A 56578-nucleotide genomic window follows, 5' to 3' on the forward strand; every position below is an offset into this window, starting at 1 on the left:
CATATGCAATTCCCGGACGGCAGTAAGGCGGCGGGAGAAATGGACAAAACTTTCCTGCTGCTGGGACAGGGGAAATGGCTGGGAATCCCGATTTCCGTCATCCTGCTTCTGATTTTCGTCGTGCTGGTCCACTTTTTCCTCACCCGGACCAAATACGGCCGCCAGATTTATGTAACGGGGGGCAACGAGGAAGCGGCGCGTCTGTCCGGGATCAAAGTCAAAAAAGTGCGGACCCTGGCGTATGTCGCATCCGGTGTATTCGCCGCGATCGGGGGGATTCTGTTCGCTTCCCGGGTAGGTTCAGGGCAGATCGATGCCGGAGCTCCGCTGCTGATGGAGGCCGTAGCGGCGGTTTTTGTCGGTTTTTCGGTTCTCGGGGCAGGGAAACCGAATATCATCGGCACCTTTGTGGGTTCCGTACTGATCGGGGTGCTCGTGAACGGGTTAACGATGATGAATGTCCAGTATTTTGCGCATGACATCGTCAAAGGGGCTGTTCTGGTACTCGCGCTGTCCGTAACTTTCTATGTCCTGAACCGGTCCAAAACTTAAAAAACTTGAAAATATCTTTTGACTGTATTACTATAAGTTTGTTCCGCAGGCCCTAAACCTCGTCAAAACCCGATTTTTTCGGGAAATTCCAAGGTTTATGCGCGGTTCCACGTATATTCTACGGCAAAACGGAAACACAGAATATCAGAATGGTCTATTAAATTTGGTAGGGAGGTGAACCCTGATGAACAAATCCGACTTGATCTCTCAAGTGGCGGAAAGTGCAGAATTGTCCAAGAAAGACGCGACCAAAGCGGTCGACGCGGTTTTTGACGCAATCTCTGAGGCTCTGCAAAACGGAGACAAAGTACAATTGGTAGGTTTCGGAAACTTTGAAGTGCGCGAGCGTTCCGCACGTAAAGGCCGCAACCCGCAAACCGGAGAAGAAATCGAAATCCCTGCGAGCAAAATTCCAGCATTCAAACCAGGCAAAGCGCTCAAAGACGGAATTAAATAAAGATTTCTACATATTTTCCGTGTTGAAAGAGTCCGTGGGCATTTTGTTCACGGCCTTTTCTTTTAACATCAACAGTGTGCTAATATTTGTCGGGGAGGAATGCCGTTCATGAATCAGGAGCAACAGTCCAAATCCGGCGGAGCCGAACAGGGGACGGGCAGCGGCGATTATTTCGTCGTCAAGGCCAAGGAACAAGGGGTAACGGTCATCGGCTTGACCCGTGGCAAGGATACCCGGTTTCACCATACGGAAAAGCTGGATAAGGGCGAGGTGCTGATCGCCCAGTTCACCGACCATACTTCGGCCGTCAAGGTCAGGGGCAAAGCGGTCGTTTATACGAAGCACGGGATCATCGACACGGACGAATGAAAATCAATTTGCAGGCATAGCCTGCTTTTTTCTTTTGTAGAATGGGATATGAACCTTTAAGGATGTCCGGGAGATCCGGTGAAAATCGAAGGGGGATTCCCGTGAAGTCGAATTGGATGATGCGAGCCCTGCTGCTGACCTGCGGCGTGGCCGTCGCTTTGGCTCTGATGACGAGAGAAGGAGGCCCCTTGTACGAACAGGGGCGGCTTGTCGCCGAGGTTTTCTCGGAGACCGGCAAGCCCGTCGAATTGACCGACGACAATCTGGTCGACAGCTTGTCTTCCCTTGAACTGAATGTCCCGATTGCGAAGGTGGATTTGAACGGCGGGATTCTCTCGGTCGATCTCAAGGTGAAGGATGAGCGGCTGACTAAAGGTGAATTGTATGCCGGAATGGCGGAGCTGATTTCATTTGCGTTTGCTCGGACGCCCAACATCGACCAACTGCTGCTTCGCCTCATCGCGGAGGACCGGTGGCTCGGAAGCCGGTATTTGCTGGTGGCCGCGGATGTACGCCGCGGGGAATGGCCGGCCGACGCGCCTGAGCGGCTTCGCAAGACCGGAGACGGAGAAATCCCGGCGGATTTGAAGCGGTGGTTCCGTCTGACGGAGACGGCGTTGTGGAGGGACAAAATCCATTAAGCCCCTCCGTGCGCTCCCAAATAACATATGCTATAATAGACAAGATTGTGACATCTTTGTTTCCAGAGTGTAAACGAAGATGTCAGTATTAGCGGCTCGGAGGCAGAGGATGAGACCTGATCGCATAACAGAACTGGCCCAAAAGTATGTCGAATACGACATGATTACGACCCACACGGAGCTACCGGTTTTCCCGGTTACCCGTGTTCGTTTGCTTTATACGTTTTTAAAGGATTCGGCCCGTCTGCCGGAACGCTCGGGGGAAACCTGCGCGCTTGCGGCTTTCCTCGTTCAGTTGGGGCTCGATACGCATGACATGATCGATGTCGGGGATTTCCGGATGGAAGAAAAGGAAATGCGTTCGCGGCAATTGAAGGTGCTGGCCGGTGATTACTTCAGCAGCGTTTTTTATCAGCAGTTGGCGCAGGAGGGGCTGATCGGCATGATCTCCGCTTTGAGCGCGGCGATCTGCGAAGTCAACCGGATCAAAGTCCGGCTTTATATGGGACTTAGGAATATGCGGATTTCCGCGGAGGAGTACATAAAACAGCGCGTTCGGGTGAAAAGCGAGTTATTCCATGCGTTTACCGATCAATTGGACAAGTCGGCGCAGAACATTTGGTCGCTGCTGTTAACCGAATTAAGCCGTTGCGAAGTGGCGCTGGACGAACTGAGTCTCGGTCCGGAAGCTCCGGAGGAACGGAAGGGTTACGCTTATTTGCGGATCTGGGAGACCGGCACCTCGGAAGACAAAGCGAAGCTCGCTCAAAACGCGCTGGAGGCGGGAGAGTGGCACCGGCTGCTTCGGAAATACCGGATTGACAAGCAATTGATCGCCATGCTGCACCAATCTTTGGAGAACGTAAAAAATCTGGTCCCCGAGTGCGGGGGAGAACAAACCCGCACCGAGATCGGCGCGATCCTGGAGCCGATGGTCGCCGTACTGGCGTCCCGGTCTCCCGCAATTCAGGAAGGGTAAGGTGAAGGGCTTAAATGAATAATCCGTCCTCCAAACCGAAGGAAGAGTTCGTACATTCCGTGTTTCAAAGCGTGGCACCGAAGTACGATCTTATGAACGATATTATCAGCTTTGGCCGCCATAGGGCCTGGCGGAAATTCACGATGAACAAGATGAATATGGCGCCGGGGGATACGGCGATCGACTTGTGCTGCGGCACTTGCGATTGGACGATCAGCATGGCGGAGGCGAGCGGGGGCCCGATTACGGGCCTGGATTTCAGCGAAAATATGCTGAAGATCGGCCGCCGCAAAGTCGAGGAGCGCGGGCTGGACCGCTCGATTCGGCTCGTCCAGGGCAACGCGATGGACCTCCCGTTCGAAGACGACACCTTCCATTTTGCCACGATCGGGTTCGGCCTTCGCAATGTACCCGATCCGCGCCAAGTGCTTGCCGAAATGACCAGAGTGGTCAAGCCCGGCGGCAAAGTGGTCTGCCTGGAGCTGTCGAAACCGACCTGGCAGCCGTTTAAAGGGCTGTATTATTTCTATTTCAGATATCTGATGCCGATGCTAGGCAAGCTGATCGCCAAGCGGTACTCGCAATACAAGTGGCTTCCGGAATCGCTGATACAGTTCCCGGGCCGCAAAGAGCTTGCGGGAATTTATACGGAAGTCGGGCTGTCCAACGTCGAAGTGTATCCTTTTTTCGGCGGTATTGCCGCACTGCATATCGGGACGAAGGAGAAGCAAGATGTTTAGGAAAATTGGAATATTTCTACAGATGATTAAGTTTGAACACACGGTATTTGCACTTCCTTTTGCCTTCATGGGGGCTCTGCTCGGCTCCGTGGCGATTCACCAACACCTTCCGTCATGGGCCGAAATCGGTTGGGTGCTGCTGGCGATGTTCGGAGCGCGCAGCGCGGCGATGGGGCTCAACCGGCTGATCGACCGCGTCAGCGACGCCAAAAACCCGCGTACCGCCAACCGGGCGATCCCGGCCGGCCTGCTGAAGATCGGCGAGGTCGTCGTCTTTATTATTTGTTCTTTCGCCTTGCTGTTCTGGGCGGCCGCGGAATTGAACCCGCTGGCGATGAAGCTGCTGCCGATCGCCGTGTTCATGCTTGTGTTTTATTCTTACACCAAACGTTTCACCTGGCTGTGTCACGTGGTACTCGGTATTACGATCGCCTTGGCTCCGCTGGGCGGATGGGTGGCCGTGGCCGGGAAGGTCGACGCTGCGGCTCTGGTCTTTTACGTAACGATTATTTTTTGGATTGCCGGCTTCGATATTATTTATTCTTGTCAGGATGTGGAGTTTGACACCAAAGAAGGGCTCCATTCGATTCCCGTCCGATTCGGGGTCGCGAAATCCCTGAAAATCGCGCAAGCCTTCCATATCGTCACGGCGATCGGATTTATCGCGCTGCTGCTGATGAGCGATTTGGGCTGGTGGTATATCGCGGGCATGATTATCGCATATCTGATCCTTTTCTATGAGCATCATATCGTTTCTCCCGGCGATTTAAGCCGGCTGCAAACGGCATTTTTCACCATGAACGGGGTATTGAGCATCGTTGTCTTTTCCTTCACCCTGATCGATTTGGTGGTGCGCCATTCCTGATGCATGAGAACGCGAAGAAGAACAGGGGACTCGTTGTAGGAATTACCGGGGCCAGCGGCTCCGCTTATGGCGTCAAGCTGGTGCAAACGCTGCTGGATCTCGGTTTCACCGTTCATCTCGTTATTTCAAATGCGGGCTGGCGGGTGTTGAAGGAGGAGCTGGGTTGGGAAACGACGGATCGCGAAGCCGCATTGCGCAAGCATTTGCGCGAGACCGCCGGCAACTGGGTGTACCATCCAATCGCGGATATCGGCGCCTCGATCGCCAGCGGTTCTTTTTTGGCGATGGGAATGATCATTATGCCTTGCTCCATGGGGACGCTCTCCTCGATCGCGAACGGTGCGTCGGACAATCTGATGACCCGGGCGGCCGATGTCATGATGAAGGAAGGGCGCCCGCTGGTGCTGGTTCCCCGCGAAACTCCGCTTCACGCGATCCATCTCGAAAACATGTTGAAGCTGGCCAGGCTCGGCGTACGCTTGATTCCGGCGATGCCCGCTTTTTATTTTGGCCCCAAAACCATTGACGATCTGGTCGCTTTCCTGGTGGGCAAAGTACTGGACAATTTGAACATCGAACATGCGCTATTTAAAAGATGGGGGGATCACGATGAACAACCGGGAGAATGACGACATCCTCATCGGAAAAATCAAATATACGAATGTATGGCCCGTTTTTCATCATTTTGACGCGAAAGGCCTGTCGCGACCCGTCACGATGGTGACGGACGTGCCTTCGGCGCTGAACCGCCGGATGCTGGGCGGCTCGCTTGACCTGTCGCCCGTTTCGTCGTTTGCCTTCGGTTACGGGGCGGAGAATTTGGTGCTTCTGCCCGAGCTATCCGTAAGCTCGGACGGTCCGGTAAACTCGATTCTGCTGTTTTCCCGGAAACCTCCGGAAGAAATTCGCAACGGGGTCATCGCGCTTACGAATACTTCGGCGACCTCGATCAATTTGTTGAAAATCATTATGGAGAAGGCCTATGAAGGCAAGCCGACCTATTGGGAAAGCGAGCCCGTGCTGGATCAGATGATGGAACGCAGCGACGCCGCGCTGCTGATCGGCGACCACGCCATCCAGGCTTCCTGGCGGGATCACGGTTATATCGTTACGGATTTGGGGGAAGTCTGGAAGCAATGGACCGGTTACGGCATGACGTTCGCGGTTTGGGCCGTGCAGCGGACGTTTGCGGATTCCCATCCCGATTTTTTGTCCGAAGTCCTGGGCGCCTTCGCGGCGAGCAAACGTCAAAGCCTGGGGAATTTGACGCCGCTGGTGGACAAAGCCATCGATGAGATCGGAGGCACGAGGGAGTATTGGGAACATTATTTCCGGAACTTGTGTTATGATTTTAGTGAACAGCGGCAGAAGGGACTGGCCTTATACTTTACGTACGCCCACGAAATGGGGCTTCTGCCGAAGGAAGTACGGATGGATATTTGGAGTGAGAATAAGCTGACACGGGTGAAAGAATGAAATTAATGGATATTTTCGGCGCGCTGAAAAGGGATATGGATTTTATTGAGCGGCAGCTGTACCGGAGCATCGAAGGCGATGAGGAGCTGCTGAGCGAAACGTCTCTGCACCTGCTGAAGGCGGGAGGTAAACGGCTGCGCCCGGTTTTCGTTCTGCTCGGCGGGAAATTCGGGACCTACGATTTGGAGAAGCTGCAGCATGTGGCGGTACCCCTGGAGTTGATTCACTCGGCGACGCTCGTCCATGACGATGTCATCGACGATGCCGGAACCCGAAGAGGGAAGCCTACGGTAAAGGCCAAATGGGACAATAAAATCGCGATGTATACCGGCGATTTCCTCTATGCGAAAGCGTTGACGCTGGCCACCCGGCTCCCGATTCCGGAGCTGCACCGCATTCTGGCCAAAGCGATGGTGCAGATGTCGATCGGGGAAATGGAGCAGATCCGCGATTTTTTCAACACGGAGCAGTCGGTCCGGCAATATCTGCTGCGCATTCGCCGCAAGACGGCGCTGTTGATCGCGATCAGCTGTCAGCTCGGCGCTTTGGCCTCGGAAGCTTCGTCCCGAATTCATACCCAGCTCTATCGGTACGGGTACAATGTCGGGATGGCCTTTCAAATCCGGGACGATCTGCTGGATTTGTGCGGTACGGAGAAAAGCTTGGGCAAACCGCCGGGCAGCGACATGCGGCAAGGGAACATCACTTTGCCGGTCATTTATGCGCTGCAGGACCCGGAGATCCGCGAGCCGCTTCTGGCGGAACTCGAAGTGATCCGGTCGAACGGAATGGAGGCGGATGCCGGCCGGGCGATCGGGATGATCCTGTCGAGTCCGGGCATCCGTCGGGCGGAAGAACTGGCGGACCGGTTTATCGGAAAAGCTCTCGACGCCTTGGAAGGGCTTCCGGAAAGCAAATCCAAAACCCATCTCAAAGAGATAGCTCTCTTTGTAAATAAACGCTCCTATTGAGAAACAAGCTTACCAGCACCCCGTTTTTTTGGTAGAATGGTAATAAACTCACCTGTTGAGCCAGATTTTTCATGGATTACCAAGTTGTCGATATCGGGAGGAGAAGCATGGAACGTACTTTTTTGATGGTTAAGCCGGACGGCGTTCAGAGAGGATTGATCGGGCGCATTATCAGCCGTTTTGAGGACAAAGGCTTTAAGCTGGTTGCCGGAAAGTTTGTTCAGGTTACCCCGGAGCAAGCGAAACGGCATTATGCGGAGCATGAAGGAAAGCCATTCTTTGACAGTCTTGTGAGCTTCATCACCTCCGGGCCGGTGTTTGCCATGGTCTGGGAAGGGGATGACATCGTGGCGTTATCCCGAGCGGTCATCGGGAAGACCAAAGTCACGGAGGCGGCGCCAGGCACGATTCGCGGAGACTTTGCGGCCCATACCCCTTACAATTTGATTCACGGTTCGGACGGCCCCGAAAGCGCGGAGCGGGAGATCGCGAACTTCTTTGAGCCTCACGAAATCGTAGCCTATTCGAAGACGATTACGCCATGGATTTAATCTCGGCAAAAACGCCCATGGGCCAAGAGGAATCGGGCGTTCCGGATCCCGATTACACCGCGTTCATCCTTCATATCAAGAAAAGTACGGGGATCGACCTGGCCCAATATAAAGAAGCGCAGATGAAGCGCCGCTTGACGACCCTCCGCAACAAGAACGGATTTTCATCCTTCGATGCTTTTTATCATGCCATGATGGCAAACAAAACGCTATTCTACGAATTTCTCGACAAGATGACGATTAATGTCTCCGAATTCTGGCGCAATCCGAATCGTTGGGAAGTGTTAAGGGATGTCGTCCTTCCCGGACTTACCGCCGGCAAATCCAAGCTTCGCGTTTGGAGCGCGGCTTGTTCCACCGGTGAGGAGCCGTATACACTCTCCATGATCTTGGCGGATCAAGGGCTGTTGACGAGTACATACTTGCTGGCGAGCGATATCGATGAGGGTGCGCTGGCCAAGGCTGCGGAAGGTCTGTATCTGGAGCGGTCGCTCAAGGACGTTCCGCCGGAGGTGGCGAAACGTTACTTTACTCCCGAAGGGGCCATGTACCGTTTTGACCCCAAACTCAAAAAAGCGGTTACCTTCAAGAAGCAGAATCTGCTGCTCGATCCGTTCGAGGATAATTTCGATTTGATCGTTTGCCGCAACGTCATGATTTATTTTACCGAGGAAGCGAAGCACGGGCTTTATCATAAATTCGCCCAAGCGCTGCGTCCGGGCGGTATTCTGTTCGTCGGCAGCACGGAACAGATCTTTTCTCCGTCCCAGTACGGGTTGGAATCGGCGGAAACGTTTTTTTACAGAAAAAAGGCGTGAAATTCGGTATAAACCTTCGGCACTTTCCCCATAATGACTGACAACAGGGTTTAGGGAGGTCGCTGAATGGATAAAAGAAAGGTCATCGACGCCTATCGCCGAGGCTTCCTTACACCGCAGGAATGCGCCCAGGTTCTTGGCGTGGAGAAGGGCCAGTTGATGCGTCTGCTGGAGCAGCCCGGGGGCACCGGAACGGAGAAACGGCATTTGGATAACCAGCCGGCCTCGGGAAACTAATAGCGCGGAAATAAACCGATCCACAACCCACATCGAAGTTTAAATCAAACGTGCGTTTTTTCGCGTTCAGCGGAGGGGCGCGCGTTTTTTTCATGAAGGGGGCTGTGCCCCGATTAAATGAAAAACGGGAGCAAAAATAATCCGGTAATGAAGCGAAGTGGTACACGTTGCCGGAAAAAGCGTCGGCGTGGAAAAAAGCCCGGAAAGAATCCAAATTGTCTATAAGTCGACGTATTGGCGGGCATTCCGTTCATATGACCGATCATTTCGTTTGAAGGAATTGCAAGAGTAATGTACTCCTGGTCAACATGTGCAATAAACCCATCGTGAGACTGGCCGTCAGAAGTGGTTATACCAACATATTTATTCATACAGCTCATTGCGACTTGTTGATAATTGGTGTCCATGGATAACGATAACCTCCTAAAATATATTCGACAATAGTCTATGGACTACAACCTACTTTGATCGCGGCATCTGCCTATAGGTCAAAAAATTTCATAGCGTTGACGGGGGGATGATCCATGCGTTTGGGGGGACAATTAAAAATCCAGAAAAAATACGGACGTGACAAGACATTAGTACTAATATTATAATGAGCAAAGAAATCATCGGATTTTAGCTCTTTACAGTTTAACAGTTTAAAGGGGGAACGCATCATGACACTACGTTACTTGACTGCCGGGGAAACGCACGGTCCCCAGCTTACGGCGATTATTGAAGGTTTGCCCAGCAATTTGAAGCTGGATTTCGAGAAGCTTAATTTTGAACTGGCCCGCCGCCAGAAGGGATACGGACGAGGGCGTCGGATGCAAATCGAGAAGGACACGGCGCAAATTGTCGGCGGCGTACGTCACGGAAATACGACCGGCGCGCCGGTGGCGCTGGTTGTCGCCAACAATGACTGGACGCATTGGCGGAACATTATGAATATCGAGCCCATCGAAGGAACGGATGAGGAGAAGCGCCGGGTTCACCGGCCGCGCCCGGGTCATGCGGATCTGAACGGCGGATTGAAATATAACCTCAAAGATTTACGCAACGTGCTGGAACGCTCCAGCGCTCGGGAAACGGCGATTCGCGTCGCCGTCGGTGCGGTGGCGAAGCAGCTTCTGGAGAAATTCGGCATCCGTATCGCCGGTCAGGTGATCCGGATCGGGGAAATCGAAGCGCCGCCGCACCATCTGTCCCTGGAAGAGATGGCCCGCCTTACGGAAGAGTCCTCCGTCCGGGTGGTCGATCCGGAAACGGAGAAGAAGATGGAGGCCTACATCGACAAAATCAAGGAAGAAGGCGACTCCATCGGCGGCATCGTGGAATGCATCGTCGAAGGCGTGCCGGTGGGATTGGGCAGCCATGTGCAGTACGACCGCAAGCTGGACGGCAGAATCGCCCAAGCGGTTATGTCGATCAATGCTTTTAAAGGCGTTGAGATCGGAATCGGTTTTGAAGCCGGGAAATTACCGGGATCCAAAGTCCATGACGAGATCCTGTACAGCGAGGAGCGCGGCTATTACCGGGCGACGAATCGCCTGGGAGGCTTTGAAGGCGGTATGACCAACGGCATGCCGATCGTGGTTCGCGGCGTCATGAAACCGATCCCGACCTTGTACAAGCCGCTCCAAAGCGTGGATATCGATACGAAAGAACCTTTCACGGCCCAGGTGGAACGTTCCGACGCCTGCGCGGTTCCGGCGGCGAGCGTCGTTCTGGAGCATGTGGTGGCTTGGGAAGTGGCCAAGGCGTTCCTGGAGAAATTCGGCGGCGATTCCATTGAGGAAATCAAACGCAATGTGCAGAGCTACAAGGCTCAGTTGGAGAGCTACTGATGCGTACGCTACAAGTGGATTTGGGGGACCGGTCCTATCCGATATATATCGGCAGCGGCCTGCTAAACGAAGCGGGCCTGATCTTCGCCAAGCATCAATTGAGCAAGAAAAGCCCGGTCCTGATCGTTACGGACGACCATGTAGCCCCGCTTTATTTGAAGCGGGTGGAAGAGAACCTGCAAGCCGAAGGTTACCGGACCGTCAGCAAAGTCGTTAAGGCCGGAGAGAAGGCAAAATCCCTGGACGTATTCCATGATGTGATGACGGCCGCCATCGAAGGCGGCCTGGACCGGCGCTCCGCCGTTGTCGCGCTAGGTGGCGGCGTGGTCGGCGATCTGGCGGGATTCGTGGCCGCGACTTATATGCGCGGCGTGCCGTTCGTCCAGATGCCGACGACCATTTTGGCGCACGACAGCAGCGTGGGCGGCAAGGTGGCGATCAACCATCCGCTCGCGAAGAACATGATCGGCGCCTTTCACCAGCCGGAACTCGTCCTGTACGACGTCGATACCCTTCGGACGCTGCCCGAACGTGAAATCCGGGCGGGGCTGTCCGAGATGGTCAAGCACGGTCTGATCTGGGACGCCGAGTTCGCGGCATGGTGCGGGGAGAATACCGACCGACTGCTCGCGCTCGATCCCGAGACATTGAGCTACGGTCTCACGATGGGCTGCTCGATCAAGGCGCAAGTCGTGTCCCAGGACGAGCGGGAGCTGGGATTGCGGGCGATTTTGAATTTGGGTCATACGATCGGTCACGCACTGGAAGCGATCGGCGGGTATGGCGAATTTTTGCACGGGGAAGCGATCTCCATAGGAATGGCGGCTTCGGCGCTGATCGCCGTCAACCGCGGCGCCGACCGGGCGTTATACGCGGAGACTGTCCGATTGCTTGGCGGCTTCGGGCTGCCGACGGTCATGCCGGAGCATCTGGATGAAGAACGCATCATCGGCGCGATGATGCATGACAAGAAGTTCAAGGAGCAGCAGCTCGTTTTTGTGCTTCCGGTTGCGATCGGCCAAGTGGAAATCGTATCGGATGTGAAGGTGGAGGAGGTCCGCCGGGTCATTCGGGAATTAAAAAAGGAGGGGCCTCATGTATAACCGTGGAATTCGCGGAGCCACAACGGTAAACCGCAACGAAGAGAAAGAGATTCTGGATGCGACGGCCGAACTTCTTCAGGAAGTCGTTCGACGGAACGAAATCGTACCGGAGGATATTTGCAGCGTTTGGATCACCGTCACGCCCGATCTGGACGCCACTTTTCCGGCTAAAGCCATCCGGGCTTTAAACGGCTGGGATATGGTGCCCTTGATGTGTTCGACGGAAATTCCGGTGAAGGGCGGGCTGCCGAAATGCATCCGCCTGCTCCTGCATGTAAACACGACCAAAGGGCAGCGGGAAATGAAGCACATTTACATGAACGAGGCGCAAAGCTTGCGCCCCGATCTGAGCGGATCGGAGTCCTAAGACGGGCTTTCGCGAAATAGAAGTTGCAAGACGGACGTTGTTGCGTTATATTATTTTTAAGATTTTCACGAAAGCGTCGTGAAGAGAAGAGATCATCCTTTCGGATGAAGAGAAGAGCAGTTTGAGACGAAGATTGCAATATGTTTAGAGTTGAGTAGAGCTGAGCTGAGATGAGCAGAGACGAGTTGAGTTTGGAGCGAGGAATTGCTTCGATGTGATCAGATTATGATGGCGATAGGGATAAGGCGCTCGTAAACACCACGAAAGTCCACAGCGGACCGGGGTTGCGTTCGGTTTATTTCGCATGAGCCAGTCGTGTGCCTGAATCATGGGAGCATCCATAATTCCGTTCCTACAACTTTACTGCATGGAAGCAAACCTCTACTTAAGTAGAGGTTTTTTTGTTTTTTCAATATATGTTTTTTCATTTTAAAGCCGAAAAGGAAGGGTGCTATTATGACGACTCCCCACGTTGAACAGGTCATCGCCATGGCCAAGGACTACAATTTGATTCCGATCGTTCGGACGCTGCTTGCCGATTTGGAGACACCGATCCGGATATTCCGGCGGTTCGCCCGGCGCGATCGGGCATTTTTACTTGAAAGCGTGGAGGGCGGCATTCAATGGGCCCGCTATTCCTTTATCGGAACCGATCCTTTTCTGATGATCACGGCCAAAAAAGGCGAGATGGTGATGGAGCGGCAAGGAGAAAAACAGATCTTCGCTTCCCGGAGGCCCGTGGATGAGCTGAAGGCGGTGCTCCGCGGTTACCGCAGCCCCAAGCTCCCGGAGATGCCGCCCTTTACCGGGGGGGGCGATCGGATTTTTCGGTTATGACCTTTTGCAGTACTATGAAAAGCTTCCGGCCCATCGGGTGGATGATCTCGGGATGCAGGATATGCAGTTTATGTTTTGCGACCAGGTCATCGTCTTCGACCACGTCAAGCAGCGGATCATGCTGGTGGCCAATGTGCATATCCGTGAAGGTGACCGGGACGAGGATATCCGCAAGGCGTACGAGGCGGCGGAAAAGAAGCTGGACGAAGCGGCGGATCTCCTGCAGCAGGAAGGTCCCGGAGAAAACTTCAACCGCACCCCCATTCCAGGGAACGTGGATCTCGGCGATGTGCGCTCCAACCTGACGAAGGAGCAATTTTTGGCCAACGTGGAGAAGGGGAAAGAGTATATCCGAGCGGGCGACATTTTTCAGGTGGTGCTGTCCCAGCGCTTTCACATCGAAACCGAGGTGGACCCGCTTCATGTGTACCGCGTGCTGCGCACGTTGAATCCTTCGCCGTATATGTATTACCTCAAAATGGACGATGAAATCATCGTAGGTACCTCGCCGGAAGCTTTGGTCAAGGTGGAGGGCGATCGGGTGGAGACGAGGCCGATCGCCGGCACCCGGCCGCGAGGCGCGACGGGCGAGGAGGATGACGCTCTGGAAGCGGAGCTGCTGCAAGATGAGAAAGAGCGGGCGGAGCATTTGATGCTGGTGGATTTGGGCCGCAATGATCTAGGACGCGTTTCGGAATTCGGTACGGTCAAATGCGATTCGTACATGGAAATTGAACGGTACTCCCATGTCATGCATATGGTCTCCAAGGTTTCCGGCAAGCTTGCGGAGGACAAAGATTTCTTCGACGCCTTTCTGTCCTGTCTGCCGGCGGGGACTGTATCCGGTGCGCCCAAACTGCGGGCGATGGAGATCATCGCCGAGCTGGAGAATGAAGCGCGGGGAACTTATGCCGGAGCCATCGGGTATCTGGGCTTTTCCGGGAACATGGACTCCTGCATTACGATTCGGACGATAGTGTTTAAGCAAGGAAAAGCCTACGTTCAGGCGGGCGGGGGCATCGTATGGGATTCCGTACCGGAAAACGAATACCAGGAATCGGTAAACAAGGCCAAGGCGCTGCTGACGGCGATCCGCACGGCGGAGCAGATGTTTCCGTCGCCGGCACGGAACGACGGCGTGATTAACCAGGATTATCTTTACGAATACACCCCGCGGGGATAAGGAGGAAACAATCATGAACGGAATGATGGACGGGACGCGGAGCGGACAGGAAGCGCTGCAGTACGGGATCGGCCGTCTCATTGAAGGCCGGAATCTGGAGCGTACGGAAGCCCGCGGCATTATGGAGGCGATCATGAACGGCGAATCGACGCCCGCCCAGATCGGAGGATTGTTGACCGCTCTCCGGATCAAAGGGGAGACGGTCGAGGAGATCACCGGTTTTGCGGAAGCGATGAGAAGCCATGCGAGCCGTCTGCAAACGGAAAGCCGCCAACTGCTGGACACGTGCGGTACAGGCGGATCGGGGATTCATAAATTCAACATCTCCACGACCTCGGCGATCGTGGCGGCTTCGGTCTCCGTGCGGGTCGCCAAGCACGGCAACCGTTCGGCTTCGGGGCGTGCGGGCAGCGCGGACGTGCTGGAGTCGCTGGGGGTAAACATTCATTTGAACGCCGAACAGGCCAAGCGGTGCCTGGATGAAATCGGAATCTGCTTCCTGTTCGCGCAGGTTTACCATCCGTCGATGCGCCATGCGGCCGCGCCGCGCAAAGAACTCGGGGTGAGAACCGTCTTCAATATGCTGGGGCCGCTGACGAATCCGGCCGGGGCGGACCGCCAGGTGCTCGGCATCTATGATGCGGGCAAAACCGAGACGATCGCCAAGGTGCTTAACGAATTGGGCTCCAAGCGGGCGTTGGTCGTGACAAGCCGCGAAGGTTTGGATGAGATCAGCATTTCATCGCCGACCAAGGTGTCCGAACTCAAAAACGGCGTGATTACGACCTATGAATTGCGGCCCGAGGATCTGGGCTTAAGAACTTATCCGTTGAACGAAATGATCGGCGGCGATCCGGCGACGAACGCTGAGATTATCCGCCGCGTGCTGGAAGGTGAGAAAGGGGCCTACCGCGACGTCGTACTGGCAAACGCCGGGGCATGTATTTACGTTTCGGGCCTGGCGGACAGTATGGCCGAAGGCGTAAAAATTGCGGCGGAGTCGATTGATTCCGGACGGGCGATGACGAAGTTGGAGCAATTAATTCAGACGACGGGAGAATTGAGCTATGTATCTTGATCGCATTGTAGAGACGAAAAGAAAAGAGGTCGAACGCTTGGCGGCAAGCTTGTCACGGTCCGCGGCGGAGCGGGACATTGCGGCCCTGCCGCCGACCCGGGGCTTTCATGACGCCTTGACGCGGCGGCGGAAGCGGGAGATCGGGCTGATCGCCGAGGTGAAGAAAGCCTCGCCGTCCAAAGGGCTGATCCGTCCGGATTTTCACCCGGTCAGCCTGGCCGAAGCTTACGTCAGCGCCGGGGCCGACTGCATTTCGGTGCTGACGGACGAAACGTATTTTCAGGGAAGCGCCGCCTATTTGTCCGCCATTCGCGAAGCGGTTGACGTACCGCTGCTCCGCAAGGACTTCATTATCGACGACCGCCAGGTTTATGAAGCGCGGTTAATGGGCGCGGACGCTGTACTGCTGATCGCCGCCATTCTGACGGATGATCAGCTCGCCAGTTATTCCGTCTTGGCGAAGGACCTTGGGCTCGATGTCCTGCTGGAGGTCCATGATCAAGCGGAGTTGGAACGAGCCCTGGAATTCGGGTCCACCACCCTGATCGGGGTAAATAACCGGAACCTGCGGACCTTCGAAACTTCATTGGAGACCACGGCTTCTCTATCGGAACGCGTACCCGCCAACATTACGCTGATCAGCGAAAGCGGAATTCGAACCCGGGAGGATATCGCTTATTTGTCGGGAGCCGGGGCACGCGGCGTACTGATCGGTGAAACTTTTATGCGGCGGGAACGAGTGGACGAAGCGGTGTTCGAATTGTTGGGCCCGCTTGGCGGGACCTTGTCGGGTTCGCCCCGCACCGAAGGGAGCGGGATCTGAAATGGGACACACGGCCGTAAAAATTTGTGGACTTCAAAGCGTTGAAGTGCTAAAATCTATGATAAACTTGCCGGTGGATTTCATCGGCTACGTATTTGCGGAGAGCCGCAGAAAGATCAGTCCGGCCAAGGCCGCCGAGTTGACCGCTGCGCTGAACAGCCTCGGGAACGGCAAGGTTCCGGAGACCGTCGGCGTATTTGTCAATCCGACGTTGGAGGAGCTTGAAGAAGTATTGTCCGAAGCCCGTTTGGATGTGGTTCAGCTGCATGGAACGGAAGCTCCGGAGTTTTGCGGGGAGGTCAAACGGCGTTTTGGCGTAAAGGTGTTCAAAGCGTTTTCCGTCAAACCGGACGGGATTCTGCACGGAGGACTTTCTTTGGAAGCCTATGAGGGCGTTATCGACGGAATTTTACTGGATACTTACGACCCCCGTTATGGGGGCGGTTCGGGGACGGCTTTCGCTTGGGAGTATGCCGCCTATTACCGGGATTGGGCGAGAGAACGCGGGATCTTGTTCCTGGCGGCCGGAGGTTTGCACCCGGAGAATGTCCGGGACGCTATTGCGGCAATGGAGCCCGACGGCGTTGACGTCTCCAGCGGGGTAGAAAGCGAAGGCGTCAAAGACCCCGCGAAAATCGCGGCATTTGTGGAAAGGGTGAAGGGGAGCATGACGCAAGAGAATAAGCAGGTACCGGATGAGCATGGCCGCTTCGGTCCTTTCGGCGGCCGTTATGTGCCGGAAACGCTGATGAACGCCTTGATCGAACTCGAGGAATCCTACCGCAAATTTCAGGACGATCCTGAATTTCGGGAGGAGATCGCCTATTTGCTTAAACAATATTCCGGCAGAGAAACGCCGCTGTATTACGCGGAGCGGCTGTCCGAGCATTTGGGCGGAGCCAAGATTTACCTGAAGCGCGAGGATCTGAACCATACGGGGGCGCACAAAATCAACAATGCGATCGGGCAGGGGATTTTGGCCAAACGCATGGGCAAGCGAAAAGTGATCGCCGAAACAGGTGCCGGTCAGCACGGGGTGGCGACAGCCACGGTAGCCGCGCTGCTTGGCCTCGAGTGCAAGGTGTTTATGGGCGAGGAGGATACGAAGCGTCAGCAGCTGAACGTATTCCGGATGAAGCTGCTCGGCGCCGAGGTCGTTCCGGTTCTTTCCGGTACGCGGACGCTGAAGGACGCTTGCAATGAGGCGCTCCGGTATTGGGTTAGCCATGTTCAGGATACATTTTATATTCTCGGCTCCGCGACGGGACCTCATCCTTACCCGATGATGGTCCGCAATTTCCAGCGGATCATCGGCGATGAAACACGCCGGCAAATCCTCGAGACGGAAGGGCGGCTGCCCGATATGCTGATCGCCGCCGTCGGCGGCGGCAGCAACGCGATCGGGATGTTCTATCCTTTCGTGGGAGATGAAAGCGTGAAGCTTGTCGGTGTGGAAGCGGCGGGCAGAGGCGTTGACACGGAGTTCCACGCGGCCACGATGACCAAGGGCACGAAGGGCGTATTCCAGGGAAGCATGAGCTATTTGCTGCAGGACGCCTTCGGTCAGGTTCTGCCCGCGCATTCCATTTCGGCAGGGTTAGACTATCCGGGGATCGGGCCGGAGCATTCGTATCTCAAGGATATCGAGCGTGCGCAATATTATCCGATTACCGACAGGGAAGCGCTCGACGCGCTGCAGCTCTTAAGCCGGCTGGAGGGGATCATTCCCGCCTTGGAATCCGCGCATGCGGTGGCGCAGGCGGTTAAACTGGCGCCGGGCATGAGCCGGGACGAGATCGTCGTCATCTGCCTCTCCGGCCGCGGAGACAAGGATGTCGAGTCGATCATGGCGTACACGGAAGGAGGGGCCGAGCTATGAGCGGCGCTACAACGGTCAATCTGATGGATAAGACATTCGCCGACCTAAAGGCCGCCGGGAAAACCGCGCTTATCCCGTTTATAACGGTGGGCGATCCCGATCCCGACACCACGGTCGATATTATCGTTGAACTGGAGCGGGCGGGGGCCGATATATTGGAGCTCGGCGTTCCGTATTCCGATCCGCTGGCCGACGGCCCCGTGATCCAGCGGGCTTCGGAGCGGGCGCTGGTCCGCCGGATTACGGTGGAAACCTGCATCGACACGGCGCGCAAAGCCAGGGAGCGCGGCGTAAAGATGCCGTTCGTCCTTTTCACGTATTACAATCCGGTGCTTCAGACAGGTTTGGAGCGGTTCTTCCCGCTGCTGCAGGAAGCCGGAATCAGCGGCGTTATTATTCCCGATCTTCCTTATGAGGAGGCCGAAGAGGCCTTGAAGCTGGCCGACGCGGCCGGCGTTCAGCTTGTCCCGCTGGTCGCTCCGACATCGGAAAGCCGGATCGCGAAGATTTTGTCCCGGGCCAGAGGTTTTATTTACTGTGTATCCTCGCTCGGCGTTACCGGAGAGCGGAGCACTTTTCACCGGCAGGTGGACGAATTTATCGCTTCGGTCAAAGCGCAGACCGATTTACCGGTCGCCGTCGGCTTCGGGATCTCCAATCGCGAACAGGTGCTTCGCTTCTCGGAACTCTGCGATGGGGTCGTCGTCGGAAGCGCCATCGTCCGCAAGATCGAAGAGAGCTTGCCTCTTTTGAAGAATGAGGCCACCCGAGAACAGGGCTTGTTGCAAATCCGCGACTTTGTGGCACAATTAAACATAAAAGACTAGCGAAATGGGTGCTGTACCCGATTTTGCCTGAGAGAGGAAGGTATTACATGCAGCCAAAACCGAACATCGTGGACTTACCGGTGTACCAGCCGGGCAAACCGATTGAAGAAGTAAAGCGTGAGCTGGGTTTGACGGAAGTGATCAAGCTCGCATCGAACGAGAATCCCTTCGGCTGCTCGCCGCGCGTCCGCCAGGCGATCGAAGCGGAGCTGTTCCAAATCAGCCTTTACCCGGACGGCAGCGCCGCCGAATTGAGAGAGGCTTTGGCGGCTTATCACGGAGTGGACCGGGATCAGTTGATCTTCGGATGCGGGTCCGATGAAATTATCGCGCTGATTACCCGCGCTTTTATCGTGCGGGGCGATGAGACCGTCATGGCGGATCAGACGTTTTCGGTGTACAAGACGAACGCCGATATCGAAGGAGCGGTCAGCATCGAAGTGCCGTTGAAGGATGGCGCTCACGATCTGGAAGGCATGTTGGATAAAATCGGCGATAAGACGAAAATTGTCTGGGTCTGCAATCCGAACAATCCGACGGGAACGATTGTTTCCAATGACGCTTTAATCTCCTTCCTGGACCGGGTTCCGGGACATGTGCTGGTTGTTCTGGATGAAGCTTATGCCGAATATGTCACCGATCCTTCGTATACGAATGGAGTTAAGCTGCTGCCGAAATATCCGAACCTGATCGTGCTCCGGACCTTCTCCAAAATTTACGGGTTGGCCTCGCTGCGGATAGGCTACGGAATCGGGCAGCCGAACGTAGTTAAGTTGATTAATCAGGTTCGCGAACCGTTTAATACGTCCCGGATCGGTCAGGCGGCCGCGCTGGCTTCCCTGGGCGACGACAGCTTTGTCGCCGAATGCCGGAGCAGAAACAGCGAAGGGATTCAATACCTCACCGGGCAATTTGAACGGCTGAATTTGTCCCATTTTCCGGCACACGGCAATTTCATCATGGTGGATGTCAAAATGCCGGCGACGGAGATGTTCCAATCGCTGCTGAAGCTGGGCATTATCGTTCGCGCCGGGTTCGGGAAATATCCGGAGCATATTCGGGTTACGGTGGGATCCTCCGAACAGAACGCCAAATTTATCGCAGCTTTGGAGCGAGTTCTCTCCGCGCAGAAGGCCGGAGTCTAGCGCTTGCCGACTATAAAATCAGAAATCGAGTGAATGCATATGACGATGAAAGTTGCTATCTTCGGCGTTGGCTTAATCGGCGGATCGCTGGGGCTTTGCCTTAAAGGCAAGCCCGGCATCACCGTCGTCGGACACAGCCATCGCCCCGGTTCCCTAAACCGGATGATCGAACGCGGGGTCGTGGATGCCGCTACCCTTTCCATGGAGGAAGCGGCCGCCGACGCCGATTTTATATTTTTATGCGTCCCGGTCGGAAATTTGGAAGAATATCTGGAGAAGCTGTACGCTCTGCCTTTAAAGCCGGGCTGCATCATCACGGATGTCGGCAGTACGAAGGCTTCCGTCATGGAGCGCGCACGGAGCTTGTCCGCTTCGGGCGTATATTTTATCGGCGGACATCCTATGGCGGGATCGGAGCGCTCCGGGGTGGATGCGGCGTCGACTTTGCTGTTCGAAAACGCCTATTACGTCCTGACGCCGTCTCCCGACGTTCCGGAAGAGGCCTACTTGCGGCTGGAACGGTTACTTGCCCATACCCGGGCGCAAATCGTACGCGTCGACGCGGTCATGCACGACCGGATCGTCGGGGCGATTAGCCATCTTCCCCACATTATCGCTGTGGCGCTGGTGAACCAGGTGTGCGATTATAACGCCGATAACGGGCTGTACCGGACGCTGGCCGCCGGGGGATTCCGCGATATTACGCGCATCGCTTCGAGCGATCCCCTGATCTGGAGGGATATTCTCCTCAGCAACCAAGAGGTGCTGCTATCGCTGCTACGGGATTGGAACGAGGAAATCGCCGGCTTTATCCGGCTGCTTGAAGCGCAGGACGGGGACGGGATCAAGCAAGCTTTTGAAAAAGCCAACCAGTTCCGCGGTGAATTGCCGGAACGGCGCAAGGGGGCGATTACATCTTTGTTTGATTTGCACATCGACGTTCCCGATCATCCTGGAATCATCGGACAGATCGCCACCCAGCTCGGCGTCAATCAAATCAATTTGAGCAATATGCAAATTATCGAAAGCCGGGAGGATGTGCCGGGCGTGCTGCGGCTGTCGTTCCGTCAAGAAGCGGAGATGGAACGGGCCAAAGACCATTTGCTTACGCTGGGGTATACAGTTTACGTTTGAAATTTGGAGGGGGAAACCCCCTTCCTAACCGTATCATGTAAACGCTTAAAAAAAAGTGTTGACAGAATGAAAACGGATACATATAATAAAAGTACAGTATGGTTTCTCTCCACTCCTATCCAATAACTGTATTGCTCTGAAAATGAGCAATGGGCCGCGATCAGCGGCCTTTTTTTTGTTTTCGGCTTTAGCCAGTTGAGCTCGCGAAGCGTGCGAAACAAAAACCCACCTGCTATGCAGGTGGTGAAGTGATGCTTATAGCATAAACCACCTGGTGGGGTCGTTATATAGAGTGTTCAAGCTACTATGGTATTACGAAAGGAAAAGGTGGCTTAATAGCTAATCGAAGTGAGTTGTTACATACAAAGAGGCGCCTAGTGTGCTTCCAAGCTTTCAAGCTTCCAACTCCAAAAAGATGCAAATCTGCAGGTATTTAAGCCGATCCCCGAGGGGAAAACGAAAAAAGATGCAAATCTGCAGGAATTTCCAGCGATTTTAGTGAAACGAGCCGGTTTCGTCGAAAATTCCTGCAGATTTGCAGGTATTTAGAAATTTTGAGTCCAAACAGGAAAAAAGCCTGCAAATATGCAGGAATTTTATATTATCAAGGTTGTCTGACGGGGTATTAGGGGTTTAGTAATAATCGCACCCCTTCCGGGGGAGGCAAATGCGGCAACGGCCTAGTAGCTTGAACGTAGTGAAAGCTAGCGCCTTTAGACGCGAGCCGGTAATAAAGGCTTATAGCCTTAGAGCAAACCATTCGTTCACACGGGTGGTTATGATTCTTTTTTAGAGACGGGGATTTATGTGGCACGAGATTGCGATGTGCTGCAACCTAAAGCCAAGAGCGTTCGTCTATGCATATATATGAAGGATGACGGGTAGCTCGTGGTAAGATTCCCTATTTTTTGTTATCATTTAGGAGAAGCTGTGAAGTTGAAGGCTGATCATGATTTGGGTTAACAATGTTTGAAAGTCCGAATATGCTAAGAGCGGATGATACGGACATTTTACATAGTTACTAAGGGGGTTCCGAAATATGGATCTCGGTTTAAAGGGCAAGAAAGCAATCGTTACGGGGGGCAGCAAAGGGATCGGGTTGGCCACGGCGCTGACGTTGGCTTCCGAAGGTGGCGATCGTGGCGAGAGATCCGGAAGGGCTGAAAAGCGCCGCGCAATTGATCAAGGAGCGGACGGGTAAGGTTCCGCTCTGGATATCCGCGGACGTTTCACACAAGCAGGAAGCGGAGAATGCGGTCGAAACGGCCGTGGACGGTCTCGGCGGCCTGGATATCCTGGTCAACAATGCGGGGACCTCGGCGGCCCGGCCTTTCCACGAGGTCGATACGGCGGACTGGACGGCGGATTTGGATCTCAAGCTGTTTGCGGCCGTCCATTTTTCCAAGTTTGCCCTGCCTTACCTTTGCCAAGCCCAGGGGGGCGGTGCGATTGTTAATGTCACTTCCGTCGGCGGAAAGTCGCCGGGCGCGTCGTCCCTGCCGACCTCGGTAAGCCGTGCGGCCGGTTTGGCTTTGACCAAAGCGATGAGCAAGGATCTGGCGGGGGACGGGATACGCGTCAACGCGGTATGCATCGGTCTGATTCACAGCGCGCAAATCGAACGGAAATGGAAGAGCGTTGCGCCCGAGCTGTCGTGGGAGGAATTTGCGCGCGATCCGAGGCACGGAATTCCGCTCGGCCGGATCGGGGAAGCCCAGGAAGCTGCCAATGCCATCGCCTTTCTGGTTTCGCAGGCGGCCTCGTATATTACCGGTACCGCGGTCAATATCGACGGAGGGCTTTCGGCCGCTCTTTAAAGCGAATGCGAATCAAGGCGGAAGCTTCTTTGGATTCGGGAAGGTCATGAGTTTTTTTAATTTTTCCAGATTTCATGATATACTAGTCGTTGATTGTTAAAAAGTAATGGCGTTTTGATTATAACTTTGTCGTGACTCTTGAATTTATTGAATTTGTTACATAAGCAGCGCAACTTTTTTCTTTCCGTTCGGTAATAATGTGTGTAGGATCGAACGGGGAAAGCGTATGGATGGGCGAGGAGGATCGCACTCAGATGACGGATTCCCAAATGATTCGTGAAATTAAGGAAGGCAATACGGAGCTGTACTCGGAGTTGATGAGACGCTACCAGCGTAAAATATTGGCCTTTGTCTACCACATGTTGAAGAGCGCCCACCTGGAGCTGCTCGCAGAAGATATATGCTCGGAAACGTTCTATAAAGCATTTCGCAGCTTGCATTCCTTTCGGGAAGTGGATGCTTCCTTTTCGACCTGGCTTTATACCATTGCCAGAAATACGGTGCTCAGCGAGCTGCGCAAGCAGCGTGGCGCCAATGTTCCTTTGGAAGAGAGCGGAATCGTCCCGGTTGCGCCGGGCGATGTTGTGCCGGAGCAGGCTGTTCTCCGGAGCGAGAAGGTCGGCAAGGTCCGCGAAGCGATTAACAATCTTCCGGAGAAACAGCGTTCCGCTTTAATTTTGCGCGAATACGACCAGTTGGACTATCAGGAAATCGCGACGATTCTCGGACAGAGCGTAAGCGCGGTGAAATCCCTTTTGTTCCGGGCGCGGAGTAGCGTAAAGAGTCAGCTTGAACCCTACTTTTACGAACCGATTTACGAGCATTACGAGGGGATGAAAAGCAGATGAATTGTAAAGAGGCCCAAGAATTGTTCGGTGTGATGCCCGATTTGCCGGAGCATCATCCACAGCGCAAAATGCTGGAATGGCATATTTTGGGCTGCGAGTCCTGCGCGGCAGAATATCAGATTTGGACAGAAAGCCTAGACGCCGTTCAGGCCCTGCCTATCGAAGTCAGCGAGGAAGAAGCGGAGGCCGTCAACCGCCGGGTAATGGACCGTATCTATGCGGAGTCGCCTTGGCTTGCGCCCGACATCCGGGATAAAGACTATTCCCGGCGGATCCGCCGCCGCGTAACCCTTTGGTCGGCTTGTTTTCTGGCCGTCTTCCTTGTGAGTACCTTATTGTTCTTTATCGGCGGTACCATGGAGAAGAAGGAAGCCAACAAACCGGCTACCGGCATCGTCCCTGCGGCCGTGGTCACAACGGATACGGAAATTCCGGAGGATTTCACCTTTGAGCTGCCCAGCGTCTCCCGCGGGGTTGTCGAACCGTTTGTCGTTCAACTGGGACCGGCTTATCCGCAATACTGGATGCTGCTGTCCATGGCCGGAATGGTGCTTGCCCTGGTGTCCTGGAAGGGAATCAGGCGGTCCCGAAGATGACCGTTTTCAACTAACGCTTCTTCCGAATTTTTAATCGGATGAGGCGTTTTGTTGTTTGAATGATATAATATGATATACACTAGATCATTACTGACCAAGGAGGGGGAACCATGCTAGTTGGATTGATCCGCCACGGACTTACGGATTGGAACGCGGCAGGGAGAATTCAGGGGCAGAGCGATATCCCGCTGAACGATGAGGGGCGGAGACAAGCGGTCCGGTTGGCTGAGCGTTTGAAGGAGGACAAAGGAATCCGGTGGGATTTCGTCATTACGAGCGGGCTTAAGCGAGCCGAAGAAACGGGCGAGATTATCGCCAATCGCCTGGGTATACCCCTTTATGAACCCGATCCGCGGATCATGGAAAGGTCATTCGGGCAAGCGGAGGGGTTGACCGCCTTGGAGCGAGAGTCCAAATGGGGCAAGGACTGGGATCTTCAGGAGCTGGGCCAGGAGAAAATCGAGGCGATTCGGCAGCGTGCGCTCTCGTTCTTAAGCGAACTCGGGGAACGTTACGGAGATCAAAATGTGCTTGTGGTCAGTCATGGCGGGCTGCTCGCCCAATTGTTCGCGGCGTTGTATCAGGACCAATGTACGGAAAGAATCGGCAACTTATCGTTGACCATCCTGGAAAAGAACGAAACGAGTTGGGATTTGCGTCTCTATAATTGCCTCCGGCATTTGGAAGAGATCATAGAGGAAATGAAATAGGTCATATCGGGCAATCCGGAAGATTCCGGGTTGCTTTTTTTTATCCTCTACGGAATAAATGTTGAAAAAAATCCCATAATGGTAGTAAAACGGCGAGGCGGTATGATATGAATCTGGCGGATATGCTTACTTATGCCGACATCGGACAGCTTAGCAGAATAGCAGACCATTACCATTGCGAATGCAACGGGAATTCCAAACACGAATTAATTCAATCGATCCTGCAAACGATCGGACGAAAGGAATTTATCGAATCCCATGTGGAAGGGATGAGTTTGGAAGATTTGCGCTTTCTGAACGGCCTGATCTTTGACGGACGCCGTCAGTTCAGTTTGGAAGAATTGATCGCCTGCGCCCAGCAGTCGCGTTATACGGAGGACGCCAGAGAAAGGGAAACTCCGCGGGATGTGATCGCCCGGTTCAGACAACGGGGATGGCTGTTCCCGGGAATGACCCACAACACGAAGTATTTGTTTGAGGTTCCGGAGGATTTGAAGCGCCGTTTCCGAGAAGCGCTGGAGCGCCGTTTCAAGTCCGGAGTCGTGACCCGCTCCGAAGATCCGGCCATGTACCGGGAGGAACCCGATCTACTCTCCGAAGATCTGATTCTGTTTCTGCGCTATGTGGAGAAACAGGAAATCCCTCTGAACAGCGAGGGGGTCATGTATCGCCGGAACCAGCAGCAGATTCTGGAGAGCTTTCATATTTCGGAACCGCTGGTCGGCAAGGGATGGCGATTCGGTTACGGTCGGCGTTTCAAAGATTACCCGAGCCGGTTTGCGTTGTTGTATGATTACGCCTGCCATGCCAAATGGATCCGCGAAGACGGGGACCGCCTCCGATTGACGCCCGCGGGGGAGGCGTTTTTGGCCGAAGAAACACGCGAACCGATGATACAGTTCATCACGTTTTGGTTAAGACTTTATAAAGGGCCGATCCCTAACTTACTCTCTTTGGTCTACTGGATCGAAAGGTGCAGCAGAGAGTGGGTTACCGCATCCTCGCTGTATGACAGAATGTCGTCCCTGATTAAACCCTTTTACTACGATTCGCCCGAGTCCATCTTTGAGGAACGCATTCTCCGGATGATGCTTCACTTGGGGATGGTGCGAATCGGTGACGACGGCCGGGGGGAAAGGTACGTGCAGACGACTCCTTTTGGGAAATCTGCAGTACATCGGCTTCATAAAGGCTGATCATCGTCCCAGACCAGGATCGGTTGGCCACATGGTTTTTTGGTCCACGTCTGCACTTTAGGCCAAGGCACATTAATCGGTATGGGGGCTATCGTCTTAAACGGAGCCGAGATCGGTGAATATGCTTTAGTAGGAGCAGGTTACTTCGATACGGAAAACAAAAAATCCACCCTATACTCTTTCCCCGGGACTTCCGGGAAGGAATATAGGATCACTAAACAGTAGGTTGGAGGTGCATCCTATGGATCAGATGAAGGTTACTTATGAAGCGATGCTCAGTTTAGCGGCGGAAATGGTTTGGGACGAGGCGTTACGCAAACATCGGTCGGAGCAGATTTACACCGAGATCGACAACGCTCTGGCGCAAGGCGATGAGGTGGCCTTCCGGCTTCTGACGGATGAACTGAAGACATTGGAGAAATAAAAGAAATGCCCGCGGGCATTTCTTTTTCATTGCTGCCGAAATGGTCAAGTCCGACTCTTTTCTATATTATAATGGGAGCAGAGAGAAAGGGGCGAATGCAATGAAGTTTAGTGAAATCGAACCGGGGACATGGGAGGAATTGCGTCCCTACTTGGACACCTGCCTGATTCCGGTCACGGGGCTGACGGGGACGGAACAGCCGTACGAAGTGGTGGAAGCTTTGGAGAAGTTGCGGGATGTCATGGATTGGGTGGAGGTCCCTTTTCACGGAAGAGTGGTGACATATCCCTCGTTCCAATATGGCGAAGGGGAAATGATGCCTCATATCAATGAAGTATGCCGTCGTCTGAAACGGTCCGGGTTTGCCTATGCGATCGTCATATCAGACCGGTTGGAATTGCGCCGGGAGCAACTGCCCGATGCGGATTTGTTAATCACCCCGGCGCTGTTTCTCCCTACGGAAGGCAAATTGTCGAAGCAGAGAGTGATGGAGGAGGTTCAGCTGCTTTGGCAAGAAGGAAGCAAGTGATGAATGTGACAAATTATCGACATTTCCAAAGCGATACCAATTTGGTCGGCGGAAAAAATGTGTCTAATTCTTGACGCTCTTGGAAGCCTAATATATTATTAATATGTCTTACACAACGATGTGATAATTGTCATTGAAACGGAGAGAGAATTGGTAGGCAAAGGGGGTTGAAGACTGTATGAGCAATCAGCACGAAGAGCATGAAGCATCGCATAAACCGCCCATTCGTAAGGAAATGTCACGGCGGCAGTTTCTTACATATACATTGGGAGGCGCAACCGCCTTTATGGCAGCAGGTGTGACGCTTCCGATGGTTCGATTTGCCGTGGATCCGATTCTGCAAAAGAAAGGTGAAGGCGCGTTTGTTAAAGTGGTAGAGGTCAGCAAAATCACGAACGAGCCTCAGGAATTTACCTTCGAACTGAAGCAGCAGGACGGCTGGTACCTTAGTACCGCGAATTTGACGGCCTGGATCCGTAAAGACGAGAGCGGAAAAATTTATGCGCTTTCACCGATCTGTAAGCACTTGGGCTGTACGATCGGCTGGAACACCAATGCGAATTTTCCGGACCAATATCATTGCCCTTGTCATGGAGCGCACTACACCAAGGAAGGCAAGCAGCTTGCCGTTGCGTCGAAGCCGCTTGATGAATACAAGGTGATGATCAAGGACGATTGGGTTTATTTGGGTGAGATTATCCCGAATACGATCGTGAAATAAGGAGGCGTAGATTCAGATGTTTAAAAATGTTTACAACTGGATTGACGAACGTCTAGATATCACGCCGATCTGGAGAGATGTTGCGGACCATGAAGTTCCGGAGCACGTAAACCCGGCGCACCATTTCTCGGCATTTGTCTACTGCTTCGGCGGCTTGACGTTTTTTATTACCGTGATCCAGATTTTATCGGGCATGTTTCTAACGATGTATTACGTTCCCGATATCATCAACGCCTACAACAGCGTTGAATTTTTGCAGACCCAGGTCGCTTTCGGGCAAATTGTCCGGGGGATGCATCACTGGGGCGCGAGCCTTGTCATCGTCATGATGTTCCTGCATACGCTCCGCGTATTCTTCACCGGTTCTTACAAAGCGCCGCGTGAGATGAACTGGGTAGTCGGCATGCTGATTTTCTTCGTGATGATTGGACTCGGTTTGACGGGCTATCTGCTTCCTTGGGATAACAAAGCCTACTTTGCAACGAAGGTAACGTTGGAAATCGCAAACTCGGTTCCCGTGCTTGGACCGGTCATCAAGGAACTGCTGCAAGGCGGTACGATCGTCGGCGCCGAGACGCTTACCCGTTTCTTCGCGATTCACGTGTTCTTCCTTCCGGCGGTGCTGCTGATCCTTCTGGTGGGACACTTCATTATGATCCGCAGACAGGGGATTTCGGGCCCGTTGTAAAATCGAACAAAAGGGTTTGCCTTTGCAGGCAAACACCATAATTTTGAGAAGGGAGGCAATCACATGGCCCATGGTGACAAATCGAAACAGGAAAAAGTCGTATTTGTCGGCGATTCTCGCGTACGCAAAGGGAACGGCTTCATCACACCTCCCGACTATACGGCGTATCCGGGGAAATCGGAGGCTTTTATTCCGAACTTCCTGCTCAAGGAGTGGATGGTGGGCGTCGTCGTCCTCGTCGGTTTTCTGGTGCTGACGATTTCGGAGCCGGCTCCGCTCGGATTCCCGGCAAATCCCAGCGCATCGGTTATCCCGATGCCTGACTGGTACTTCCTGTTTCTGTACCAATATTTGAAATATCCTTACGCTTCCGGTGATTACGTGGTTCTCGGCACGTTGGGAATCCCGACCGTTGCTTTCGGGGCATTGCTGCTGGCTCCGTTTCTGGACTGCGGCAAGGAGCGGCGTTTTTACAAGCGGCCGATCGCTTCGGCACTGATGTTCCTTTCCCTGGCTTCGCTGGTGTACCTTACGAACTTCGCTTGGACGCACTATAAGCATGAACTGGAAGCTACCGGTACGCAGCCGGAGCATATCCAGCGCGAGGAGAAGGCGCGGGAAAACCGCGAAAAGGGCTTGCCGACTTCAAGCGGGATCAAGCCCAAAGATGTCGCGATTGTCGATAAGGACGATCCGGCAATGGAGACCTACAAAAAGGCGACCTGCGTATCCTGTCATGGCGCCGACTTGAAAGGGGCCAGCGGTCCCGCTCTGCGCGGCGTTGGCGACAAGCACGATAAGGACGCGATCCTTTCCATTATTAAAGAAGGCTATAACGGAAAGATGCCGCCGATGTATGATACGGCGATCAGCGCCGGCCTGACGGACCAAGACATCGACCATTTGGCCGAATGGCTTGCGAAACAAAAAACGGAACAGTAAAATAGCATTAAAAGAAAACCTGATCGTTTCGGCGGTCAGGTTTTTTAGTATCATCGGATCATAAGCCAAATTTGAGGAAATGAGGTCAGTTTTTTGAAATTGTCTTTTTTCTGGAGCCGGGCACTGCTCTCCTCACGACTGCTGCTCTGGCCGCTATTCATTTGCAACTTGCTGGGAACGGTCTACGGATACATATGGTACGATGCGCAGCTTCGGGAAACCTGGCTTACCCATCCGCATTGGCGGATTATTTTTGTGCCCGACAGCCCTACGGCCAGTCTTTTTTTCACGTTATCGCTTCTGTTTTTGTTATTCCCGAAACGATTGGGCCGATTTGGCGGAGTACGCAGGCTGCTTGAGGGACTGGCTGTCGTCACCAGCGTGAAATACGGGGTTTGGGCGGTCAGCATGATCTTTGCCGGAGCGTATCAGGGGGGCGACCTCGGGTGGCAGGATTGGATGCTGGTGGGCTCCCACTTGGCGATGGCGGTGGAGGCCTTGCTGTATGTCCGGTTATTCCGGTTCGGGACGGGTATGCTGATCGCGGCCGGTTGTTGGACATTGTTGAACGATACGGTCGATTACACTTACGAAGTATATCCTTGGCTTCCAAGGACCTTATGGGATGATGTTTCTTCCGTAATGGTATTTACGTTTTGTCTTACATTGGCCAGCGTGGCCGCCGGATGGCTGGCGCTCAAGGGGGCGGGCCGAACGAAAGCCGAGTTCTAACGATGGACAGCCCGCCATACCATGGAGGTAAGGGGGGATTGTCCGTGAAAAGGAGGAAAACCATAGGTTTCATCCTGTTGTTGATGGGGCTGGTCATACTCGTCGGTCTGCCGTCTCCATGGTCCGGAATTGCGAAAGCGGATACCGCTGTGCCGGCGGCTGGCGGATCGGAGAATGGCGGAACGGGGCCGGAAAAGCGCGAGGAGAAGCTTGCCCGGTTCGAGCAGGCGGCGGAGGCCCTGTACAGGAGCATGCAGGAAGGGCATACGCAGAAGGCTTTGGAGGATATGGAAAGGCTGACGGACACGTTGACGGGCCTCTCGTTTAAAGGCCTTACCACGGTAGAAGGAATTCATGCTCTGGCCGAAAGCGTGATGGATGTGCAGCACACCCTCGTCCGTGCGGAGATTTCGCCCGAGGATTGGACATATGTATCGGCGAAGCTCCGGCTGGCGGTCAACAGTCTCATTCATCGCGATAAAGCGCTTTGGCTTCAATATTACAAAGTTATGCGCGAGGAACTGGATAAAATCGAGAGCGGGCGAATTTCGGGCAGCCGGACGGCCGTACGCGAAGCGTTTCTGGCGCTGAAACGGCATTATGATGTGATCCGGCCGGCCGCGGTCATTCGGAGAGAAGCTTGGGAGATCAGCCGGTTCGACTCCTGGATGTCGCATCTGGAAGGACTAAGTGAAGAGGGTGCGCCGAAGGGCGACGCTTTGGGCCGGGCCCTTAAACAGGGGGATAGGTATCTTAAGGAGCTGTTCGGCAAAACGGAAGACCCCGTATTTCTTCCAGTTACCGGATACGGAAAACCGATTTACTGGAGCTTGCTGATCGGCGGATGGATCGTGTTGGCGCTTGCTTACACGGGGCTGCGAAAGTATAGGGCGGATCAAACGGTGATGGCCGCCCATGCGCCGAAAGACCGGGAGGACGGCTACAGGTTTTAAGGCTTGATGAAGCCGTGAGCAAAAAGAAAAGATGCGTGTTGTAACGGAGCCGGGCTCCTTTACAGCACGCATCTTTTTTTGATCGTCAGGGATTCGTGCTAATCCTCCCGGAAGCCTTCGCCATGGACATCGTGAACATCGCTGATAATGATAAACGCCCGAGGGTCGATGGATTTGGCGATTCCATTCAACCTGCGGATTTCCGTGCGGGAAACAACGCAGTAAGCCATATGCTTCGCCTGCTTGGAATAAGCCCCGATCGCGGGGATCAGGGTGACGCCCCGGTCCATCTCTTTTGTGATCGTATCGGCGATTTCCGGCGCTCGGTCGCTTATGATCGTGAACGCCTTGGCCGCGTAGGCCCCTTCCTGGATAAAATCGATGACCCGAGAGGCGATAAAGACCGCGACCAACGTATAAAGGATATTTTCGATCGCCACGTAAAACAGGGAAAGCCCGATGATGATCACATCGATCGTCAGAATGATCTGTCCCATGCTAAACCCGTATTTCTTGCCGAGAATCCGCGCGACAATATCGGAGCCGCCCGTGGTTCCGCCGAACCGGAAGACGATGCCGAGACCGGCCCCGAGCGTTACCCCGGCATATAAAGAGGCCAAGATATAATCGGTGGCGAACGTCTTGATCCAGCCCGATTCCATCATTTTTTCAAAAATCCAGAGAAAGAAAGAGAGCGACCCGATCCCGATGCCTGTATATATGATTTGTCTTCCCCCAAGGATTCTCCACCCGAGAAGAAACAGCGGAATGTTCAGCACCAAGTTGGAAATCGAAGGGGAGATGCCGAACGCATACTTCAGCAAAATCGTTACGCCGGTAACGCCGCCTTCCATGAGTTGATTGGGTATAATGAAATAAAGAAGTCCAAAGGCGTATATGGCGGTCCCCAACAGAATGGGGAGCACGATTTTCATATAGCCTCCCAATTTGCTCGTGCCCATGCGATAATCCCTCACCCATAAATGAAATTTTTTTACGCATTCTTTCTTAGTATACCTTTTTGTGGAGCGATTAAAAAATGATTTGTCATCAAATTGTCTTTACGATAACATAGGTATGATAACTGACCACTGACGGAGGGATGGCCCTTGAAAGAAAAGTCTCTAGCCGAACTGCAGCGGGAAGTGGACCAATACATATCCCAATTTAAAGAAGGTTATTTCAGTCCTCTGTCCATGCTGGCACGGATGAGCGAAGAGGTTGGCGAACTGGCCCGCGAAGTCAATCACCGCTTCGGCGAGAAACCCAAAAAAGCAAGCGAAGCCGATAATTCGATTGAATTGGAGCTTGGCGATATTTTATTCATTACGATCTGCTTTGCGAATTCGCTTGGCATCGACTTGACGGAAGCGCACGACAAAGTGATGCATAAATTCAATACCCGGGATGCAAACCGGTGGACCAAAAAGGACACCGAATAGGTCCTTTCTTCATATGCTGTAGTAATATCAGCCCATCAACGGGGGGAAGGCAGATGAAGGCGGAGGACTGTTTAAAAAAAGCATACCGCAGCATTTATGAGAACGATTTTGAACAAGCGATCCAGTGGTTTGAGCAGGCTCTGGTACTTGCGCCCGATAACGCGGATATTCACTACAGATGCTCGATCACCTGCGCAAGAAGCGGGCGGCTGGAAAAAGCGCTGGCCCACGCCAGGCTGGCTTCCGCTCTCGTACCGGAGCAGGAGGAATATAAGCTTCACTTTGACCGTTTGCAATCCATGGAGTTGACCCTCATGGCCAAACGGTTGTTGGAGGGGGAATCCGCAGGCAGCGCAGTGGGCGCCGGCTCAACCTCTAAGCCCGCGGCCAGTTTGCTGGAGCGGGCGGTCCGGCTGGATCCGCTGTCCGTGGACGCACAGGTTTGGCTGGCGATCGCTTATACCGAATTGGAACAGTATGACCGTGCCTTAAGCGCCGTTCAGGAGGCATCCGTTTTACCGCAGGACGTTGGAATTGCGAAACAGCTGCAAGAGTTGGAACAACGCATCAGAAAACATATGAAATAGCAACTATTCCAGGAAATGTGGGGGATCTGATATGGAGGAGCAAATAAGAGTCGCTGTAGCAGGTGCGGCCGGAAGAATGGGCAGAGAAGTAGTCAAAATGGTTTTGGAGGATCCGTCGCTTCAGTTGGTGGCGGCCATCGGTCTCAAGAATGAAGGTACCGACGCGGCTGTCCTGGTCGGTATGCCCGAGTGCGGGGTACCGATCACCTCGAATCTGGAGCGGGCGCTCACGGAGAGCCGGCCGCACGTCATGGTCGATTTTACGACGCCGGCATCGGTATACGACAACACCGAGACGGCCATCCGTCACGGCGTGGCCCCCGTCGTCGGTACGACAGGGTTTACGCCGGAGCAAATCGACCTTCTGGACAAGCAGTGCCGGGAGAAAGGCATCGGCGGGCTAATCGCCCCGAACTTCTCGATCGGCGCGATCCTGATGATGAAGTTCGCGGCGCAGGCGGCCAAATATTTCCCTCATTTGGAGATCATCGAATATCACGGCGATCAGAAGCTGGACGCCCCTTCGGGCACGGCGATCAAAACGGCCGAGCTCATCGCGATGAACCGCGAAGAAATGAGACAGGGGAACCCGCAGGAGGAAGAGACGATCGAGGGATCGAGAGGCGGTTATTATAACGGATTCCGGATTCACAGCGTCCGCCTTCCCGGCGTTTTTGCCCAGCAGGAAGTCGTGTTCGGCGGCTACGGACAAACGCTCAAGATCCGTCATGATTCCTATGAACGCGCCGGGTATATGCCGGGCGTCAATCTGGCGATCAAGAAAGTGTTGGAATATCAAGGCATGATTTACGGTTTCGATCATTTTGTGGATGCATAAGGGGTGTAAATATGTTGAACATTGCATTTATTGCGCACGACCGGAAGAAAGAAGACATCGTTAATTTTGTCATTGCGTACGAGCATGTATTCAAGGATAAGAAACTATATTCCACGGGAACGACGGGAACCCGAATCATGGAAGCGACAAGCTTGAAGATTCACCGCTTCCTCTCGGGTCCGTTGGGAGGGGATCAACAGATCGGCTCGCTGATTGCCCAAAACGAGATGGATCTCGTTCTGTTCTTCCGCGATCCGTTGATGGCTCAGCCCCATGAACCCGATATTACCGCGCTGCTACGCCTGTGCGATGTGCACGGCATCCCTGTCGCGACCAATCTGGCGACGGCGGAGATTCTGGTCCGCGCGCTGGACCGCGGCGATTTTGCCTGGAGAGAACTGGTGGAATTGAACAAGCCGGGGTTGGGCCAATGAATTTGGATATCCTGATTTTCGGCGCGCATGCCGACGATGCGGAGATCGGCATGGCCGGGACGATCGCCAAGCAGGTTGCCGCGGGGTATAAGGTAGGGCTTTGCGACTTGACCCGGGCCGAGCTGTCCTCCAATGGAAACGTCGAACTTCGATTGCAGGAAGCCGATGCGGCGTCCCGCGTGCTCGGCGTATCCCGGCGCATCAATTTGGGCCTGCCCGACCGCGGGTTAAGCGGAACCCCGGAGCAAATCGTCGCGGTGACGGAAGTGATCCGGGAATACGCGCCCCAAGTGATTTTTGCCCCTTACTGGGAAGATCGCCATCCGGATCATGTCGCTTGCAGCAAATTGGTGGAGGAGGCGGCTTTTAACGCCAAGCTTCGCCGATATATGCCCGACAAACCGGCCGTGTCCGCACCGGAATTGTATTATTATTTTATTAACGATTGGAAAACTCCGGATCTGCTCTTGGATGTTACGGATTTTTACCCCGTCAAGGAAGAGGCCCTGGGGTGCTATAAATCCCAATTCGGACAAGCTGTAGGCGACGAAGATATCGCTCCGACGCCCCTTAACCAGGGGTATGTCGAACGGGTGAAGGCCAGGGACGCGCTGCTCGGCCAGCGCAGACTCATCCCGTATGCGGAAGGATTTGCGGTAAAAACACCCTATCTGGTTCACCTATTCGGATCTGCCCGAACATAGATTAGAAACAGAACGGTTTGAAAAGGAGGCCCCCGCCAGATGGATTCATTTTTGAAAATCGGAATTACCTGCTACCCTTCGTTGGGAGGTTCGGGGGTTGTTGCAACCGAGCTGGGCAAACTGCTTGCGGAAAAGGGTCATGAAGTTCATTTCATCTCCCATAGTGTCCCTTTCCGGCTGGGCAGTTTCCATAAGAACATTAAATACCATGAGGTAGACGTCAGCGATTACTATGTGTTCCGGTACCCGCCGTACGATCTTTCGCTGGCGACAAAAATGGCCCAAGTTGCCAAAGCGCAGAACCTCGACGTGCTGCATGTTCATTATGCGGTGCCGCATGCGGTTTGCGCTTTTTTGGCCAAACAGATGGTGGGAGACAAGCTGAAGATCGTGACGACGCTGCACGGTACCGATATTACGGTGTTGGCCCAAGACGAATCGTTGAAGGATTTGATCCGTCTCGCCATCAACGAGAGCGACGCCGTAACGAGCGTGTCCCGCGATTTGATGCGCGAAACACGCGAGGTATTGGATATTACCCGCGACATCGACCTGACCTACAATTTCGTGGATGAAAGAGTATACTATCCGCGGGAATGCTGTGATTGCAAAGCGGATTTTGCCGATCCGGGGGAAAAGGTGCTGATGCACATTTCCAATTTCCGGCCGGTGAAACGGGTCAGCGACGTGGTGGACGTATTCGAGATGGTCAACCGGAAGGTCCCTTCCAAGCTGCTCTTTGTCGGCGAAGGGCCGGATCTGCCGAAGATCCAGTGGAAGATCAAGGAAATGGGGCTCGAAGACCGCGTCCATTTCCTCGGGAAACAGGATGATATCGCCCAGGTGATTTCCATGGCGGACATCCTGCTGCTGCCGTCGGAAAAAGAGAGTTTCGGCCTTGTGGCTCTGGAGGCGATGGCTTGCGGCGTTCCGACCGTCGGCTCGATCGCCGGCGGGATTCCCGAGCTCGTCGCTCATGGGGAGACCGGGTTTCTGGCGCCGATCGGCGATACCCGCCTGATGGCGGATTACTGCATCTCCCTATTGACGGATGACGAGCTTACGAGCAGGGTACGCGAAGCCTGCTTGCAGCGGGCCAAAACGGAATTCAGCAGCGACATCATTACGGCGGCCTACGAAGCGATTTATTATCGCGTGTTGAATCGCAAGCTGCCCCGCTTAAAACCCGCCTGCGGATAAGCGATTGTAAAGCGGAGACGGAACCGAAATTGCTGCCGTATGGAGGTTTGTGCAGAAATGAGTTTTTGGAGATTGGTTCCCCCCCTGATGCAACGTCAGGGGGAATACGTGCTTAAACGGCTGCAGGAACACGGGCATCAAGCCTACTTCGTCGGAGGATGCGTGCGCGACGAAATCATGGGCCGGCCGGTGCATGACATGGATATAGCTACCTCGGCAAGACCGGAGCAAGTGATCGACATGTTCGAGCACACCGTGCCGACGGGGCTTCAGCATGGCACGGTTACCGTAGTGGCCGAACGGGAAATGTTCGAAGTGACGACCTTCCGCAAGGAGGCGGACTACGAAGATCACCGTCACCCGACCCGGGTGGAATTCGTGGACGGGCTGCTGGAGGATTTGCGCCGGAGGGACTTTACGATGAACGCGATCGCCGGCGATGCGGGTGGAAATCTGATCGATCCCTTTGACGGAAAGCGAGACATCGAGGCACGAATTCTCCGCTGCGTGGGAAACGCCGACGAGAGGTTCGACGAGGACGCGCTGCGGATGATGCGGGCGATTCGATTCGCTTCCGTCTTCGGATTCCGCCCGGTCAAAAGCTTGTGGAAGGCGCTAAAGTTCAGCCGATCCAAAATTTCGTTCATCGCCATCGAACGGATTCGGGTGGAGTTCGAAAAGATGCTGCTTGGGCCCGATCCGCTGCGCGGACTGGCTCTACTGCAGCGAAGCGGTCTACTCCCTTATATCAAGGCCCCGGTGCCGTCCGCCGCGCTCCGTCCGCTTGCCGGAGAAGCGGCGTTAACGGCGATGAGGACGCTGGCCGCGGTGCCGCCGGAAGAGTTTCCCGAACTTAGGTACGCCTTGCTTTTGCAAGGGATCGGCGTCGGGGGCGATGAGGCCGCCGATCTGATGAAGCGGTGGACGTTTCCGAACGCCATCGCCCAGCGGACCGCCGATCTGATCCGGTTTGACGAGCTATGGAAGAACCGGAGAGCCGAAGCGGGCGGAAGCGGCCCGCTTAGGAAACAGTGGGTTGAGCTCCAGCTCCGCTTTGGCAAACAAATGGCGGCGCTATGGCTGAAGCGGGAGCGAACCAGGCTGGCCGTGGAGTTTACGGAAGACCCGGACAAGCTGCAGGCGGAGCTGGAGCTTATGAAGCAATCCGAAGCCCGCTGGCATGAGGAGGTCCCGGTTCACACGCTCAAGGAGCTGGCCATCCGCGGCGAGGACGTCATTCGAAGCATGGGCAGGAAAGGCGGACCGTGGCTCGGAATGCTGATGGGCCGGCTTCTGTTCCTGGTCGCCTCGGGGGAGTTAGCCAATGAGCGGGAAATCTTGCTGGAGCAAGCGAAAGTAGTGGTGAATGAAGATGGAACATCCTAAGTTGTTGGAGATATTCCGGCAAAACGAAGGGAAATACCTGTCGGGGGAAGAGATCAGCAAGCGGCTGTCGATCAGCCGTACGGCGGTGTGGAAACAGATTAACAAGCTGCGCGAGGAAGGCTTTGAGTTCGAAGCCGTCTCCCGCAAGGGTTACCGTTTAATCCACTCGCCGGATAAGCTCGAACCGCAAGCGGTACTGCAGGGCTTGCGCACCCGGTCTTTCGGCCGCAGCCTAAAGATCGTGGAGGTTACAACCTCCACCCAGGAGGAGGTGCGGCTGCTTGCGGAACAGGGGACGCCCTCGGGTGCGCTCGTCCTCGCCGAGGAACAGACGGGAGGCAGGGGCCGACAGGGCCGCAAATGGTTCTCGCCGCCGCGTAAAGGCGTGTGGATGAGCTTGCTTCTGCGGCCGGAACGGCCGCTTTCTTTCGCCCCTCAGCTGACGCTGCTTATCGCGGTGGCGGTCTGCCGGGCGATCCGGAAAACAAGCGGCGTGGATGCGGGCATTAAATGGCCTAACGACCTGCTCGTGCAGGGCAAAAAAGTATGCGGCATTCTTGTGGAATCCGTCAGCGAAGATGAGCGGATTCGTTATTGCATCGCAGGGATCGGCATCGATGTGAATGTCGAGGCCCATGAGCTGCCCGCCGATTTGCAGGCGGTAGCGACCTCGTTGAAGATCGAAAGCGGCAGGAACCAGGATCGGGTTGCCTTGATCACGGCCGTCATGAATGAGCTGGAGGATTTGTACACCCTTTATGAGCAGGAAGGCTTTACGCCGATCAAACATCTCTGGGAGGCGCTGTCGGTTACGCTCGGAAAACGGGTGGCGGTAAAGACGCCCCAAGGGGAGATTTCGGGCGTGGCCGATGCTTTGGACGAGTCCGGTGCGCTGATTCTTTTGGATGACAAAGGGATGCCTTTTCCGCTTTTTTCCGGGGAAGTCCATCTTGCCTGATGAAAAATGTAACGCAATTTGTTATACTGTCCTCATGAGGCGATATCGAGGTTTCGAATTGCACTCATGAGGGCACAATACAGCTGCATGAACATTTAGGGTTCCACAAATGACGTTGGATTCTGCTCTGAGCCGAAGAGGACCGAGACAGAAAGAACGAGCGCTAGTGACTCTTCTTTGGATTTCGGACCTTTTTAGTGCGTAAACTAAAAGGTTTTTTTGTCGTGCCATCCTGCGCGATGTGACGAACGGGAAACCGGAGGAGATGGGGAAAACCATGGCAGTGAAGCAAGCTTTAAACATTGTGAAGTTGAAAAAAATGAAGCAGGAAGGCCAGCCGATCACCATGATCACCGCTTATGATTATCCATCGGCCAAACTGGCCGAGGAGGCGGGGATCGATGTGCTGCTGATCGGGGATTCGCTCGGCAATGTCGTACTCGGTTACGACTCGACGATTCCCGTGACGACGGAGGATATCGTCTACCATACCAGGGCCGTAGCCCGCGGTGCGCAGCACACGTTTATCGTGGCCGACCTGCCTTTTATGACATATCACGGCGGTATTGACGAGACGCTGCGAACGGTGCGGCGGATTATGCAGGAGGGCCATGCCCACGCCGTAAAGATGGAAGGTGGCGCCGAGATCGCGGATACGGTCCGTGCGATCGTCCAAGCCGGCGTGCCGGTGCTGGGGCATATCGGTCTGACGCCGCAGTCCGTTAATCAGATCGGCGGGTACCGCGTCCAGGGGAAGGACGAACGGGATGCCAGACGGTTGCTGGCCGATGCCAAAGCGCTGGAGCAAGCCGGCGTGTTCGGGATCGTCCTGGAACTTGTGACGGAAGAGGTGGCCGGAGCGATCACGTCCGAAATCGGCGTGCCTACCATCGGAATCGGCGCCGGACGGAAGGTGGACGGCCAGGTGCTGGTCTTTCACGATGTGCTGAAATATGACCCCGATTACCGCGAGAAGCGCTTCGTCAAAACGTACGCGGATATCGGATCGGAGATTCGAAAAGGGATCGCCGCTTACGTAAATGAAGTGAAGGATCGCGCTTTTCCGGCGGAGCGGCATGTGTTCGCCGCCGAGGAAGGCGTACTCGAAAGTCTATACGGTCCGGGAAAGGCGGGTTCGCGGTCATGAAAGTGTTTCGAAACATCGGCGAGTTGACCCGCTTTCTGGGCGAAGAGCGTTTTGAAGCGGCGGTAAGGGAAGGCAAAAAGATCAAAACCGGCTTCGTGCCCACGATGGGGTACCTGCATGAAGGCCACGCCAGCCTGCTACGGAGGGCACGCGGAGAGAATGACCTGGTCGTGCTGAGCATCTTCGTCAACCCGATCCAGTTTGGGCCGAACGAGGATTTCGAACGTTATCCCCGTAACGAGAAACAGGATTTAGCCTTGGCTGAACGCGAGGGCGTGGACGCGGTGTTTCTGCCTTCGGTGGAAGAGATGTATCCTAAGCCTACCCGTACGAAAATCAAGGTGGAAGGGTTGACCGACACGCTGTGCGGCGCCTCCCGGCCGGGCCATTTCGACGGAGTCACCACGGTAGTGGGGAAATTGCTGCATATCGTCCAGCCGGACCGGGCCTATTTCGGACAGAAAGACGCCCAGCAGGCCGCCGTTGTAGCGCAGATGGTGGAGGATTTGAATTTTCCCGTCCGCATCGTGCCGTGCCCGATTATCCGGGAAAACGACGGTTTGGCGCTGAGCTCCCGGAATGTTTATTTGAGCCCGGAGGAGCGCCGGGCGGCGTTGGTTCTTTCCAAAAGCCTGCTCAAGCTTCAGGCTGAAGTGGAAGCCGGAGAGCGAAAGACCGCCGCGGAAGCCCAAAGGGCTATCGTCCTGGCGATCGAGGCCGAGCCGCTTGCCTCCATCGATTATGTGGAGATTGTCCGTTTTCCGTCATTGGAACCGCTGGAAGGCGGGGCCGACCTTGGAGAAACCGCGGAGCGGGAAGGCGTACTTGTTGCGCTGGCGGTGAAATTCGGCAAAACGCGCTTGATCGACAACGTGATTTTTATGAATAAGGGGGAGCAGAATGTTTAGAACGATGATGAAGTCGAAGATCCACCGGGCCACCGTAACGGAGGCCAATCTGAATTATGTGGGCAGCATCACGATCGATGAGGATCTTATGGAATCGGCCGATCTCCTTGAGAACGAAAAGGTGCAGATCGTTAATAACAATAACGGCGCTCGTTTGGAAACCTATGTTATCCCGGGGCCGCGCGGCAGCGGGGTCATTTGCCTGAACGGCGCGGCGGCCCGTCTGGTCCAGCCGGGAGACCAGGTGATCATCATTTCCTATGCGATGCTGTCGGCCGAAGAAGTACGGAGCCATAAGCCTACCGTCGTGTTTGTCGACCAGAACAACCGGCCCGTCGAGAAAGCGAACCAGGAACTGCACGCCACGGTACGATAAACGTTTGTAGTCCGCAAGCAATTAATCCCTTCGGGAATGAAATGTCCGCCTTCAACAAAAAATGAACGTAAGGCTCGCACTGACTTCATTTCGTTAGGGGTGGATGGTGATGATGTTTCAGCACATGTTTGCGGAAATGAATGAGATGTTGGATGAGGTTATTCAATTTTATCCAATCGCCCATGGCACCCAGAAACAGGATTTGGCCAAGAAGTGGAATTTGCTTCAACAGATGAGCGACTTAATTATTGAAGAGTGGCTGAATTTTGAAGAGAAAATGGGCGTATTCCGGCAGAGCTCCGCGAGTCCCCAAGGGAGTTCGGCCGCCAACCTGCCCGAATTGGATTGCGACGCGTTTGTCAAAGGACAGGGGTATTACAAACTTATGATGTTCCCGCAGGCGCTTGCCCAGTTTAAGGAGGCCTTGGAGCAATTTCCGGACAGTCCCTCGGCGCGCACGTATCTGGCGATGTGTCATATGCATCTGGAGGAAATGGACGAAGCCATCCCGCACTTTTGGCGCGTGCTTGAAGGCACGGAAAATAAACGGCTCCGGTCGATTATTTACAATGCTCTGGGCTGCATTGAGGCCCAAAGAGGCGGGCGCGCCAAAGCCAAGGAATATTTTACCTTGGCGCACTATCATGACCCTTCGCTGGCCGAACCGCTGTCGAACCTGGAAGCCTGCATGCGGAGCACCGGGAAACTGAAATACGGCAATGAACTGACCTCCCTGCTTTAAACAAGGAACTGATTCGGATTTATCCTATTTTGATCCATTTGGAAGAAACGGTGTGTCCCAAAATCGCGGGAGACATCGTTTTTTTTCTGGAGGGGGGCCTTTGGAGCGCTTCACACAATTTTCAAATCGGGCCACTTCTGTTATGCTGTAAAAGAGACTGGAACGAAAGGGACTTAGGAATCAATGAAATATGCCGTACTCGATTTTGAAACGACAGGAAACCAGTCCTCTGATGAAATTATTCAAGTAGGGCTTGCCATTATAGATGAAGAACAGAATATTTCCCAAGTTTATCGTTCCTTCGTAAAGCCGGGGATTCCGATCCCCCCGTTCATTACGAACCTGACGGGGATTACGGAAGAGGATGTCCAAGACGCGCCGGAACTGGATGAAGTCATGGTGGACCTGGTTCCTCTTTTGAGCGATACCGTGCTCGTCGGGCATAACGTCGCTTTTGATTTTAATTATTTGCAGAGCGCGCTCGATAAAACGGGATATTTACCGTTTACGGGGCGGATTCTCGATACGATGGATTTCTTGAAAATCTTTTTTCCTTCCCTGACCACCTATCAATTGGGGATGGTGGCCGCCGAGTTCGGCGTGGAGCATGAACGCCCGCATCAGGCCGACAGCGACGCCTTGGCGACGGCTCTGATCTTCCTGAAATGCCTGGACGAGCTCAAGGAACTGCCGCTAATCGTGGTGCAGCGTCTGGCGGACCTGTTCGCCGGCGAGGACAGCGATCTCGGCTGGTTCTTCGACGCCATGCTGCAGGAGAAGGAACGGGAGGGGGAAGCGAGTCCGGACGGCTTCGTGTATTACCGCCAGTTTGCGCTGCAGGTCGACGACTGGATGGATATCGAACCGGCCAGAAGTGATCTGGTTCACAACCCGCTCAAGGACGTTTCATTCGAGCAGTTTATGGAACAGGTCCGGGACCGCCTCAAGACGAAGCTGCCGGACTACGAGGAACGCGAAGCGCAGAATATGATGCTGTCCGAAGTCAGCAAGGCGTTTGCCGAGGACAAGCATCTGCTGATCGAAGCCGGGACGGGGACGGGAAAGTCGCTGGGGTACCTTTTGCCGGCCATTTATCACAGTGTAAAGCAGGATGAGAAGGTGATGGTCAGCACGCACACGATCAATCTGCAGGAGCAGCTGAGGGAAAGGGATGTTCCCCTGCTTACCGAAGCGGTTCCGTTCCCATTCCGGGCCGCCGTGTTCAAAGGGCGACAGCACTATTTGTGTTTGCGCAAATTTGAACATAAAATTAATAGAAGAGACTTTGCTTCACCTAAAGAAGAAATCATCACCGCCGCCCAGATGATCGTGTGGTTGGCGCAAACCGAGACGGGCGACGACGAGGAGCTGAACCTCGGAAACCGTGGAGGAGATTTCTGGGAAACCGTGGCGAGCGAGTCGGACTCCTGCCTCGGCCGATCCTGTCCATGGTTTCGCAAGTGCTATTATCACAAAGCGAAGCATGAAGCCGGCGTAGCGGACGTCGTCATCACCAACCATTCCAAACTGTTTACCGATATTCAGGCCGGACACCAGCTGCTTCCGGGTTACGAACGGTTGGTCATCGATGAAGCCCATCATTTGGAGGAAGTCGCCGGGAAACACCTGGGGCTCCAGATGAAGTATTTCACCGTTGTTCACACGCTCACCCGGTTATTCAAGGACAGCAAGACCGGGCAATTCCCGAATTTGCGCATGATGTTGGATCAGTCGGGAAGCGAAAAGTCGGGCGAGTGGTGCTCCGTCATCGACGGGCTGTATCCGACCCTGGTCGATGTGAAGGAAGTCTGGGACCGCCTGGCGGATCAGATGTTCAGCCTAATGCCGGAACGCAGCGACGCGGCGCCTGGAGATCCGGGGCAATTCGTGCTGCGCCTGCTGCCCCAGAAGAGACCGAAGCAATGGGATACGCTGGCTGAGCTGGAGAACCAGATTTATGTCGCTCTGGGCGACGTGATCCGCAAAGCGGAAAGGCTGATCGGCGAGTTGAAGGACGATGAGCATGACTTCGGCTATGACAGCCTGATCACCGATATCGGCGGCTTATTGAAGGACCTTGCCACCGAGCGGGAGGCGCTCCGCTTCTTTATCAAGCTGGAAGACGCGAATACCGTCTACTGGATCGAAGGCAACGGGAATTACCGCAGCAAATCGCTGCAAATTTTTGCGGTGCCGATCGATGTGAGCGCCCAATTGAAGGAATTTTTCTTCAACAAGAAGAAGAGTGTAGTGATGACCTCGGCGACCCTCTCGGTCGACAAGTCTTTCCAGTATATGATCGATCAATTGGGGCTTGCCGAAGCGGCGGAGCAGGATCGGCTCAATACCGCCATGCTCCCGTCCCCGTTCAATTACAGGGAGCAGGCGCTGCTGGTCATTCCGCGGGATTTTCCAAGTGTGAAAGGCAGCGTCGGAGACGACTATTTTGTTTCCACGCTCGTTCGGTCCCTGGCCGATACGGCGACCGCCACCCATGGCAGGATGCTGGTTCTGTTTACGTCCTACCGAATGCTGCGGCAGGTGTATGACCCGCTGAAGGAATTGCTTTCCGAGCGGGGCATCACCGTGATCGGGCAAGGGATGGACAGCGGGAGCCGGACGAAGCTGACCCGCAGGTTCCAAGGGCAGCACGCTTCGGTTTTGCTCGGCACGAGCAGTTTCTGGGAAGGCGTCGATATACCCGGGGAGGCTTTAACGAGTCTAGCCATCGTCCGGCTGCCGTTCCAACCGCCGAACCATCCGCTGGTGGAAGCCAAGAGCGAGCGGCTGCAGCAAGAGAAGAAGAACCCGTTCATGAAGCTATCCGTTCCCCAGGCCGTCATCCGTTTTAAACAAGGTTTCGGCAGATTGGTCCGCTCTTCGCAGGATCGCGGGATCGTGGTGGTTTATGATACTCGGATCTTGGAATCTTATTACGGTAAATACTTTTTATATTCTTTGCCCGGACCGAAAATGGAGCATATGCCGCTGGAGCAGATGGTGCCGCGGATTTCGGAATGGCTCAACGCCGGGGAATCTTAAGTGTTCCTCAAATCGTGTACGTAGGGGGAAATTTGATGAAATCGGAAAAAATCTCGGATGCGGTGGTTCGCCGCCTGCCGGTGTACCTGCGTTTTCTCAATGAACTCAGCCGCCGGGAGGTGCCGACGGTATCCTCGCAGGAGCTTGGGCAGAAGCTGGATCTGAATCCGGCTCAAATCCGCAAAGACCTGGCTTATTTCGGCGATTTCGGCCGCAAAGGGATCGGCTACGACGTATCGTATCTGATCGAGAAAATCCGTCAAATTCTGAATTTGGATCAGCAGATTAACGTCGCTTTAATCGGGGCCGGTAACCTGGGCCAAGCGTTGTCGAATTATAACGCGTACTTGAAAGATAATATGAAGATTGTGGCGGTTTTTGACGCATCCCCTCACAAGATCGGGACGCAGATCAACAATATTACGATTCAGCCGATCGACGAGTTGGTCGATACGGTCCGAAGCAACAACATCCGAATCGGGATCATCACCGTTCCCGATGTGGAGGCGCAGCGGGTTGCCGATCAATTGGTGGCTGCGGGAATCGGAGCGATTCTGAATTTCGCGCCGACCATCTTAAAGGTACCCTCCGAAGTGCGCGTTCATGCGGCGGATTTCACAACCGATTTGATGAGTTTGGCCTATTATCTGGATGCTGGAAAGGAACATACGGAACATGACGCGAAAATGGCTGATTAAAGACGGGACCTTTGCGGTGCAGGATCAGAAGACCCCTGTCATTCGGGGCTATATGCTGGTCGAAGGAGACCGGATCACATATGTCGGAACGGAGCGGCCGCAGGGCGTGGAAGGGGCCGAGACGTTTGACGGCAAGGGCCTGTTGTTTCTCCCCGGCTTGATTAATACGCACGGTCACGCGGCGATGTCGCTTTTGCGCGGCTACGGCGACGACATGGTGCTTCAGGAGTGGCTGCAGGAGAAGATGTGGCCGATGGAAGCGAAATTTACCGGCGAGGATGTTTATTGGGGAACGGCGTTGTCCGTGCTGGAGATGTTGAAAGGCGGGACCACCACCTTTTTGGATATGTACGACCATATGGACCAGGTGGCTGCCGTGGTCGAAAAATCGGGAATCCGCGCCGTTCTAACGCGCGGTGTCATCGGGCTCTGCCCGCCTGAAGTGCAGCAAAGCAAGCTGAACGAGGCGGTCAATTTTGCGCGCGAGTGGCACGGCAAGGCCGACGGGAGAATCACCACGATGATTTCGCCGCATTCTCCATATACTTGTCCTCCGGATTACATTGAAAAAATTGTGCAAGCGGCGCATGATCTCGATTTGCCGATGCACACGCACATGTCGGAGACGAGAGCCGAGGTGGAGCAAAATGTGGCCGACTACGGCGTCCGCCCGGTTCAGCACCTGCTGAATCTCGGCATGTTCAGCCGGCCGACGCTGCTGGCCCATGCCGTCCACTTGACGGACGAGGAAATCGGCGTTTTGGCCGAGCACCGGGTCGCGATATCTCATAATCCCGGAAGCAACCTGAAGCTGGCTAGCGGCGTGGCCCGCGTTCCCGAGCTGCTCAAGGCCGGGGTTACCGTATCGCTGGGTACGGATGGACCTGCCAGCAACAATAACCTCGATATGTTCGAGGAAATTCGTCTGGCGGCACTGATTCATAAAGGCGTATCGGGAGACCCGACGGCAGTTCCGGCGGCTGAGGCGCTGCGCATGGGGACGGAATACGGGGCGAAGTCGTTATTTCTCCAGGATACGGGTCGACTCGCTGCCGGCATGAAGGCGGATTTTATCGCCCTGAACACGGAACAGGCGCATTTTCTGCCTCGTACGGACTATATTTCCCATATCGTGTATTCGGCAGGGCCGAAAGATGTGGAGCATGTTTGGGTGAACGGCAAGCAAGTGGTCAAACATGGCGCTTGTCTCACGCTCGACGAGGAGAAAGTAAGGTTTGAAGCCCAAGCAGCGTTTGAGCGCCTTCTCGGCCGATAAGACGATCTATAGGATGTTGATACTACGCCGATCGGGGAAAGGAAGAGAAGGTTGAGAAACAGAACCAAATGGATCTTGCTCTCCCTTCTGATACTGGGGCTCGTCCTCATCGGGCTTCACCGCTACTATCTTTTTGTTGAGCAGGATTTATGGCGGGGAGAGAAGCAAGCGATTCAGCGGGCGATGCAAGAAACTGGGCTGACGGAGGCCGATGAGGTGTGGAAATCCGTCTGGGATCAGGTATGCTGGGTCGTGCAGGGGAAGGACGAAAACGGCCGGGAAGTGATGGTCTGGCTGCCGGAAAAGGGGACTCCGGAAGTGAAACCCATGGACGAGGGCGTATCGGAAAGTCAGATCCGGAAAATCATTAAAGACAAATTTCCCGGGATCACCCCTGTACGACTGATGCCGGGCATTTACAACGACCAATATGTATGGCAGCTCTTTTACAAAGAGAAAGCTCATCATTATTACCGGTTCTTCCGTTTCAGCGATGGAGAGCCGTTGGAAGAAGTGTTTACTTTGCCCAACCGGTAACATATTATTTCGATTGAACGGATGAATAAATTTGTGTTTTTGCCAAAAAGCAGTCCTTCGGGGCTGTTTTTTTGATAAAATTTAAAATAAATTCACAACTTGATTCGAAATCGTATATACGATGTGATATACTCATCTTTGTAAGTTTATTTTGCATACTCGTCTACTATTCACTGATATACTATTCATTTATATTTTTGTACACCAAGGAGGACATCAACGTGAAATTGCGTGTTGGACCGATTGTGGCTAGTGTGGCCGTATCCGCACTGTTGTTGTTCGGAGGATGGTTTGCATATCGACATTGGGCTGTGGAGAGCCCGTTTGAACATAAAGTCAACGCTATGGAAGGTGTAAGAAGTGTACAAACGAATATTACCCCAAAACAGGTGGAGTTGAAACTCGATTTGGAACCCGGGACGGATTTGGGGAGCCTCGTTCAGCAAATTGAGCGGGAGGGCGGCAAGTGGATCGGGAGCCGCGAGGTGAAGGTGGTCGTGGAAGACAAAGCCTCCGAGAAGCTGAACGATTTGTGGGACAAGGCTTTGTTCCCGATTGCCCAAGCTATGGAAAAGAAGGAGTACACCGATATAACGACTACACTGGATGAACTGCAAAAGCAGGTTAAAGGCGTTTCGGCCAAAGCGGAAATGGACGAGAACAACGTGTACATTACACTGACGGATGGTCAGGCGAGCAAGTTTGTCATCTTGCCTCGCGTACCGCAAACTTTGGGGGTGTGGCCTAATGCGTAAATGGATGATCGAAGTTGCGGTTGGGTTCGTTCCCGTCCTGCTCATATTTTTAGCTTTTGTCGGTTTTAATGTCATTCCGCTGCTCGTCGGCCTCGTGATGGTCGGTGCGCTGCTGACAGCCGTTAAAATGCGCGGCGGAATCGTCGCCACCGCTTCCCAGGAACGCAAGCGGAAGAAGGTGGCGTCGCCCGGTTTGACATTTGAAGAAATCGGCGGCCAAGACAGTGCCAAGCAGGAGCTTCGTGAAGCCCTCGACTTTATGGTGCGTCATGAAGAGATCAAGAAGTTCGGCATCCGCCCGCTGAAAGGGATTCTGCTGACCGGCCCTCCGGGGACGGGGAAAACGCTGATGGCGAAAGCGGCGGCCCAGTACACGAACGCCGTGTTTGTCGCGGCATCGGGCAGTGAATTTGTGGAGATGTATGTAGGCGTGGGGGCCAGCCGGATCCGCGACTTGTTCAAGGACGCCCGCACGCGCGCGGCGAAGGAAAACAAGGAGAATGCCGTCATCTTTATCGATGAAATCGATGTGATCGGCGGCAAACGCGAAGGCGGCCAGCAGCGGGAGTATGATCAAACGCTGAACCAGCTGCTGACGGAAATGGACGGCATTTACACGTCCGACACGCCGCGGATTTTGTTGATCGCCGCCACGAACCGCAAAGAGATGCTGGACAGTGCGCTGCTGCGTCCGGGACGCTTTGACCGCCATATCCAGGTCGATCTGCCGGACAAGAAGGGCCGTCGTCATATACTCGAAATCCACGCGAAGAACAAACCGCTGGCGCCGGAAGTGAATCTGGATAAGGTCGCGGAGGAATCCTACGGCTTCTCCGGGGCACAGCTGGAGAGCGTGATGAACGAAGCGGCGATTTACGCGATGCGCGATCAATTGGAGGAAATCAAGCAGAGCCATCTTTCGATGGCGATCGATAAAGTGATGATGGGCGAAAAGACCGACCGTCAATCGACCGAAGAAGAGAAACGGCGCGTAGCCGTCCATGAGCTTGGCCATGCGGTCGCCGCGGAGGTCGTCGCTCCGGGAAGCGTCAACCAGGTTGCGCTTAGTCCGCGCGGCAGGGCCTTGGGATACGTGCGGCATAATCCCCAGGAGGAAAAGTACCTGTACACCAAGCCGTATATTGAGGGGCAGATTATCATCGCGCTCGCGGGGGCAGCGGCGGAGGAAATTTACTACGGCGGACGCAGTACCGGTTCCAGCAACGACTTCGAACAGGCGCTGAACCTGGTTCAGACGATGATGACGTCCGGGTTGACCTCGCTCGGCATCATAAATATGGACATGGTGACCAAAGAGGTTCTCATGAAGGAAAACGCCAAAATTCTGGACGAGCTTGCGGCTCGGACCAAACAGATTTTGATCGACCATGCGGCCGTGTTCGACCGCTCCCTGGAAATTTTGCTCAAAGAAGAGCGCCTTTCCGGCGATCAGTTCCGTTGTCAATTTCGTGACAGCTTCAATTTACCGGCATGATTTATCATGCCGGTTATTTTTTTTTACTTTTTGCTCGTGCTAAGATATTATTATATGTTGGGTATAAAATGATGTATTATTCGACATCAGGGGTACAATATTATGGAGAGACCATGAAAGGATGGAGCGAGAGAACCATGAACTTCAAAAGAATAGGTGTCATTGGTGGCGGCACGATGGGCCAAGGCATCAGCGAAATGCTGGCGGCCAAGGGTCTGGATGTGCTACTCGTGGAAGAAACGACGGAGAAATTAAACCATGCGTACAGCATGATCGAAACGAGCCTGGACAAGCAGCTTGAGAAATGGGCGATTACCAAGGCGGAGAAGAAGCTGATCTTATCCAAAATTCATAAGGTGACTCATTTTGCCGAACTCGGTACCTGCGATATGGTCATCGAGACCATTTCGGAGGATTTGAATGCCAAGCGGGAGGTATTCAAACAGCTCGATCAAGTTTGTCCAAGCAATATTATTCTGGCCAGCAACACATCGACGCTCAGCTTGACGGAAATCGCCGGTTCGACGATGTATCCGGAGCGCGTGATCGGCATGCACTTTATTTATCCCGTAGCCAAAATCAACCTGGTGGAAATTATCCGCGGCTTGAAAACTTCGGATTCCACGTTTGAAGAAACAAAGCGGTTTGTGGAGGAAGTTGTCGATAAGCGCGGAATTATGGTATACGAATCCCCGGGCTTTGTGACTTCCCGGATTATCTGCCTGATGATCAACGAAGCGCTGCATGTGCTTGGTGAAGGCGTGGCCACCGCCGAGGACATCGATGACTCGATGCGCATCGGGTACCAGTTCCAATATGGTCCGCTCGAAATGGCCGACCGTTTCGGTCTCGATTCCGTCCTTGCCGCTCTGGAGCGGATGTTCCGCGAGTTCGGAGAACTGAAATACCGCCCTTCGTTTGTGCTGAAAAAAATGGTTCGCGCGGGCTCACTCGGTGTGAAGACGGGCGAAGGCTTTTTCAAATACGACAAGGATGGTGACCGGATATGAAAATTCTAGTTATTAACGCGGGAAGCTCCTCGTTGAAATATCAGCTGTACGATATGACGGACGAATCCGTGATGGCCAAGGGGCTTGTGGAACGGATCGGGATGGACTCCTCGATTCTGACGCATAAACCGACGGGCAAAGAAGAAGTAACCGAAGTCAGCGATATTCTGGAGCATACGACGGCGATTCGCAAAGTATTGGATAAACTGACCGATAAAGTACACGGCGTGCTGGAGTCGATCGACGAAATCGATGCCGTCGGCCATCGCGTCGTTCATGGTGGGGAAGCGTTCAAGAGTTCCGCGCTGATTACCGGTGAAGTCAAATCGGAAATCCGCCGGCTGTTCGACCTGGCTCCGCTGCACAATCCGCCAAGCATGATGGGGATCACGGCGGCTGAAGCCAACTTGCCGAATGTACCGCACACCGTCGTATTCGATACGGCTTTCCACCAAACGATGCCGGAGAAAGCTTATCTTTATGCGATTCCGAAGGTGCTTTACAAGAAACATAAAGTGCGCCGGTACGGGTTCCACGGGACGTCGCACGCTTATGTAAGCAAGGCGGCGGCCGAGTTCTTGAACCGTCCGATCGAAGATTTGAAAATCATTACCTGCCACATCGGGAATGGCGCGAGTTTGACAGCCGTCAAGGACGGTGTTTCCGTGGATACGTCCATGGGGATGACCCCGCTGGAAGGTTTGATTATGGGTACGCGCAGCGGTGACCTTGATCCAGCGATCGTCCCTTTTGTCATGAACAAAGAAGAGTTGACCATTAATGAAGTAAACTCCATGCTCAACAAACATAGCGGGCTGCTGGCGATTTCCGGAGCAAGCAGCGATATGCGCGATATTACGGACGGTATGGCGGCGGGCGAGCCGAACGCTACGCTGGCTTTTGAAATGTACGAATACCGTCTGCGCAAATACATCGGTTCGTATGCGGCGGCCATGAACGGGGTCGACGTGATCGTCTTCACGGCGGGTGTCGGCGAGAACTCCGCGGTCGTACGCGAGAAAGTATGCGAGAACCTGACCTATCTCGGCGTGGAAATCGACAAAGCGTTGAACCAGGTCCGTTCGGGTGATCCTCGCCGGATTTCGACGCCGAACTCCAAGGTCGAGGTACTTGTCGTACCGACGAACGAAGAGCTCGTGATCGCCCGCGATACGTTGCGTATCGTCAATGAAATGAAGTAATCTGGGGTAGAGCGTTTTATTATCTGGTGTGTTGGAGGAGATTAGAGCATGGCGATCAAAACAGTGATCCGTCAGGTGAAAGAGCATGTCGGCGAGACCGTCGTCATCGGAAGCTGGCTGAACAACAAACGTTCGAGCGGAAAAATCCAGTTTTTGCAGCTTCGGGACGGAACCGGCTATATTCAAGCGGTTGTCGTAAAGAGTGAGGTGTCGGAGGAAACCTGGAACCATGCCAAGAGCCTGACCCAAGAATCCTCGATGTATGTGACCGGCGTGATCCGTGAGGAGCCGCGCAGTCAATCCGGTTATGAGATGACGGTAACGGATTTGGAGATCATCCATTTGACCGAGAACTACCCGATTACACCGAAAGAGCATGGCGTAGATTTCCTGATGGACCATCGTCATCTCTGGCTGCGTTCGACGAAACAGCGCGCCATTATGGTGATCCGTGCGGAAATTATCCGTGCGGTTCAGGAGTTCTTTGACAAAAACGGGTTTACGCTGGTGGATCCCCCGATTTTGACCCCGACCAGTGCGGAAGGAACGACGAATTTATTCCATACGAAATATTTCGAGGAAGACGCCTACCTGACCCAAAGCGGCCAATTGTATATGGAAGCCGCCGCGATGGCGCTGGGCAAGGTTTATTCCTTTGGCCCGACCTTCCGGGCGGAGAAATCCAAAACGCGCCGTCACCTGATCGAGTTCTGGATGATCGAGCCGGAGATGGCGTTCACGGATCATGAAGAGAGCTTGAAGGTTCAGGAGCAATTCATTACCCATGTCGTACAATCGGTCCTCGCGAATTGTCGGGCCGAGCTGGAAGCGGTGGGACGGGATGTCTCCAAGCTGGAGAACATCCAGGCACCTTTCCCGCGAATTACGTACGATGACGCGATTGAGTTTTTGCACACCCAGGGCTTTGACATCCCTTGGGGCGAAGATTTTGGAGCGCCGCACGAAACGGCGATCGCCGAACGTTACGACAAACCGGTCTTCATTACGCATTATCCCGCAGGAATTAAGGCGTTCTATATGAAACCGGACCCGAATCGTCCGGAAGTAGTGCTGTGCGCCGATATGATCGCGCCGGAGGGCTACGGGGAAATCATCGGCGGTTCGCAGCGGATCGACGACCCGGAGCTGATGTTAGCCCGGTTTAAGGAGCATCATCTTTCCGAGGAAACCTATCAATGGTATCTCGATTTGAGAAAATACGGTTCCGTCCCTCACTCCGGCTTCGGATTGGGGCTGGAGCGGACGGTAGCCTGGATTTGCGGACTGGATCATGTTCGGGAGACGATTCCGTTCCCTCGTATGCTGTACCGCCTTTATCCATAAGAAGGGTGAGAACTAGAAGGGATGACCGATAGCTGGAAAATATGGGCCAGAGGAATATCGTTCGGCCTGGAATCCGGGACGGTGAATGTTCCGCATGCGCTGCTGGCGCATTACCGGGATCTGCGCTTGTCCGACAAAGAGGTCATGCTGCTTCTCCAGCTGCTCGCCTTTAAACAGGAGCGCAACGATTTTCCGACCCTGGATCAATTGGAACGGCGGATGGGGATCGCTCCGGATGAGCTGTCCCAAATGATCCGCAAGCTGCTGAAGGACGGTTGGCTCAGCATTGATGAAGAGGAAGAGACCGCGACCGGTATTCGCTCGGAGTGTTATAACCTGGCCGGCATGTACGAGAAGTTGGGGATGCATCTGGCGCAGCTGCGGGCCGCAGCGGCCAAACAGCAAGCCCAAGAACGCATTTTGCCGGAAGCCGCGAAAGAGGAGCAGGAGCGGAATCTCTTTGTCATTTTTGAGAAAGAGTTCGCCCGTCCTTTGTCTCCGATGGAATGCGAGACCATTTCCGGTTGGGTGGATCAGGACGGCTACGCGGAGGAATTGATCCTGCTGGCATTGAAGGAAGCGGTGTTTGCCGGAAAAGTCCATTTCCGCTATATCGACCGCATCCTGCTGGAATGGAGCCGCAACCGCGTAAAAACGGCGGCGGATGCGAAGGCGTATACGCAGCGATTCCGGGCGGGCGGACGGTAATATAACGAATGTTTCAAGATCGAAAACCTTATTCTGGTGACGAACCGGAATAAGGTTTTTTTATGTCAGATTGATCTCTTAAAAAATAAAATAAAAAAATTTCGATAAGGAATTGTCATCCAATGAAGGAAGTGGTATTATAGTCAATGACCAAATGACCAAAATTACAAAGTGGTCAGTAAGTCCATTTTCTTGTAAGGAGGGGTATTTTTTGGCGGAAGCAGTAAATCGTCGTGACTGGGTAGTGGAGGCGGCCGAACGGTCATTTTCACTATTTGGCTATAAAGCAACGACTATGGACCAGGTAGCCAAAATTGCAAATGTGGCCAAAGGAACTATCTACACTTTTTTTTCGAATAAAGAAGAACTTTTTGATGAAATTCTCAGTTCGATTATTGCGGAGATGAAGCTCATTGTCGATCGAACAGTTAGAGAGGATAAGCCGTTTTTTGAGAACTTGTACCAAAGCATGGATGCCCTATTGGAATACAGAAGCAAGCATGAACTTCTGGCAAAATTGTTCCAAGAGGTCCGTAGTTTTGGGACACAGCAAGCTAAAGAAGGATTGGATAAAGTAGAGAGTGCAATTTTAGGCTACTTGGAGAAACAGATTGCGATCGCCGGCCAAAATGGGGAAATCCAGTCTTTCGATCCGAAAATCGTCTCATTTGTGATGCTGAAGCTATACATAGCCTTGACTGTGGATTGGAACCAAAATAATGAACCTTTAACTAAAGAACAGATAAAGGAATTCGTTGAGGTTTTTCTGGCTGGAGGACTTTCGGTAAAGAATCGTAAATAAAGAGAAATATAATGCGGATGCGGGAGAGAACGAATATGGGAAAAATTAATTTATCATGGATTGCTAAGGCGTCGATTTATGTAGTTATTTGTGCGTTGATCGCGACTGGTATTTGGATAGTAAGTTCAAATCAAATTACAATGGGCAGCGAGCAGGTTAACCGCCCTACCGCTTTTATAGCGGCTGATCAATCCAGTGTTAGCTTTAAAGTAGGTGGACGTATTAAGCAAATTTTGGTCGAAGAAGGCGACCAGGTTAAAAAAGGGGACGTGCTCGCTTATATCGAAAGCGAGGAAATTAATGCCAAGGTTGCTCAAGCTAAGGCTGCTGTGGCAGTGACTGAAGGGCAAATCGGGCAGGCTCAAGCTTCCATCAATGCAGCCAAGACCAAGAAGCAACAAGGGAAAGGTGCGGTTTCGCTCACGTCAGATACCATTGATAAGCAAATCGAGCAAGCCGAGGCCGTCGTTGCAGCGGCTCAAGCTAAGGTGGATGCGCTAAAAGCGGGAGCTCGGCCGCAAGAAATCAATCAGGCTCAAATTCAGGTGGACGCAACAAACAAAGCTTTGGAAGTGGCGAAAGATACTTTGACTCGTACAGAAGACCTCTATGCGCAGGGATTGGTTAGTCAGGCTGATCTGGATAAAGCTAAAGTAGCAAATGTACAAGCGGAAGCTTCTTATAACGCTGCCGTCGAACAGCTTGCATTGGCTAAGGAAGGCGCGCGTACAGAAGAGATCAAAGCGGCCGAGGCAGCACTTCACCAAGCGCAGGCCGCTTTAGGTTTGGCAAAGGCAAACAAGGCACAGGTGGCCATCAAAGAACAGGATGTGGATGCGGCGGATGCGATGGTTCAACAAGCTGAAGCGGCGTTACAGACGGCACAGTCGGGCAAACAACAAGCATCTGCCGCTTTGGCCGAAGCGAAGACGTATCTGAGCTATACTAAATTGTTTGCCCCGGCGGACGGGTATATCGTATCACAATCCGCACAACTGGGCGAAATTGTGGGCTCTGGTTTTCCGGTATTTACGCTGCAGGAAACCAATAGCATCAAAACCGCTAAATTTTATTTGCCGGAAACAGAAATGGTGGGAATCGAAAAGGGAAACATTGTAAAGGTCAAGTTGGTGTCAAGCGGTAAAATGATTAAAGGCAAAGTGGTTTCCGTTGCCCAAGCGGCCACATTCGCTTCGCAGAAGGCAACTCAGAATACGGGCGACTTCGATATTCGTTCTTTTGGTGTCAAAGTGCAGTTGATGGATTTGCCTTCAAGCGTCCCGGTCGGTATGACAGTAGAATGGTACGGCAAGGAAAACGGAACGTCCCAAGGAGAAAAAGCAGGTGAAGTCAAGTGAACAACATTACAGTAGGAAGCGCCCTGTATGATGAATGGAAGAAAATCCTGCGAGATCGGGTTATTTTTGTAATTCTCCTTATCGGGCCAATTTTTTATACGTTTTTCTTTGCATCTCTATATAATCAGCGTGCCGTAACGGAAATTCCTACTATCGTTTATGATGAGGATCACAGTGAGTTAAGCCAGGAAATCATCCAGGCGATGGATGCGCATCAATCGATTAAAATCGTCGGGGAAGTTTATTCGAATAAGGAAGTAAGGGAAGCTATCGACAATGGAAAGGCTAGAGCTGCCGTCGTTATCCCTTATGATTTAGAAGCCAAATTGAAGCATGGAACGGTAACACCGGTCATTACCTTTGTTGACGGGACGAACCTGATGATCACAAACTCCGTGATTAAAGGGGCCAATGAAGTTATCGCTACCTACAGTTTTGGGGCCTCCTCGAAAAAATTGCAGCAACAGGGGCTTCAGGATGAGCAGATCAGCACGACTTTATCAAACATTCCATTTAGCGCCCGGACTTTGTACAATCCAACGTTTGATTATGAGGATTTTCTGGTGATCGGGATGGCGGCCACGACGTTACAGCAGGTGATATTCATGGCCG

The 56578-nt window shown here is 53.8% G+C and carries 60 protein-coding genes and 4 pseudogenes (2 of these 64 only partly in view); 62 read left to right on the forward strand and 2 right to left on the reverse strand.

The window, feature by feature from the left end:
* The 13 genes from FRY98_RS11580 to FRY98_RS28430 all read left to right on the forward strand — a co-directional run.
* On the forward strand, nt 1-552 hold the 3' portion of the coding sequence (locus tag FRY98_RS11580) for an ABC transporter permease (RefSeq protein ID WP_148451899.1). The gene continues 435 nt to the left of window position 1, outside the view; 552 of the gene's 987 nt are visible here — the last part of the coding sequence; its start codon lies beyond the left edge, outside the window; its stop codon occupies nt 550-552.
* 184 nt (nt 553-736) lie between these two features.
* Complete coding sequence (locus FRY98_RS11585) at nt 737-1009, forward strand: HU family DNA-binding protein (protein ID WP_148451900.1); 273 nt, start codon at nt 737-739, stop codon at nt 1007-1009.
* A gap of 108 nt (nt 1010-1117) precedes the next feature.
* Entirely contained in the window at nt 1118-1378 is a 261-nt protein-coding gene (mtrB, locus tag FRY98_RS11590) for a trp RNA-binding attenuation protein MtrB (RefSeq protein ID WP_148451901.1), read from the forward strand.
* A 101-nt stretch (nt 1379-1479) separates the two neighbouring features.
* Nucleotides 1480-2019: a hypothetical protein gene (locus tag FRY98_RS11595; RefSeq protein ID WP_225039611.1), complete on the forward strand. Its 540-nt coding sequence runs from the start codon at nt 1480-1482 to the stop codon at nt 2017-2019.
* Between the two features lie 109 nt (nt 2020-2128).
* Entirely contained in the window at nt 2129-2998 is an 870-nt protein-coding gene (locus tag FRY98_RS11600; protein ID WP_148451903.1) for a heptaprenyl diphosphate synthase component 1, read from the forward strand.
* 14 nt (nt 2999-3012) lie between these two features.
* Entirely contained in the window at nt 3013-3738 is a 726-nt protein-coding gene (locus tag FRY98_RS11605) for a demethylmenaquinone methyltransferase (protein WP_148451904.1), read from the forward strand.
* The gene (locus tag FRY98_RS11610; protein WP_148451905.1) at nt 3731-4603 is read left to right on the forward strand and encodes a UbiA-like polyprenyltransferase; all 873 of its coding nucleotides are present in this window, start codon (nt 3731-3733) and stop codon (nt 4601-4603) included. The genes FRY98_RS11605 and FRY98_RS11610 overlap by 8 nt, the downstream gene beginning before the upstream one ends.
* Nucleotides 4603-5232: a UbiX family flavin prenyltransferase gene (locus tag FRY98_RS11615; RefSeq protein ID WP_148451906.1), complete on the forward strand. Its 630-nt coding sequence runs from the start codon at nt 4603-4605 to the stop codon at nt 5230-5232. The genes FRY98_RS11610 and FRY98_RS11615 overlap by 1 nt, the downstream gene beginning before the upstream one ends.
* A complete protein-coding gene (locus FRY98_RS11620) occupies nt 5213-6079 on the forward strand; it encodes a menaquinone biosynthesis protein (RefSeq protein WP_148451907.1) in 867 nt (288 codons plus the stop codon). The genes FRY98_RS11615 and FRY98_RS11620 overlap by 20 nt, the downstream gene beginning before the upstream one ends.
* Nucleotides 6076-7050, forward strand: a complete 975-nt coding sequence (locus tag FRY98_RS11625) for a polyprenyl synthetase family protein (protein WP_148451908.1) — start codon at nt 6076-6078, stop codon at nt 7048-7050. The genes FRY98_RS11620 and FRY98_RS11625 overlap by 4 nt, the downstream gene beginning before the upstream one ends.
* A gap of 107 nt (nt 7051-7157) precedes the next feature.
* The gene (ndk, locus tag FRY98_RS11630) at nt 7158-7601 is read left to right on the forward strand and encodes a nucleoside-diphosphate kinase (protein ID WP_148451909.1); all 444 of its coding nucleotides are present in this window, start codon (nt 7158-7160) and stop codon (nt 7599-7601) included.
* A complete protein-coding gene (locus FRY98_RS11635; RefSeq protein WP_276508689.1) occupies nt 7592-8419 on the forward strand; it encodes a CheR family methyltransferase in 828 nt (275 codons plus the stop codon). Before ndk ends, FRY98_RS11635 begins: the two co-directional genes overlap by 10 nt.
* A 66-nt stretch (nt 8420-8485) precedes the next feature.
* A complete protein-coding gene (locus tag FRY98_RS28430; RefSeq protein ID WP_170287075.1) occupies nt 8486-8656 on the forward strand; it encodes a hypothetical protein in 171 nt (56 codons plus the stop codon).
* Between the two features lie 113 nt (nt 8657-8769).
* Here FRY98_RS28430 and FRY98_RS11640 read toward each other — a convergent pair whose 3' ends face one another.
* On the reverse strand, nt 8770-9063 hold the full coding sequence (locus tag FRY98_RS11640; RefSeq protein ID WP_148451910.1) for a phosphatidylinositol kinase: 294 nt from the start codon (nt 9061-9063) through the stop codon (nt 8770-8772).
* Between the two features lie 252 nt (nt 9064-9315).
* On the opposite strand from FRY98_RS11640, the gene aroC reads away from it, so the two are divergent.
* From aroC to FRY98_RS11755, 24 genes and pseudogenes are all read left to right on the forward strand, one after another.
* Nucleotides 9316-10485, forward strand: a complete 1170-nt coding sequence (gene aroC / locus FRY98_RS11645; protein ID WP_148451911.1) for a chorismate synthase — start codon at nt 9316-9318, stop codon at nt 10483-10485.
* Nucleotides 10485-11588, forward strand: a complete 1104-nt coding sequence (gene aroB, locus FRY98_RS11650; RefSeq protein ID WP_148451912.1) for a 3-dehydroquinate synthase — start codon at nt 10485-10487, stop codon at nt 11586-11588. The genes aroC and aroB overlap by 1 nt, the downstream gene beginning before the upstream one ends.
* The gene (gene aroH, locus FRY98_RS11655) at nt 11581-11955 is read left to right on the forward strand and encodes a chorismate mutase (protein ID WP_148451913.1); all 375 of its coding nucleotides are present in this window, start codon (nt 11581-11583) and stop codon (nt 11953-11955) included. Before aroB ends, aroH begins: the two co-directional genes overlap by 8 nt.
* 456 nt (nt 11956-12411) lie before the next feature.
* Nucleotides 12412-13975: pseudogene (gene trpE, locus FRY98_RS11660) on the forward strand (anthranilate synthase component I).
* Between the two features lie 22 nt (nt 13976-13997).
* On the forward strand, nt 13998-15053 hold the full coding sequence (gene trpD, locus FRY98_RS11665) for an anthranilate phosphoribosyltransferase (protein ID WP_249043410.1): 1056 nt from the start codon (nt 13998-14000) through the stop codon (nt 15051-15053).
* Nucleotides 15043-15876 (forward strand): indole-3-glycerol phosphate synthase TrpC, encoded by an 834-nt coding sequence (gene trpC, locus FRY98_RS11670; protein WP_148451914.1) that lies wholly within the window; start codon nt 15043-15045, stop codon nt 15874-15876. Before trpD ends, trpC begins: the two co-directional genes overlap by 11 nt.
* Before the next feature lies 1 nt (nt 15877).
* Nucleotides 15878-16516: pseudogene (locus FRY98_RS28935) on the forward strand (phosphoribosylanthranilate isomerase); the annotation flags it as partial.
* Between the two features lie 27 nt (nt 16517-16543).
* Nucleotides 16544-17755 (forward strand): tryptophan synthase subunit beta, encoded by a 1212-nt coding sequence (gene trpB / locus FRY98_RS28940; RefSeq protein ID WP_225039664.1) that lies wholly within the window; start codon nt 16544-16546, stop codon nt 17753-17755.
* Entirely contained in the window at nt 17752-18582 is an 831-nt protein-coding gene (gene trpA, locus FRY98_RS11680; protein ID WP_148451916.1) for a tryptophan synthase subunit alpha, read from the forward strand. Before trpB ends, trpA begins: the two co-directional genes overlap by 4 nt.
* Nucleotides 18583-18629: 47 nt before the next feature.
* Nucleotides 18630-19727 (forward strand): histidinol-phosphate transaminase, encoded by a 1098-nt coding sequence (hisC, locus tag FRY98_RS11685; RefSeq protein ID WP_148451917.1) that lies wholly within the window; start codon nt 18630-18632, stop codon nt 19725-19727.
* A gap of 45 nt (nt 19728-19772) precedes the next feature.
* Nucleotides 19773-20861: a prephenate dehydrogenase gene (locus tag FRY98_RS11690; protein ID WP_211373299.1), complete on the forward strand. Its 1089-nt coding sequence runs from the start codon at nt 19773-19775 to the stop codon at nt 20859-20861.
* A 1039-nt stretch (nt 20862-21900) separates the two neighbouring features.
* A pseudogene (locus FRY98_RS11695) lies at nt 21901-22678 on the forward strand (SDR family NAD(P)-dependent oxidoreductase).
* Between the two features lie 254 nt (nt 22679-22932).
* On the forward strand, nt 22933-23526 hold the full coding sequence (locus tag FRY98_RS11700; RefSeq protein ID WP_148451919.1) for an RNA polymerase sigma factor: 594 nt from the start codon (nt 22933-22935) through the stop codon (nt 23524-23526).
* Entirely contained in the window at nt 23523-24122 is a 600-nt protein-coding gene (locus FRY98_RS11705) for an anti-sigma factor (RefSeq protein ID WP_148451920.1), read from the forward strand. The genes FRY98_RS11700 and FRY98_RS11705 overlap by 4 nt, the downstream gene beginning before the upstream one ends.
* 110 nt (nt 24123-24232) lie before the next feature.
* Nucleotides 24233-24832: a histidine phosphatase family protein gene (locus tag FRY98_RS11710; RefSeq protein WP_148451921.1), complete on the forward strand. Its 600-nt coding sequence runs from the start codon at nt 24233-24235 to the stop codon at nt 24830-24832.
* A gap of 107 nt (nt 24833-24939) precedes the next feature.
* Entirely contained in the window at nt 24940-26028 is a 1089-nt protein-coding gene (locus FRY98_RS11715; protein ID WP_148451922.1) for a DUF5302 domain-containing protein, read from the forward strand.
* 45 nt (nt 26029-26073) lie between these two features.
* Nucleotides 26074-26225 (forward strand): annotated as a pseudogene (locus FRY98_RS11720) (gamma carbonic anhydrase family protein); the annotation flags it as partial.
* A gap of 44 nt (nt 26226-26269) precedes the next feature.
* Complete coding sequence (locus tag FRY98_RS11725) at nt 26270-26452, forward strand: IDEAL domain-containing protein (RefSeq protein WP_148451923.1); 183 nt, start codon at nt 26270-26272, stop codon at nt 26450-26452.
* Nucleotides 26453-26552: 100 nt separating this feature from the next.
* Nucleotides 26553-26981, forward strand: a complete 429-nt coding sequence (locus FRY98_RS11730) for a DUF2487 family protein (RefSeq protein ID WP_148451924.1) — start codon at nt 26553-26555, stop codon at nt 26979-26981.
* 178 nt (nt 26982-27159) lie between these two features.
* Nucleotides 27160-27702, forward strand: a complete 543-nt coding sequence (locus tag FRY98_RS11735; RefSeq protein ID WP_148451925.1) for a QcrA and Rieske domain-containing protein — start codon at nt 27160-27162, stop codon at nt 27700-27702.
* A gap of 16 nt (nt 27703-27718) precedes the next feature.
* Complete coding sequence (gene qcrB / locus FRY98_RS11740; protein WP_148451926.1) at nt 27719-28390, forward strand: menaquinol-cytochrome c reductase cytochrome b subunit; 672 nt, start codon at nt 27719-27721, stop codon at nt 28388-28390.
* Nucleotides 28391-28453: 63 nt separating this feature from the next.
* On the forward strand, nt 28454-29332 hold the full coding sequence (locus tag FRY98_RS11745) for a menaquinol-cytochrome c reductase cytochrome b/c subunit (protein ID WP_148451927.1): 879 nt from the start codon (nt 28454-28456) through the stop codon (nt 29330-29332).
* Between the two features lie 93 nt (nt 29333-29425).
* Entirely contained in the window at nt 29426-30064 is a 639-nt protein-coding gene (locus tag FRY98_RS11750; protein ID WP_148451928.1) for a DUF1405 domain-containing protein, read from the forward strand.
* A 44-nt stretch (nt 30065-30108) separates the two neighbouring features.
* Nucleotides 30109-31017: a sporulation protein YpjB gene (locus FRY98_RS11755; RefSeq protein ID WP_225039589.1), complete on the forward strand. Its 909-nt coding sequence runs from the start codon at nt 30109-30111 to the stop codon at nt 31015-31017.
* Between the two features lie 98 nt (nt 31018-31115).
* Here the strand turns inward: FRY98_RS11755 and FRY98_RS11760 are convergent, their stop codons facing one another.
* Complete coding sequence (locus tag FRY98_RS11760; protein ID WP_148451929.1) at nt 31116-31979, reverse strand: YitT family protein; 864 nt, start codon at nt 31977-31979, stop codon at nt 31116-31118.
* 147 nt (nt 31980-32126) lie between these two features.
* Here FRY98_RS11760 and FRY98_RS11765 point away from each other — a divergent pair, with 147 nt between their 5' ends.
* The 25 genes from FRY98_RS11765 to FRY98_RS11885 form a co-directional block, all read left to right on the forward strand.
* Nucleotides 32127-32459, forward strand: a complete 333-nt coding sequence (locus tag FRY98_RS11765) for a nucleotide pyrophosphohydrolase (protein ID WP_148451930.1) — start codon at nt 32127-32129, stop codon at nt 32457-32459.
* Nucleotides 32460-32512: 53 nt separating this feature from the next.
* Nucleotides 32513-33046 carry a tetratricopeptide repeat protein gene (locus FRY98_RS11770; protein ID WP_148451931.1) on the forward strand — a complete coding sequence of 178 codons (534 nt, stop codon included), beginning with the start codon at nt 32513-32515 and terminating at the stop codon, nt 33044-33046.
* 31 nt (nt 33047-33077) lie between these two features.
* A complete protein-coding gene (dapB, locus tag FRY98_RS11775; protein ID WP_148451932.1) occupies nt 33078-33884 on the forward strand; it encodes a 4-hydroxy-tetrahydrodipicolinate reductase in 807 nt (268 codons plus the stop codon).
* Between the two features lie 11 nt (nt 33885-33895).
* Nucleotides 33896-34318 (forward strand): methylglyoxal synthase, encoded by a 423-nt coding sequence (gene mgsA, locus FRY98_RS11780; protein ID WP_148451933.1) that lies wholly within the window; start codon nt 33896-33898, stop codon nt 34316-34318.
* Entirely contained in the window at nt 34315-35022 is a 708-nt protein-coding gene (gene bshB1 / locus FRY98_RS11785) for a bacillithiol biosynthesis deacetylase BshB1 (protein WP_148451934.1), read from the forward strand. Before mgsA ends, bshB1 begins: the two co-directional genes overlap by 4 nt.
* Nucleotides 35023-35061: 39 nt before the next feature.
* The gene (gene bshA, locus FRY98_RS11790) at nt 35062-36222 is read left to right on the forward strand and encodes an N-acetyl-alpha-D-glucosaminyl L-malate synthase BshA (RefSeq protein ID WP_148451935.1); all 1161 of its coding nucleotides are present in this window, start codon (nt 35062-35064) and stop codon (nt 36220-36222) included.
* Between the two features lie 57 nt (nt 36223-36279).
* Nucleotides 36280-37608 (forward strand): CCA tRNA nucleotidyltransferase, encoded by a 1329-nt coding sequence (locus tag FRY98_RS11795; protein ID WP_148451936.1) that lies wholly within the window; start codon nt 36280-36282, stop codon nt 37606-37608.
* Nucleotides 37595-38566, forward strand: coding sequence for a biotin--[acetyl-CoA-carboxylase] ligase (locus FRY98_RS11800; protein WP_148451937.1), 972 nt, complete (start codon nt 37595-37597; stop codon nt 38564-38566). Before FRY98_RS11795 ends, FRY98_RS11800 begins: the two co-directional genes overlap by 14 nt.
* Nucleotides 38567-38843: 277 nt before the next feature.
* On the forward strand, nt 38844-39713 hold the full coding sequence (gene panB, locus FRY98_RS11805) for a 3-methyl-2-oxobutanoate hydroxymethyltransferase (RefSeq protein ID WP_148451938.1): 870 nt from the start codon (nt 38844-38846) through the stop codon (nt 39711-39713).
* Nucleotides 39710-40621, forward strand: coding sequence for a pantoate--beta-alanine ligase (gene panC / locus FRY98_RS11810; protein ID WP_148451939.1), 912 nt, complete (start codon nt 39710-39712; stop codon nt 40619-40621). The genes panB and panC overlap by 4 nt, the downstream gene beginning before the upstream one ends.
* A complete protein-coding gene (gene panD, locus FRY98_RS11815) occupies nt 40614-40997 on the forward strand; it encodes an aspartate 1-decarboxylase (protein ID WP_148451940.1) in 384 nt (127 codons plus the stop codon). Before panC ends, panD begins: the two co-directional genes overlap by 8 nt.
* Nucleotides 40998-41106: 109 nt before the next feature.
* Nucleotides 41107-41739 carry a tetratricopeptide repeat protein gene (locus FRY98_RS11820; protein WP_225039588.1) on the forward strand — a complete coding sequence of 211 codons (633 nt, stop codon included), beginning with the start codon at nt 41107-41109 and terminating at the stop codon, nt 41737-41739.
* Between the two features lie 183 nt (nt 41740-41922).
* The gene (dinG, locus tag FRY98_RS11825; RefSeq protein ID WP_148451941.1) at nt 41923-44781 is read left to right on the forward strand and encodes an ATP-dependent DNA helicase DinG; all 2859 of its coding nucleotides are present in this window, start codon (nt 41923-41925) and stop codon (nt 44779-44781) included.
* Between the two features lie 35 nt (nt 44782-44816).
* Entirely contained in the window at nt 44817-45479 is a 663-nt protein-coding gene (locus FRY98_RS11830) for a redox-sensing transcriptional repressor Rex (RefSeq protein ID WP_148451942.1), read from the forward strand.
* Nucleotides 45457-46755, forward strand: coding sequence for an amidohydrolase (locus tag FRY98_RS11835; protein WP_148451943.1), 1299 nt, complete (start codon nt 45457-45459; stop codon nt 46753-46755). The genes FRY98_RS11830 and FRY98_RS11835 overlap by 23 nt, the downstream gene beginning before the upstream one ends.
* A 51-nt stretch (nt 46756-46806) precedes the next feature.
* On the forward strand, nt 46807-47292 hold the full coding sequence (locus FRY98_RS11840; protein WP_148451944.1) for a cell wall elongation regulator TseB-like domain-containing protein: 486 nt from the start codon (nt 46807-46809) through the stop codon (nt 47290-47292).
* Between the two features lie 221 nt (nt 47293-47513).
* The gene (locus FRY98_RS11845) at nt 47514-48047 is read left to right on the forward strand and encodes a hypothetical protein (protein WP_148451945.1); all 534 of its coding nucleotides are present in this window, start codon (nt 47514-47516) and stop codon (nt 48045-48047) included.
* The gene (locus tag FRY98_RS11850) at nt 48040-49542 is read left to right on the forward strand and encodes an AAA family ATPase (RefSeq protein WP_148451946.1); all 1503 of its coding nucleotides are present in this window, start codon (nt 48040-48042) and stop codon (nt 49540-49542) included. Before FRY98_RS11845 ends, FRY98_RS11850 begins: the two co-directional genes overlap by 8 nt.
* A 137-nt stretch (nt 49543-49679) precedes the next feature.
* The gene (locus FRY98_RS11855) at nt 49680-50552 is read left to right on the forward strand and encodes a 3-hydroxyacyl-CoA dehydrogenase family protein (RefSeq protein ID WP_148451947.1); all 873 of its coding nucleotides are present in this window, start codon (nt 49680-49682) and stop codon (nt 50550-50552) included.
* A complete protein-coding gene (locus FRY98_RS11860) occupies nt 50549-51754 on the forward strand; it encodes an acetate/propionate family kinase (RefSeq protein WP_148451948.1) in 1206 nt (401 codons plus the stop codon). Before FRY98_RS11855 ends, FRY98_RS11860 begins: the two co-directional genes overlap by 4 nt.
* 48 nt (nt 51755-51802) lie before the next feature.
* On the forward strand, nt 51803-53098 hold the full coding sequence (gene asnS, locus FRY98_RS11865) for an asparagine--tRNA ligase (RefSeq protein WP_148451949.1): 1296 nt from the start codon (nt 51803-51805) through the stop codon (nt 53096-53098).
* A gap of 21 nt (nt 53099-53119) precedes the next feature.
* A complete protein-coding gene (locus tag FRY98_RS11870) occupies nt 53120-53806 on the forward strand; it encodes a DnaD domain-containing protein (RefSeq protein WP_148451950.1) in 687 nt (228 codons plus the stop codon).
* Between the two features lie 211 nt (nt 53807-54017).
* Nucleotides 54018-54608, forward strand: coding sequence for a TetR/AcrR family transcriptional regulator (locus tag FRY98_RS11875; protein ID WP_225039585.1), 591 nt, complete (start codon nt 54018-54020; stop codon nt 54606-54608).
* 35 nt (nt 54609-54643) lie between these two features.
* Nucleotides 54644-55966 carry an HlyD family secretion protein gene (locus FRY98_RS11880; protein ID WP_148451951.1) on the forward strand — a complete coding sequence of 441 codons (1323 nt, stop codon included), beginning with the start codon at nt 54644-54646 and terminating at the stop codon, nt 55964-55966.
* Nucleotides 55963-56578: the start of an ABC transporter permease gene (locus FRY98_RS11885; protein WP_148451952.1), read on the forward strand. 632 nt of this gene lie beyond the right edge of the window; 616 of the gene's 1248 nt are visible here — the first part of the coding sequence; the start codon lies at nt 55963-55965; its stop codon lies beyond the right edge, outside the window. Before FRY98_RS11880 ends, FRY98_RS11885 begins: the two co-directional genes overlap by 4 nt.

This window comes from Paenibacillus faecis (assembly GCF_008084145.1).
In the GTDB taxonomy this organism is placed as follows: domain Bacteria; phylum Bacillota; class Bacilli; order Paenibacillales; family Paenibacillaceae; genus Fontibacillus; species Fontibacillus faecis.

Excerpts from the sequence above, each read along its gene's own strand:
- FRY98_RS11735 (WP_148451925.1), top strand. The coding sequence starts at position 27,160 with ATGAGCAATCAGCACGAAGAGCATGAAGCATCGCATAAACCGCCCATT.
- FRY98_RS11605 (WP_148451904.1), top strand. The coding sequence starts at position 3,013 with ATGAATAATCCGTCCTCCAAACCGAAGGAAGAGTTCGTACATTCCGTG.
- dapB (WP_148451932.1), top strand. The coding sequence starts at position 33,078 with ATGGAGGAGCAAATAAGAGTCGCTGTAGCAGGTGCGGCCGGAAGAATG.
- aroC (WP_148451911.1), top strand. The coding sequence starts at position 9,316 with ATGACACTACGTTACTTGACTGCCGGGGAAACGCACGGTCCCCAGCTT.
- hisC (WP_148451917.1), top strand. The coding sequence starts at position 18,630 with ATGCAGCCAAAACCGAACATCGTGGACTTACCGGTGTACCAGCCGGGC.
- FRY98_RS11870 (WP_148451950.1), top strand. The coding sequence starts at position 53,120 with ATGACCGATAGCTGGAAAATATGGGCCAGAGGAATATCGTTCGGCCTG.
- FRY98_RS28430 (WP_170287075.1), top strand. The coding sequence starts at position 8,486 with ATGGATAAAAGAAAGGTCATCGACGCCTATCGCCGAGGCTTCCTTACA.
- FRY98_RS11690 (WP_211373299.1), top strand. The coding sequence starts at position 19,773 with ATGAAAGTTGCTATCTTCGGCGTTGGCTTAATCGGCGGATCGCTGGGG.
- dinG (WP_148451941.1), top strand. The coding sequence starts at position 41,923 with ATGAAATATGCCGTACTCGATTTTGAAACGACAGGAAACCAGTCCTCT.
- FRY98_RS11835 (WP_148451943.1), top strand. The coding sequence starts at position 45,457 with ATGACGCGAAAATGGCTGATTAAAGACGGGACCTTTGCGGTGCAGGAT.
- FRY98_RS11610 (WP_148451905.1), top strand. The coding sequence starts at position 3,731 with ATGTTTAGGAAAATTGGAATATTTCTACAGATGATTAAGTTTGAACAC.
- FRY98_RS11585 (WP_148451900.1), top strand. The coding sequence starts at position 737 with ATGAACAAATCCGACTTGATCTCTCAAGTGGCGGAAAGTGCAGAATTG.
- panC (WP_148451939.1), top strand. The coding sequence starts at position 39,710 with ATGAAAGTGTTTCGAAACATCGGCGAGTTGACCCGCTTTCTGGGCGAA.
- FRY98_RS11800 (WP_148451937.1), top strand. The coding sequence starts at position 37,595 with ATGGAACATCCTAAGTTGTTGGAGATATTCCGGCAAAACGAAGGGAAA.
- trpC (WP_148451914.1), top strand. The coding sequence starts at position 15,043 with ATGTATCTTGATCGCATTGTAGAGACGAAAAGAAAAGAGGTCGAACGC.
- FRY98_RS11770 (WP_148451931.1), top strand. The coding sequence starts at position 32,513 with ATGAAGGCGGAGGACTGTTTAAAAAAAGCATACCGCAGCATTTATGAG.
- FRY98_RS11760 (WP_148451929.1), bottom strand. The coding sequence starts at position 31,979 with ATGGGCACGAGCAAATTGGGAGGCTATATGAAAATCGTGCTCCCCATT.
- FRY98_RS11795 (WP_148451936.1), top strand. The coding sequence starts at position 36,280 with ATGAGTTTTTGGAGATTGGTTCCCCCCCTGATGCAACGTCAGGGGGAA.
- FRY98_RS11620 (WP_148451907.1), top strand. The coding sequence starts at position 5,213 with ATGAACAACCGGGAGAATGACGACATCCTCATCGGAAAAATCAAATAT.
- FRY98_RS11710 (WP_148451921.1), top strand. The coding sequence starts at position 24,233 with ATGCTAGTTGGATTGATCCGCCACGGACTTACGGATTGGAACGCGGCA.
- trpD (WP_249043410.1), top strand. The coding sequence starts at position 13,998 with ATGATGGACGGGACGCGGAGCGGACAGGAAGCGCTGCAGTACGGGATC.
- FRY98_RS11830 (WP_148451942.1), top strand. The coding sequence starts at position 44,817 with ATGAAATCGGAAAAAATCTCGGATGCGGTGGTTCGCCGCCTGCCGGTG.
- trpA (WP_148451916.1), top strand. The coding sequence starts at position 17,752 with ATGAGCGGCGCTACAACGGTCAATCTGATGGATAAGACATTCGCCGAC.
- mtrB (WP_148451901.1), top strand. The coding sequence starts at position 1,118 with ATGAATCAGGAGCAACAGTCCAAATCCGGCGGAGCCGAACAGGGGACG.
- FRY98_RS11880 (WP_148451951.1), top strand. The coding sequence starts at position 54,644 with ATGGGAAAAATTAATTTATCATGGATTGCTAAGGCGTCGATTTATGTA.
- bshB1 (WP_148451934.1), top strand. The coding sequence starts at position 34,315 with ATGAATTTGGATATCCTGATTTTCGGCGCGCATGCCGACGATGCGGAG.
- FRY98_RS11625 (WP_148451908.1), top strand. The coding sequence starts at position 6,076 with ATGAAATTAATGGATATTTTCGGCGCGCTGAAAAGGGATATGGATTTT.
- FRY98_RS11725 (WP_148451923.1), top strand. The coding sequence starts at position 26,270 with ATGGATCAGATGAAGGTTACTTATGAAGCGATGCTCAGTTTAGCGGCG.
- trpB (WP_225039664.1), top strand. The coding sequence starts at position 16,544 with ATGACGCAAGAGAATAAGCAGGTACCGGATGAGCATGGCCGCTTCGGT.
- ndk (WP_148451909.1), top strand. The coding sequence starts at position 7,158 with ATGGAACGTACTTTTTTGATGGTTAAGCCGGACGGCGTTCAGAGAGGA.
- qcrB (WP_148451926.1), top strand. The coding sequence starts at position 27,719 with ATGTTTAAAAATGTTTACAACTGGATTGACGAACGTCTAGATATCACG.
- panD (WP_148451940.1), top strand. The coding sequence starts at position 40,614 with ATGTTTAGAACGATGATGAAGTCGAAGATCCACCGGGCCACCGTAACG.
- FRY98_RS11855 (WP_148451947.1), top strand. The coding sequence starts at position 49,680 with ATGAACTTCAAAAGAATAGGTGTCATTGGTGGCGGCACGATGGGCCAA.
- FRY98_RS11700 (WP_148451919.1), top strand. The coding sequence starts at position 22,933 with ATGACGGATTCCCAAATGATTCGTGAAATTAAGGAAGGCAATACGGAG.
- aroB (WP_148451912.1), top strand. The coding sequence starts at position 10,485 with ATGCGTACGCTACAAGTGGATTTGGGGGACCGGTCCTATCCGATATAT.
- FRY98_RS11820 (WP_225039588.1), top strand. The coding sequence starts at position 41,107 with ATGATGTTTCAGCACATGTTTGCGGAAATGAATGAGATGTTGGATGAG.
- FRY98_RS11715 (WP_148451922.1), top strand. The coding sequence starts at position 24,940 with ATGAATCTGGCGGATATGCTTACTTATGCCGACATCGGACAGCTTAGC.
- FRY98_RS11615 (WP_148451906.1), top strand. The coding sequence starts at position 4,603 with ATGCATGAGAACGCGAAGAAGAACAGGGGACTCGTTGTAGGAATTACC.
- aroH (WP_148451913.1), top strand. The coding sequence starts at position 11,581 with ATGTATAACCGTGGAATTCGCGGAGCCACAACGGTAAACCGCAACGAA.
- asnS (WP_148451949.1), top strand. The coding sequence starts at position 51,803 with ATGGCGATCAAAACAGTGATCCGTCAGGTGAAAGAGCATGTCGGCGAG.
- FRY98_RS11600 (WP_148451903.1), top strand. The coding sequence starts at position 2,129 with ATGAGACCTGATCGCATAACAGAACTGGCCCAAAAGTATGTCGAATAC.
- FRY98_RS11705 (WP_148451920.1), top strand. The coding sequence starts at position 23,523 with ATGAATTGTAAAGAGGCCCAAGAATTGTTCGGTGTGATGCCCGATTTG.
- FRY98_RS11850 (WP_148451946.1), top strand. The coding sequence starts at position 48,040 with ATGCGTAAATGGATGATCGAAGTTGCGGTTGGGTTCGTTCCCGTCCTG.
- bshA (WP_148451935.1), top strand. The coding sequence starts at position 35,062 with ATGGATTCATTTTTGAAAATCGGAATTACCTGCTACCCTTCGTTGGGA.
- panB (WP_148451938.1), top strand. The coding sequence starts at position 38,844 with ATGGCAGTGAAGCAAGCTTTAAACATTGTGAAGTTGAAAAAAATGAAG.
- FRY98_RS11640 (WP_148451910.1), bottom strand. The coding sequence starts at position 9,063 with ATGGACACCAATTATCAACAAGTCGCAATGAGCTGTATGAATAAATAT.
- FRY98_RS11860 (WP_148451948.1), top strand. The coding sequence starts at position 50,549 with ATGAAAATTCTAGTTATTAACGCGGGAAGCTCCTCGTTGAAATATCAG.
- FRY98_RS11730 (WP_148451924.1), top strand. The coding sequence starts at position 26,553 with ATGAAGTTTAGTGAAATCGAACCGGGGACATGGGAGGAATTGCGTCCC.
- FRY98_RS11745 (WP_148451927.1), top strand. The coding sequence starts at position 28,454 with ATGGCCCATGGTGACAAATCGAAACAGGAAAAAGTCGTATTTGTCGGC.
- FRY98_RS11635 (WP_276508689.1), top strand. The coding sequence starts at position 7,592 with ATGGATTTAATCTCGGCAAAAACGCCCATGGGCCAAGAGGAATCGGGC.
- mgsA (WP_148451933.1), top strand. The coding sequence starts at position 33,896 with ATGTTGAACATTGCATTTATTGCGCACGACCGGAAGAAAGAAGACATC.